Source organism: Hymenobacter sp. YIM 151500-1, from assembly GCF_025979885.1.
Taxonomy (GTDB): domain Bacteria; phylum Bacteroidota; class Bacteroidia; order Cytophagales; family Hymenobacteraceae; genus Hymenobacter.
Window position 1 is genome coordinate 3,328,874 of the sequence record NZ_CP110139.1, and the last position, 57,671, is coordinate 3,386,544.

48 protein-coding genes (2 of these 48 running past the window's edge) are annotated in these 57,671 nt (G+C 61.1%); 18 read left to right on the forward strand and 30 right to left on the reverse strand.

Translation table 11 applies throughout. From position 1 onward, the window contains the following. A protein-coding gene (locus OIS53_RS13935; protein WP_264679186.1) for a PIG-L family deacetylase crosses the window boundary here: on the reverse strand, positions 1-685 show its 5' portion. Its footprint begins 527 nt before the window's first position; only the first 685 of its 1,212 coding nucleotides appear in the window; it begins with the start codon at positions 683-685; the stop codon falls past the left edge of the window. A gap of 292 nt (positions 686-977) precedes the next feature. Next, positions 978-2,432, reverse strand: a complete 1,455-nt coding sequence (locus tag OIS53_RS13940; RefSeq protein WP_264679187.1) for an energy transducer TonB — start codon at positions 2,430-2,432, stop codon at positions 978-980. Positions 2,433-2,663: 231 nt separating this feature from the next. On the opposite strand from OIS53_RS13940, the gene OIS53_RS13945 reads away from it, so the two are divergent. After that, positions 2,664-3,584, forward strand: a complete 921-nt coding sequence (locus tag OIS53_RS13945; protein ID WP_264679188.1) for a pirin family protein — start codon at positions 2,664-2,666, stop codon at positions 3,582-3,584. Positions 3,585-3,699: 115 nt separating this feature from the next. On the opposite strand, the gene OIS53_RS13950 is transcribed toward OIS53_RS13945, so the two are convergent. Further along, positions 3,700-6,660, reverse strand: coding sequence for a S8 family peptidase (locus OIS53_RS13950; protein WP_264679189.1), 2,961 nt, complete (start codon positions 6,658-6,660; stop codon positions 3,700-3,702). A 351-nt stretch (positions 6,661-7,011) separates the two neighbouring features. Beyond that, entirely contained in the window at positions 7,012-8,037 is a 1,026-nt protein-coding gene (locus OIS53_RS13955) for a hypothetical protein (protein WP_264679190.1), read from the reverse strand. 483 nt (positions 8,038-8,520) lie between these two features. On the opposite strand from OIS53_RS13955, the gene OIS53_RS13960 reads away from it, so the two are divergent. The 4 genes from OIS53_RS13960 to OIS53_RS13975 are packed head-to-tail and all read left to right on the forward strand — an operon-like array spanning position 8,521 to position 11,089. After that, the gene (locus OIS53_RS13960) at positions 8,521-8,955 is read left to right on the forward strand and encodes a hypothetical protein (RefSeq protein WP_264679191.1); all 435 of its coding nucleotides are present in this window, start codon (positions 8,521-8,523) and stop codon (positions 8,953-8,955) included. Between the two features lie 30 nt (positions 8,956-8,985). Beyond that, positions 8,986-9,627 (forward strand): hypothetical protein, encoded by a 642-nt coding sequence (locus OIS53_RS13965; protein WP_264679193.1) that lies wholly within the window; start codon positions 8,986-8,988, stop codon positions 9,625-9,627. Next, on the forward strand, positions 9,603-10,418 hold the full coding sequence (locus OIS53_RS13970) for a sensor histidine kinase (protein ID WP_264679194.1): 816 nt from the start codon (positions 9,603-9,605) through the stop codon (positions 10,416-10,418). The genes OIS53_RS13965 and OIS53_RS13970 overlap by 25 nt, the downstream gene beginning before the upstream one ends. A 23-nt stretch (positions 10,419-10,441) precedes the next feature. Then, positions 10,442-11,089: a response regulator transcription factor gene (locus tag OIS53_RS13975; protein WP_264679195.1), complete on the forward strand. Its 648-nt coding sequence runs from the start codon at positions 10,442-10,444 to the stop codon at positions 11,087-11,089. A gap of 45 nt (positions 11,090-11,134) precedes the next feature. On the opposite strand, the gene OIS53_RS13980 is transcribed toward OIS53_RS13975, so the two are convergent. Then, a complete protein-coding gene (locus OIS53_RS13980) occupies positions 11,135-13,363 on the reverse strand; it encodes a S9 family peptidase (protein WP_264679196.1) in 2,229 nt (742 codons plus the stop codon). 551 nt (positions 13,364-13,914) lie between these two features. On the opposite strand from OIS53_RS13980, the gene OIS53_RS13985 reads away from it, so the two are divergent. Further along, the gene (locus tag OIS53_RS13985) at positions 13,915-14,859 is read left to right on the forward strand and encodes a hypothetical protein (protein WP_264679197.1); all 945 of its coding nucleotides are present in this window, start codon (positions 13,915-13,917) and stop codon (positions 14,857-14,859) included. A 78-nt stretch (positions 14,860-14,937) separates the two neighbouring features. Here OIS53_RS13985 and OIS53_RS13990 read toward each other — a convergent pair whose 3' ends face one another. Together OIS53_RS13990 and OIS53_RS13995 are read right to left on the reverse strand one after the other, a co-directional pair. Continuing rightward, the gene (locus OIS53_RS13990; RefSeq protein WP_264679198.1) at positions 14,938-16,446 is read right to left on the reverse strand and encodes an OmpP1/FadL family transporter; all 1,509 of its coding nucleotides are present in this window, start codon (positions 16,444-16,446) and stop codon (positions 14,938-14,940) included. A gap of 80 nt (positions 16,447-16,526) precedes the next feature. Further along, the gene (locus OIS53_RS13995) at positions 16,527-17,915 is read right to left on the reverse strand and encodes a hypothetical protein (protein ID WP_264679199.1); all 1,389 of its coding nucleotides are present in this window, start codon (positions 17,913-17,915) and stop codon (positions 16,527-16,529) included. Positions 17,916-18,105: 190 nt separating this feature from the next. On the opposite strand from OIS53_RS13995, the gene proS reads away from it, so the two are divergent. Continuing rightward, on the forward strand, positions 18,106-19,581 hold the full coding sequence (gene proS, locus OIS53_RS14000; protein ID WP_264679200.1) for a proline--tRNA ligase: 1,476 nt from the start codon (positions 18,106-18,108) through the stop codon (positions 19,579-19,581). Between the two features lie 175 nt (positions 19,582-19,756). Here the strand turns inward: proS and OIS53_RS14005 are convergent, their stop codons facing one another. After that, positions 19,757-20,269: a GreA/GreB family elongation factor gene (locus OIS53_RS14005; RefSeq protein WP_264679201.1), complete on the reverse strand. Its 513-nt coding sequence runs from the start codon at positions 20,267-20,269 to the stop codon at positions 19,757-19,759. A gap of 134 nt (positions 20,270-20,403) precedes the next feature. On the opposite strand from OIS53_RS14005, the gene OIS53_RS14010 reads away from it, so the two are divergent. Together OIS53_RS14010 and floA are read left to right on the forward strand one after the other, a co-directional pair. Next, positions 20,404-20,871 (forward strand): NfeD family protein, encoded by a 468-nt coding sequence (locus tag OIS53_RS14010; protein WP_264679202.1) that lies wholly within the window; start codon positions 20,404-20,406, stop codon positions 20,869-20,871. A 139-nt stretch (positions 20,872-21,010) separates the two neighbouring features. Beyond that, a complete protein-coding gene (gene floA, locus OIS53_RS14015) occupies positions 21,011-22,012 on the forward strand; it encodes a flotillin-like protein FloA (RefSeq protein ID WP_264679203.1) in 1,002 nt (333 codons plus the stop codon). A gap of 152 nt (positions 22,013-22,164) precedes the next feature. On the opposite strand, the gene OIS53_RS14020 is transcribed toward floA, so the two are convergent. Next, entirely contained in the window at positions 22,165-24,207 is a 2,043-nt protein-coding gene (locus OIS53_RS14020; RefSeq protein ID WP_264679204.1) for an OmpA family protein, read from the reverse strand. A gap of 401 nt (positions 24,208-24,608) precedes the next feature. On the opposite strand from OIS53_RS14020, the gene OIS53_RS14025 reads away from it, so the two are divergent. Continuing rightward, entirely contained in the window at positions 24,609-25,586 is a 978-nt protein-coding gene (locus OIS53_RS14025; RefSeq protein ID WP_264679205.1) for an isopenicillin N synthase family dioxygenase, read from the forward strand. 211 nt (positions 25,587-25,797) lie between these two features. Beyond that, the gene (gene chrA, locus OIS53_RS14030) at positions 25,798-27,030 is read left to right on the forward strand and encodes a chromate efflux transporter (protein WP_264682359.1); all 1,233 of its coding nucleotides are present in this window, start codon (positions 25,798-25,800) and stop codon (positions 27,028-27,030) included. Positions 27,031-27,385: 355 nt separating this feature from the next. Here the strand turns inward: chrA and rfbA are convergent, their stop codons facing one another. From rfbA to prmC, 8 genes are all read right to left on the reverse strand, one after another. Continuing rightward, positions 27,386-28,264 carry a glucose-1-phosphate thymidylyltransferase RfbA gene (gene rfbA, locus OIS53_RS14035; protein ID WP_264679206.1) on the reverse strand — a complete coding sequence of 293 codons (879 nt, stop codon included), beginning with the start codon at positions 28,262-28,264 and terminating at the stop codon, positions 27,386-27,388. 54 nt (positions 28,265-28,318) lie between these two features. Then, entirely contained in the window at positions 28,319-28,669 is a 351-nt protein-coding gene (locus OIS53_RS14040; protein WP_264679207.1) for a four helix bundle protein, read from the reverse strand. Between the two features lie 38 nt (positions 28,670-28,707). Then, positions 28,708-29,715, reverse strand: coding sequence for an SDR family oxidoreductase (locus OIS53_RS14045; protein ID WP_264679208.1), 1,008 nt, complete (start codon positions 29,713-29,715; stop codon positions 28,708-28,710). A gap of 109 nt (positions 29,716-29,824) precedes the next feature. Then, the gene (gene rfbB / locus OIS53_RS14050) at positions 29,825-30,877 is read right to left on the reverse strand and encodes a dTDP-glucose 4,6-dehydratase (RefSeq protein ID WP_264679209.1); all 1,053 of its coding nucleotides are present in this window, start codon (positions 30,875-30,877) and stop codon (positions 29,825-29,827) included. Positions 30,878-30,975: 98 nt separating this feature from the next. Continuing rightward, positions 30,976-32,004, reverse strand: a complete 1,029-nt coding sequence (gene galE, locus OIS53_RS14055; RefSeq protein WP_264679210.1) for a UDP-glucose 4-epimerase GalE — start codon at positions 32,002-32,004, stop codon at positions 30,976-30,978. Positions 32,005-32,106: 102 nt separating this feature from the next. Then, positions 32,107-33,402 (reverse strand): nucleotide sugar dehydrogenase, encoded by a 1,296-nt coding sequence (locus tag OIS53_RS14060; RefSeq protein ID WP_264679211.1) that lies wholly within the window; start codon positions 33,400-33,402, stop codon positions 32,107-32,109. Between the two features lie 60 nt (positions 33,403-33,462). Next, positions 33,463-34,053 carry an acyltransferase gene (locus OIS53_RS14065; protein ID WP_264679212.1) on the reverse strand — a complete coding sequence of 197 codons (591 nt, stop codon included), beginning with the start codon at positions 34,051-34,053 and terminating at the stop codon, positions 33,463-33,465. Positions 34,054-34,243: 190 nt separating this feature from the next. Further along, positions 34,244-35,101 (reverse strand): peptide chain release factor N(5)-glutamine methyltransferase, encoded by an 858-nt coding sequence (gene prmC / locus OIS53_RS14070; RefSeq protein WP_264679213.1) that lies wholly within the window; start codon positions 35,099-35,101, stop codon positions 34,244-34,246. 220 nt (positions 35,102-35,321) lie between these two features. Between prmC and OIS53_RS14075 the strand changes: the two genes are divergently transcribed. After that, positions 35,322-36,752, forward strand: coding sequence for a hypothetical protein (locus OIS53_RS14075; protein ID WP_264679214.1), 1,431 nt, complete (start codon positions 35,322-35,324; stop codon positions 36,750-36,752). 32 nt (positions 36,753-36,784) lie between these two features. Here OIS53_RS14075 and OIS53_RS14080 read toward each other — a convergent pair whose 3' ends face one another. The 5 genes from OIS53_RS14080 to OIS53_RS14100 all read right to left on the reverse strand — a co-directional run bounded on the left by OIS53_RS14080 (position 36,785) and on the right by OIS53_RS14100 (position 39,682). Next, positions 36,785-37,009, reverse strand: a complete 225-nt coding sequence (locus OIS53_RS14080) for a heavy-metal-associated domain-containing protein (RefSeq protein WP_264679215.1) — start codon at positions 37,007-37,009, stop codon at positions 36,785-36,787. Between the two features lie 198 nt (positions 37,010-37,207). Next, positions 37,208-37,636: a CHRD domain-containing protein gene (locus OIS53_RS14085; protein WP_264679216.1), complete on the reverse strand. Its 429-nt coding sequence runs from the start codon at positions 37,634-37,636 to the stop codon at positions 37,208-37,210. A gap of 90 nt (positions 37,637-37,726) precedes the next feature. Then, positions 37,727-38,665 carry a DUF5777 family beta-barrel protein gene (locus OIS53_RS14090; protein ID WP_264679217.1) on the reverse strand — a complete coding sequence of 313 codons (939 nt, stop codon included), beginning with the start codon at positions 38,663-38,665 and terminating at the stop codon, positions 37,727-37,729. A 54-nt stretch (positions 38,666-38,719) separates the two neighbouring features. Then, positions 38,720-39,283, reverse strand: coding sequence for a YceI family protein (locus OIS53_RS14095; protein WP_264679218.1), 564 nt, complete (start codon positions 39,281-39,283; stop codon positions 38,720-38,722). A gap of 39 nt (positions 39,284-39,322) precedes the next feature. Beyond that, the gene (locus tag OIS53_RS14100) at positions 39,323-39,682 is read right to left on the reverse strand and encodes a hypothetical protein (protein WP_264679219.1); all 360 of its coding nucleotides are present in this window, start codon (positions 39,680-39,682) and stop codon (positions 39,323-39,325) included. A 758-nt stretch (positions 39,683-40,440) separates the two neighbouring features. Between OIS53_RS14100 and ribD the strand changes: the two genes are divergently transcribed. Continuing rightward, positions 40,441-41,481, forward strand: coding sequence for a bifunctional diaminohydroxyphosphoribosylaminopyrimidine deaminase/5-amino-6-(5-phosphoribosylamino)uracil reductase RibD (ribD, locus tag OIS53_RS14105; RefSeq protein ID WP_264679220.1), 1,041 nt, complete (start codon positions 40,441-40,443; stop codon positions 41,479-41,481). A gap of 137 nt (positions 41,482-41,618) precedes the next feature. Then, positions 41,619-42,101 (forward strand): GAF domain-containing protein, encoded by a 483-nt coding sequence (locus OIS53_RS14110; protein ID WP_264679221.1) that lies wholly within the window; start codon positions 41,619-41,621, stop codon positions 42,099-42,101. A 102-nt stretch (positions 42,102-42,203) separates the two neighbouring features. Here OIS53_RS14110 and OIS53_RS14115 read toward each other — a convergent pair whose 3' ends face one another. The 5 genes from OIS53_RS14115 to OIS53_RS14135 all read right to left on the reverse strand — a co-directional run bounded on the left by OIS53_RS14115 (position 42,204) and on the right by OIS53_RS14135 (position 47,496). Beyond that, positions 42,204-42,617: a GxxExxY protein gene (locus tag OIS53_RS14115; RefSeq protein WP_264679222.1), complete on the reverse strand. Its 414-nt coding sequence runs from the start codon at positions 42,615-42,617 to the stop codon at positions 42,204-42,206. 137 nt (positions 42,618-42,754) lie between these two features. Further along, on the reverse strand, positions 42,755-43,435 hold the full coding sequence (locus OIS53_RS14120) for a phosphatidylserine decarboxylase family protein (RefSeq protein WP_264679223.1): 681 nt from the start codon (positions 43,433-43,435) through the stop codon (positions 42,755-42,757). 268 nt (positions 43,436-43,703) lie between these two features. Further along, a complete protein-coding gene (locus tag OIS53_RS14125) occupies positions 43,704-44,993 on the reverse strand; it encodes a Glu/Leu/Phe/Val family dehydrogenase (RefSeq protein WP_264679224.1) in 1,290 nt (429 codons plus the stop codon). 388 nt (positions 44,994-45,381) lie between these two features. Continuing rightward, the gene (locus OIS53_RS14130; RefSeq protein WP_319805458.1) at positions 45,382-46,431 is read right to left on the reverse strand and encodes a phosphatidate cytidylyltransferase; all 1,050 of its coding nucleotides are present in this window, start codon (positions 46,429-46,431) and stop codon (positions 45,382-45,384) included. Positions 46,432-46,467: 36 nt separating this feature from the next. Beyond that, positions 46,468-47,496 carry a CPBP family intramembrane glutamic endopeptidase gene (locus OIS53_RS14135; RefSeq protein ID WP_264679225.1) on the reverse strand — a complete coding sequence of 343 codons (1,029 nt, stop codon included), beginning with the start codon at positions 47,494-47,496 and terminating at the stop codon, positions 46,468-46,470. Between the two features lie 206 nt (positions 47,497-47,702). On the opposite strand from OIS53_RS14135, the gene dusB reads away from it, so the two are divergent. From dusB to OIS53_RS14150, 3 genes are all read left to right on the forward strand, one after another. After that, positions 47,703-48,692, forward strand: coding sequence for a tRNA dihydrouridine synthase DusB (dusB, locus tag OIS53_RS14140; protein ID WP_264679226.1), 990 nt, complete (start codon positions 47,703-47,705; stop codon positions 48,690-48,692). A gap of 195 nt (positions 48,693-48,887) precedes the next feature. Then, positions 48,888-49,844 (forward strand): DMT family transporter, encoded by a 957-nt coding sequence (locus OIS53_RS14145; protein WP_264679227.1) that lies wholly within the window; start codon positions 48,888-48,890, stop codon positions 49,842-49,844. Between the two features lie 26 nt (positions 49,845-49,870). Continuing rightward, complete coding sequence (locus tag OIS53_RS14150; protein WP_264679228.1) at positions 49,871-50,014, forward strand: GNAT family N-acetyltransferase; 144 nt, start codon at positions 49,871-49,873, stop codon at positions 50,012-50,014. A gap of 87 nt (positions 50,015-50,101) precedes the next feature. Here the strand turns inward: OIS53_RS14150 and OIS53_RS14155 are convergent, their stop codons facing one another. The 3 genes from OIS53_RS14155 to OIS53_RS14165 all read right to left on the reverse strand — a co-directional run bounded on the left by OIS53_RS14155 (position 50,102) and on the right by OIS53_RS14165 (position 57,326). Then, positions 50,102-50,698: a transposase gene (locus tag OIS53_RS14155; protein ID WP_264679229.1), complete on the reverse strand. Its 597-nt coding sequence runs from the start codon at positions 50,696-50,698 to the stop codon at positions 50,102-50,104. Between the two features lie 139 nt (positions 50,699-50,837). Continuing rightward, positions 50,838-54,797: a cadherin-like domain-containing protein gene (locus OIS53_RS14160; RefSeq protein ID WP_264679230.1), complete on the reverse strand. Its 3,960-nt coding sequence runs from the start codon at positions 54,795-54,797 to the stop codon at positions 50,838-50,840. A gap of 411 nt (positions 54,798-55,208) precedes the next feature. Continuing rightward, positions 55,209-57,326, reverse strand: coding sequence for an RICIN domain-containing protein (locus OIS53_RS14165; RefSeq protein ID WP_264679231.1), 2,118 nt, complete (start codon positions 57,324-57,326; stop codon positions 55,209-55,211). A gap of 320 nt (positions 57,327-57,646) precedes the next feature. On the opposite strand from OIS53_RS14165, the gene OIS53_RS14170 reads away from it, so the two are divergent. Next, positions 57,647-57,671, forward strand: the 5' end (the start) of a protein-coding gene (locus tag OIS53_RS14170; RefSeq protein WP_264682362.1) for a histidine kinase dimerization/phosphoacceptor domain -containing protein. The gene runs 2,042 nt beyond the window's last position; the window shows 25 of its 2,067 coding nt (coding positions 1-25); the start codon lies at positions 57,647-57,649; its stop codon lies beyond the right edge, outside the window.

The following is a 57,671-nucleotide window of genomic DNA, read 5'->3' on the forward strand; positions in this document are numbered from 1 at the left end:
TGTCGTAGCCCACGTACAGGCGGTAGCAGCACTCGGTGCGGGCCGTAGCAGCCAGGGCCACGAGACCCGCCATGCGGTGGTCGGAATGGTCGCCGGGGTTGAGCTTGCTGTCGGGCATCGGGGCGTGCAGGGCCAGCTGGCCTGGCACGGCTTCGCGGCGCAAGATGTGCCGCACAGTAGCCACCAGCTCGTTCCAGTTTTGGTAGGGCTTTCCGCCGTCCAGCGGCAGCATGGCCCGGCCCGCGTCGCGCAGCTGCTGCAGGCTTTGGTAGCCACCGCGCGCCTGGCCTCGGCCGTTGAGGTTGCCATCGGGCAGGCGCAGGAAGTACGCCACTGCATTGTGGGACCGGGCTACCACCACCGCATGCTGGTTGATGATGAGCGTGGTAGCAGCCGGCAGCGGACTTTGCTTATTGGGCAGCTGAACGGCTTGCTGCATAGCCGCCCGGCAGCTCACCTCGCGGGCTTGCCAGTACGCGTCTTCGGGCTGATCGGCCTGCCCGGCGGTAAGGCAGATGAATACCACCTTCCGGCGCGTGCGCTGCACATCGTCGCAGGCGCTGCCGCCCATAAACAGCTGCCAGTCGTCGGGGTGAGCGGTGACGTACACGGCCCACCCGGCCGGTTTGGGAGTGGGTGCGGGCGTTTGCGCTGCGGCACCCACAGGTCCCAGTAGTAGCACCATCCCCAGAAGAGTGATTCGGAGTAGAAGTTTCTGCATAGAGCCGGGGTAGAGAGAAGAGCGCGGAAGCTGAACTGCTGGCTTCCAAATATAGCGTCCTCTGCTACTGCCCCTTGCCTGCCCCACAGCCTCAGCCGTGGAGCGTCGGTCAGCCGGCCTTTACGGGGGCTCAACTGCTACTTCTACTCGGCAAACACCAGCTTCATTACCAGCCAGCTACCCCCAAAAAAGCCCCACCAGGCTGAGCCGCGGGGAGCTTCAGCCTGGTGGGGCAACTCTGGCGCATGAGCAGCGGCTAATCCAGGCGGGCCAGCACAGTTTCCAGGTCGGCCAGGGTAGTTTCGCGGAATTGCAGGGAATCGGGGGGCGCACTGCCGGCCTGGGCGTCGTGCCGGGCCAGGAAGGGCGTGCCGTTTTCGTAGCGCAGCCCCACCAGCACATACTGGGCCGCGGCGGGCGTGGCCCCAAACTCATACCCCCCCGACCGGGGCTGGCCGGCCAGCACCACGCGGCGGCCCGGCACCAGCAGGCGCAGGGCCGTGTTGGCGTCGGGAGCGGCAGGCACCAGCAGGGAAGCCGCCGTTTCGGTCCACGGCTCGCCGCCGGCCACCCAGCCCAGGCGCGAAATGCGCAAGGCAGCCGGGGCCTCGGGCAGCTCTTCGCTCGGGGGCGGGGCCGTTTCGGCATCAGCCGGAGGCGAAGCTTCCGTTGTGGTGGAGGCCAGGCCTTCTTCCTGGAGCGCAAAGCGGATGGGCAGCACCAGCTTCACCTTCACAAAGCGCCCCTCGTGCTGGCCGGGAGTCCAGCGGCCCGAGGTCTGGCGCAGTACCCGCAGCACTTCTTCGTCGCAGCCGTTGCCCAGGCCCCGCAAGATGCGCGGGCTGGTGACGCGGCCGGTTTCGTCCACCACAAACGAGGCAAACACGAGGCCCTCAGTGCGGCTCTCCTGCGCCTGGCGCGGGTAGCGAATCAGGCGGTTGATGTCGGCGGGGCCGCGGCCGTAGCGGGGCATCTGCTCGGCGGTGGTGTACACCTGCTCCGAAGCCGGAGCGGCCTCTTCGCCGGCCGTCCAGCGCACGGCGTCGGCGGGGCCGGCCTGGCCGTAAAACAGGTGCGGCTGCCGGGCCCCGGCCAGCTCCAGCTGCACGGTGCGACCCGCCGCCAGGGCCAGCTGCTGCCCGCCGGCGGTGGCCCGCACCAGCACGGCCCCGGCCAGCTCCAGCGGCACGCCGGCCGCGGTTTCGGTGAGCAGGTTGGAGAGCAGCAAGTCCGAGGCGGTGTAGCATTCCTTCAGCTCCACCCACACGGCGCCGGCGGCCGGCTGCTGGCGACTATTCACCAAGGCGCCGGCCGGAATGCGCACCACCGTGCCCTCCCGGCCCCGCACTTCGGCCGGCCGGGTGGGGTCAATCTGAAAATATTCGCTGGCTTTGAGGGTGAGGTCCTGCAAGCGGGCCTCGGCGGGCAGCGCAGCGGCCGACATACCTGCCGGGCGGCGCACACCGCGGCGGTACACCACCAGCGGAGCCCGCTTAGCCGTGGGCCGGGCCACATGGTGCCAGGTACGCTGCACGGGGGCAGCACTCACCGGCGTCGTCACCGAATCGAGGGCCAGCGTATCGGCCAGGGCGGGTGCCGTGGCTGGCTCGGGGCGCTGGGCAGCCCGGTCCGGCTGGCAGCCGGGCAAGGCCGTTAGCACTACACCGCCCAAACCCAAGTAAAGTAAACAAATCGGGGCTTTAAAAGACATAGGGTAGCTCTACGCTGAAAACACCGCTTAAGACCAGCTCAAGATTACACTTTTCCGCCACAAAGTTGAGCAACCGGTAGGTGCCCGTACGCGGCCTGGCGCCAGCCCTGGCTGGCGCCAGCGGGGCAAGGCGGCTCTCCGCCAATAGGATAATCAGTATCTTTCGGCCTCTCAGCCAGCCCCTTGCGCGGAGAGTTCAGAGCGTTTTTCCACCGACTTACCCTACAGTGTATGCTCGACCTGGTTATTGACGCGCGCCCGGCCGCGCTGAGCCCCGGCTTTGAAGTGAAGCGCATCCTGCCCTACCGCCTGCGGCGCATGCTGGGGCCGTTTATCTTCATGGACCACGCCGGGCCGGTGCAGCTGGCGCCCGAGCAGCTCCCGAGCCTCGACGTGCTGCCTCACCCCCACATTGGCCTAAGCACGGTCAGCTACCTGTTTGGGGGCCAGGTCACGCACCGCGACAGCCTGGGGGTGGAGCAGGTGATTCGGCCGGGCGAGGTGAACTGGATGACGGCCGGCTCCGGCATTGCCCACTCCGAGCGGTTCGAGGATCCGGCTTCGCTGGCCGGCGGCACCCTGGAGATGCTGCAAACCTGGGTGGCCCTGCCCGAAGCGGCCGAGGAAAGCGCCCCGGCCTTTACCAACTACCAACCCCAGGAGCTGCCCATCTTCACCGAGCCCGGCGTGTGGCTGCGGCTGATTGCTGGCGAGGCCTTTGGCCTGCACAACGAGGTACGCACCCATTCGCCCTTGTTCTACGTGCACGTGGTGCTGCAGCCCGGCGCCCGGTTTGGGCTGCCACGCGGCTACCCCGAGCGGGGCGCCTACGTGGCCAAAGGCAGCGTGGAAGTGGCTGGCCGCACCTACGGCGTAGGCCAGCTGCTCGTCTTCACGCCCGGCCACGACCCCGTGCTGGTAGCCCGCGAGGCCTGCACCCTCATGCTGCTGGGCGGCGAGCCGCTGGGGGAGCGGTTTATCTGGTGGAACTTCGTCTCCTCCCGCCGCGAAAGAATCGAGCAGGCCAAGGCCGACTGGCAAGCCGGCCGCATTGCCCTCCCGCCCAACGACAACGCCGAGTTTGTGCCCCTGCCCCAGGATAAGAGCCGACCCGCCGGGGGCGGCTCCCCAGCCCCGCAGGCGCTGTCGTAGCACAGGCAGGTATGAAAGCGGCAGCACCCCGACCAGGCCTGGTCGGGGTGCTGCGTTTCTAACTTTACCCTAGATTATTCGGACTTCGGATTGGTATAGCAACTAACGATAAAAGCTACTTCGCCACCATAAGCTTCGTTCTTGACACAACCTTACCATTCGATTTTATCGTCACAATATGCAAGCCATTGGGAGCACCGTGTAAGTTCAGGTCCAGGTCGTTGCGCCCGGCCCTGGCCTGCGTTTGCTGCTGCAGTAGCCGCTGCCCGGTCAGGGTAGTTACCTCAACAATTACAGGTTGGGCGCTCTTGACTTCATAGGATAAAGTTGTCTGCCCAGTAGTTGGGTTCGGGAACAGAATAGTGGCTTCTGGCAGTGGTGACTGGCCGGCTGGCTTGGCGGCCTGGGCTGTAACCGTCTTTGTAGGTTGTGCTGAAGCTGTTGCAGCTGTGCCACGGGCGTAGCAGTTCGCCCAATAGTACACATTCATGAAGCCGCTTTCGTCGGCGTAGAATACCTGCCCCCCGCTGCCGGCCAGCACCTGGGTGTTGGAGTTGGCTCTTTCGGCCCCATTATTCCAGTCTTGCACCAAGTACCCGCAATGCCACACGCCATTGTCCTGGTAGTAAACCCGTACATGGTTGCTGTTGTGGAAGTATACCTTCCCACCTTCATCCACGGACAGGGAGCCGGTATGCTGCTCCGACCCATCAAACGAAGTAGTAAGTCGCTCGTGGTTCCACCGGCCATTGGCCCAGTAATAGCGCTGAATCCAGCCATCGGCCCCGGTATAGTACACCGATGAGCCATCGGGGCTTACGTCAATCTGTCCGCTCACGTCTTCATTGCCATTCCAGTTCTGCACCATCCAGCCGTGCACCCATTGCCCGTTGCTGAGGTAGTAAACGTGCATTTTGCCATCCTGCCCGCGGTAATAAATATTCCCATCGGCGGGGCAAGCCACTACAGATCCGTCGGCCTGCTCATTGCCGTTAAACGTGGTGCTCAGGTAGCTATGGTCCCACTGGCTGGTGGCGCTGTTGTAAGTGTAGGCGTGCACCCACTTATCGGCTCCTATGTACACCACCTGATCATTCTTGCCGACAGAAATAGTGAATCGTCCGTTATCTACGTTTTCGCCGCTGCTGTTAGTGCGGGTCAGGCGACTGTGCACCCACCCATTACCGGATGTCCAGTAATAGGTGTGCACTTTTCCATCGGGGCCCCGGTAAAACTGCGTGTTGGAAGGCTGGGCTACGGCTATGGCGCCATCCACTCTCTCACTGGTGTCCCAGGTTTGCGTCGGCTGGCCATGCTGCCAGCGGTTGTTGTCCCAGTAATAAAACCGCATCCAGCCATCATCGCCAGAATAGGAAATCAGGTTTCCGGCTCCCACCGCCATGTAATAGCCGTTATTGGACCGCTCGGAGTTGCTGTACTGGCTCAGGAAACCGTACTGCCAGCAGCCGGCCGGTGACAAAGTATATTGCAAGGCCCGGTGCGCATTGACGCGGCCGTACCCCATTTCATTGTCGCGGCGGTTGGAGCTTAGGCCCTCCGCGTAGGCATAGCCGCCGGTTTTGTCGGCGCTGTAGATAATTCTATCCGTTACCTGCTGGCGGGTCAGGTCCGGGTTCAGCGACAACATCAGGGCGGCCACACCCGCTACCTGGGGGCAAGCAGCCGAGGTACCATTGAAGTTTGGAATGTACCCTCCCCGTAAGCCGGTGGTGAAGATTTTTACGCCCGGAGCCACCACATCCAGCTCCGACCCGAAACAGGAAGCCCAGTTATTTTCCCTATCACAGGAAGAGAAGCTCTTGCGCTGGTCGCACATGGAAGTAGCGCCCACGGCTAGCACCTCCGGTAATCTGGCCGGGTAACGAACGCTTGATCTTTGGCCAGAGTAGTAGTTGCCCGAAGAAAACAACACCACAGCCCCTTTTCCGTTGCGGCCTTGGGTAGTTGCCCCTGAGATGGCGCCGTTGATGAGCGAGGAGGAAGAGCCTCCACCCCAAGAGTTGCTGAGCACATCGGCCTGCGCGGTGCGCCACGCGTAGTCAATTCCGCGTGCTATTTTCTGGTCGTCGGTAATCCAGCGCCGATTTACCTGATAGGCAATTCGCACTGGCACAATCTTGCTGTTGTAGGCCACCCCGGCGCCGCCCAGGCCATTGTTGCCAACCGCCGCCACAATACCGGCGCAGGCAGTGCCGTGGGAGTCGTTGTTCCAGGGTGCCCCAGCACTACCATTGCCCGTGGCATCATACCCCGGCAACAGGTTGGCTTGCAGGTCGGGATGGGTTAATTCAACTCCTTCGTCCAGAATGGCCACTTTGATGGTGGCACTACCCGTGGTGATACCCCATGCTTCTGGCACGTCCATGTCGGCATCGGGAGTGCCGCTGTACTGTAGTGGTGAGCCGGTATTCTCCAGGGCCCACTGCTGCGCGTAGGCGGGGTCGTTGGTGTAGGCAGTGAGCAAGCGGGTATAGTTAGGTTCGGAAAAAGCAAATTTCCCCGTTTCAAAAAACTGATTCGCTAGCTCCAGGGCACTCTTAGGATTGGTTTTGTCAACCGTCAGGCGGTAGGCGTTATCCAAGGATGGCTCCGCAGTGATGGTCAGCCCTTCTTGCTTGGCTAGCTCCTCCAAGGCAGCATACTCTTTGGCTGAGTGCAGGCCCACGAAGAACTCATCCCGCAAGCCCTGCAGCGTACCATCTTCGTACTCCAGCACGGGCTCCGCAAATTCCACATTAGAATTGGCCCTGAGCTCCTGGCGCAGATTCTCCACCTCTTGCTGGGTGGCTCCCTCTTTCAGCTTCAGCACATCCAGCCGCCCCGATGGGCCAAAGGGCTGCTCTTCCAGGACAAATAGGTTGCTGAACTCGGAAGCCGCCAGCTGGGCTTTAATCTTCCCCGGATCTTTGTAGCCCACGGAGAGGTAGGTGAGGTTTTGGGTGAAGCTGACTTTTCCGTCAGGCGAATACGCGAAGTATTTTTCCTGCGCCTGCGTGGCACATGGAAGCAGGACCATCCCCAACAGGATGAGGCCCTTCTGTAGCGATGTGAGCATAAGCTAAGTTTGTAGGGTTGGAAGTGAAAGACAACGGCCATGCGCCAGCTGACAGCAGTAGGCTCGCTGCTGCTACAAGTGAGGTTGGGCATGGTACTGGCACGTGTTGCGGGCAGCCGACGGCACCAAGGCGCGGCCTTGGCAACCCACGTGCAAGGGCAGGAAACACGCCTTTACACCCGCGGCCTCATGGGTTGGCAGGCAAAGGCGAAAGCCAGGCAAATGCTTCTAAAAAAGCTCGTGCTACAGCTCGGCTCCCAGTGGGCTTGGCGCAGCAATTCGGTAGCCCGTATCACGGGCGAACAAGGCAGGTTTGCCCGGTTCGCCCGTGGGTACTGGTAGTGAGCTGGGCTAGTAGCTACCGCGGAAGTAGTTCACCTTGCCCGGAGAGTAGGGCGTGTTCTGGTTCTGGGGCCAGTGCGGGTCGTTGAAGCCGACAAACTGCTCTCCCATCCGCTCGTCATTGGCCCCAATCTGGGGGTTAAAGGTGATTTTAACCCCCTTAGGCAGCGTCACGGTAAGGTTGAGCTGGATTCTGGGACCAGGGTCCTGCTCCACCCAGATATCACGGAATGTATTGCCATACTGATACACGTCCCAATAGTAGAGCAGGTTGCCCCGGCTAATCCATTGCTGATTTTTTACTGAGTTACGGCTCGGGTTAGTTTGCCACGTACCCAGATAGAAAGGTGCCACGGCCGGAGTATAGGGAGGAGGACCACCATAACTTGGCATAGGAGCTACCCAATACTGCATACTTATTTCCGGGCCGCCCATTGGCCAGCCTTCAATTTCGCCAATATCGGGTATCTGGTACCGCTCCAGCCGCTCGGCGGCGCCATTCAGGCGCTCCGCCGTGTTGTCATCAAATCCAGGCAGCAGCTCTCCTTTTTCATCTACCCGCTCGCACGTTCCGATAACCACTACGGGCAACTTGGGCTCTTCTTTGGCGTTCAGGATTTCCTCTTTGCCATCCTGGTTGAAAGCGCGGAGCGTTTCCACTTTCATATCGTCGAAATCTTCCGGCAGTGCCACCACTGTGGGGGCATACGCCGGGTCCCACTCTTCGCAGTGCAACGGCACCGAGAACTGGCAGAGCGGAATACCGGCAATGGTACGCTGTACCCAAGCCTGAGCTTCCTCAGTTGAAGTATTGCGGCCTTGCTGGGCTGATTGTTTTACAAACTGGCGGGTGAAGATGTCTTCCAGAGTTTCGCCGCCAATGCGCTGCTCCGCTACGCGCTGATACAGCACATCATAATCCCCGTCGAACTGCTTGAGGGCCTGGTCGCGCAGAAATTCGCGCAATGCGCTGTTGGAGCCTAGCTCGGCCGCTAGCAATTGGGCTAGCTGGTGGCGGTCTTCGATGGAAGCCATCTGGCTCCGGGTTGCTGCGGAACCAGCCAGTTTGGGAACTACATCGGTTTGTTCGCAGGCGGTGGTCAGGCCCAGTGTGGCCAAGAAGGCCAACTGTGCTATGCGTTGCTTGATCATGGAAAGAAAGTGTTGGATGAATTATGGATTGCTTGCACTGCTTGTTAGGAAGGGCAATCCACTTTCTCACTCGTAGCCGGCCTAGAGAAGTAGCGGATTGACGATGGCAAAGTTGGCCTTGCCCGCCACGCCTCTCAAGGGCGCTACTACCCAAATTGCGGGGGCTTCACTACGCAATAGCGTATGCGTGCTAGCACGGTATTTTCGTGCGCGCTGGCACGCACAAGCAGTCTATATAATTCTGTAAATAAGCCACTTACTCAACTACCAAGCCTGGGCTGTGCTGAACCGTAGTTTTGCCCGTAGCGCCCGAACTAGTAGTTTCAGCAGAAATTTATTTATCCACTCTTTTCCACTTTCTTAAGTATGGAACAAACTGTTGGCGGGGACTCCCCACTCAATTTTGAAGGTAAGTTTACAGGCGATGAAGCCGGCCCCATTGACTTGGAAACCGCCGTTGACTGGACAAGAAGGTATCGTGAGCAAAACCCTAAGCAGGTGAAGGCTCATTTCTTCGGGCGGAATATTCTGGAGAAAATCCTGGCCCAGCCTGGCTGCATGGGCCTGCGCATCTATTACGCCATTGACCCGGAAGACAACAAGCACCTGCTGGTAGTAGGCGCCGACGCTACCCAGACCGACCAGCTGCCGGGTACTGGTATTCTGCCCGGTAGTGATATTCCCTTCTCTGACGTTTCGCGGCGCGCCGACGCAACAGGCGGCGTCGACCCTATTATCGCCGAAATGTCGATTCCGTGCCCAAACCAGTGCGGGCACGACGGCAAACTGCAAGGCAAGTAAGCCCATTCCCTCCTGGCCAAGCCAGCATTCATGCTTTCCGTCCTCAACTACCTTTCTGCCTTTTCTATCCTGCTGCCCATTGGGGCAGCAGGAAGTAGGTACCAGAACCTTAACCAGGTGCTGCGGCGGCTGGCGTGGTTCTTTTTTCTGTCGGGCTTATTCGACGTGGTGCTGGCTATTACCAACCACTTTGTGATTCGTAATCTGCCCTTATTTCACCTGTTTACCGCCGTTAACCTGTTGTTTCTGGCCGCTTTGTACTACCATACGCTGCACGGAAAGCTGGTACGGCGCCTGGTGCTGGTAGCGGCAGCGGCGGGACTGGTGTTTGTGGGGTACAATGCCTTTTTCCTGGAAGGTATCTGGCAATTTCCTTCCCTGTCGATAACCGGGCAGAGCCTGTTGTTTATCGTGCTGGCGCTGGTGTACTTCTACCAGTTGCTGCAAGAGCCTGCCGAGGTGCCCATTGAAAAGCAGCCGTTGTTTTGGATTAACGCGGGGGTGCTGCTTTACTTCTCTGGTAACTTGTTTTTGTTCATGTTGCAGAACTGGCTTAACCGCATGCCGCAGCCCAACTACAACTCCTACTGGGCCATTCATTCGGTAGTGAATATTCTTGCCAACCTTCTTTACGCCGTCGGCTTACTTTGCAAACCACAGCGCCTGACGTAATTCCGGTCCTGCTAATCGGGACGGTCATTGTCGTCATCTTGCTCGTCTTTATTTTTCTGGTGGTCGTGCTGCACCAGCGCCGCATGATCAACCACCAGGTAGAGCTGCGCACCTTGCACACGGCCCGGCAGCAGGAGCTGTTCAAAGCCGTGTTCGAGGCCCAGGAAAGTGAGCGGCAGCGCCTGGCCGCCGACCTGCACGACAGCGTAGGGCAGGTGCTGTCGGTGATTAAGCTCAATCTGCACCGGCTCCAGAAAATGGAGGCCCAGGCCGCCGACCCATCGGCGCCGGCGCAAGCCCTGCTCACCGAAACCAGCGGCCTGGCCGAGGACTGCCTAATTGAAATCCGCCATATTATCCGCAATATTCTGCCGCCCCTGCTCACCAATTTTGGGCTGGTGGAGGCCTTGCAGCACCTGGCCGGCAAGGTCGAAAAAGCCACCGGTATTCAGGTTGTCTTTCACGCTTCTGCACACGTAGGCCGCTACAGCCAGGAAATCGAGGTTACGCTGTACCGGGTGGCGCAGGAGCTGTTCAACAACGCCATCAAACACGCCCAGGCTACCACTATCCGGTTTTCGGTGGAGCAGGAGCCGGCCTGGCTGCTGCTTACTTTCGCCGACGATGGCGTGGGGTTTCGGCCCGACCACGTAACGCCGGGCCTGGGCCTGAAAAACCTGGAAAGCCGCGTGGCCTTGCTGCGCGGTGAACTGCAAACCGGGCCGGGGCCCACGGGCGGTACGCTCACCCAGATTCGGGTGCCGCTGGCCGGGCCCACCCACTCGTCCTAGCCGCCGCACTTTCACTCACCCCTATGGCACACATTCGCCTGGCTATTGCCGACGACCACAAGATTTTTCGGGAGGGCCTGAAGGCGCTGTTGGAAGACTATCCGCAGGTACAGGTGCTAGTAGAAGCCGCCTCGGGCAGCCACCTGCTGGAACTGCTAGCCCAGCACCCCGTGGATGTGGTGCTGATGGACATCAACATGCCCGAGCTGGATGGGTTGCAAGCCACGGCCCTGGTGCTTGAGCGGTACCCGCACACCAAGGTGCTGGCCCTATCCATGTACGACGAGGACAAGTACATTGTGGACATGATGAAGGCCGGGGCCCGTGGCTACCTGCTGAAAAGCGCCGAACCCGACGAAATCATGGCCGCCATTGCGGCCGTGCACGACAAAGGCTTCCACTTCAACGAGTCGTTGTCGGCTACGCTGGTGAAGCAGCTGCTGGGCCAGAGCCCCGTGGAGCTGAAAAGTGAGGCCACGCTCAACCAGCGCGAAACCGAAGTGCTCCAGCTGCTCTGCCAGGAATATTCCAACGTCGAAATTGCCGACAAGCTCTTTCTGAGTGTGCGCACCGTGGAAGGCTACCGCACCCGTTTGTTTGAGAAAATCGGGGCCAAAAACATTGTCGGCCTGGTTATCTACGCCGTCAAGAAGGGCGTTATTCAAGTGTAAACTGAACGTGTCATTCCTCGCGCCGCTCGGAATGACACGTTCACTCTACAGGTTCTTCAGCACGAAGTCCGTCATCTGGCGGTAGAGGTGCAGGCGGGTGTTGCCGCCGTAGATGCCGTGGTTGCGGTTGGGGTAGTAGAGGGTCTGAAAGTCTTTGTTGGCTTTCACCAGCGCCTCCACAAAGGCCACGGAGTTCTGGAAGTGCACGTTGTCGTCGCCGGTGCCGTGCACCAGCAGGAGCTTGCCGCGCAGCTTGTCGGCGTGCTGCACGGGGGAATTGTCGTCGTAGCCGGCGGAGTTTTCTTGGGGCGTTTTCAGGAACCGTTCGGTGTACACCGTGTCGTAGTAGCGCCAGTTGGTAACGGGCGCCACCGAAATACCCATCTTAAACAGGTCGGCGTTTTTGGTCAGGGCCAGGGCCGTCATGTACCCGCCGAAGCTCCAGCCCCAGATGCCGATGCGGCTTTTGTCCACGTAAGGCAGCGTGGCCAGGTACTTGGCGCCTTCGCCCTGGTCCACGGTTTCGAGGCCGCCCAGGTTGGCGTAGGTGCTCTTCTTGAACCGGGAGCCGCGCGCCCCGGTGCCGCGCCCATCCACCGACACCACGATGTAGCCGTTTTGGGCCAGCAGCTGGTGCCAGAGGTAGTTGGTGAAGGCCGTGCCCCCGCCGGCATCGTCCTTCACGGTCTGGGAGCCAGGGCCGCCGTACACGTGCATGAGCACGGGGTACTTTTTATTGGCGTCGAAATTGGCGGGCTTGATCATCCAGCCGTTCAGCTGCACGCCCGCGGCGGTGCGGAAGCTGATAAACTCCAGCTTACCCAAATCAACCTGCGTAAGCTTCTGGCGCAGGGCGGCGTTGTCTTCCAGCACTTTCACCAGCTTGCCATCTTGGCCGCTGCGCAGGCTTACCACCTGGGGCAAGCCGGCCTCGGAGTGGTAGTTGAGGAAGTAGCGGGTGTCGGGGCTGAGGTTGACCACGTCGGTGCCGCGGCCGGCTTCGCTGAGGCGAATTTTGCCCTTGCCCTTCAGGCTGACGCGGTAGAGGTGGCGCTCCAGGGGCGAGGCCTCGGCGCTGGTGAAGTATACCAGGCCCTTTTTCTCGTCGAACCCATCAATGCTGGTAATTTCCCAGCTGCCCTTGGTAAGCTGGCGCACCAGCTTGCCATCCATGCTGTGCAGGTACAGGTGGCGGTAGCCGTCCTTCTCGCTCGTGTACAGAAACTCCTTGCCGCCGGCCAGGTAGCGCAAATCGTCGTTGACTTCCACGTAGGCCGGGTCGGTGTCGGTCAGTACTACCTGGCTCTGGCCGGTTTGGGCGTTGGCGTGCAGGATTTCCAGCTTGTTCTGGAGGCGGTTCATGCGCCGGATGCTGAGCACGTTGGGCGTCTGCGTCCAGAGAATGCGCGGAATGTACTGGTCTTTTTCCGGGCCCACGTCCATGGGCACCGTTTTGCGGGCGGCCACGTCGTAAGTGGAAATGCGCACAATAGAGTTTTTCTCGCCGGCCTTGGGGTACTTGTAGCGGTAGTCTTTGGGGTAGAGCGGGCCCCACTCCTGCATGTTGTACTCGGGTACCTCCGTCTCGTCGAAGGTATAGAAGGCCAGTTGCCGTGAGTCGGGCGACCATTGAAAGCCTTGCGCAAACTCAAACTCCTCCTCGTACACCCAGTCGGTGCCGCCGTTGATGATGCGGTTCTGGGCGCCGTCCGTCGTCACGGCCGTTTCCTGCATGGTAGCCAGGTCGGTTACGAACAGGTTGTTGTCGCGCACGAAGGCCACGCGCTTGCCGTCGGGCGAGAACGTGGCGTAGAGCTGCTTGCCGGGCGCCTGGCTCAGGGGCGTCAGCTTTTTGGTGGCCCGGTCGTAGACGAAGAAGGTGGCCTTGCTGGAGCGGCGGTAAATGGGCTCGGTAGCGGTGCTGAACAGGATGTTGGTTTCGTCGGCGTTGAAGCTGTAGCCATCCACTGGCAGGGGCTGGGCCTGGCCGGGCAGCTTCAGGTCCTGGGCCGCCACCAGCGTTTGCACGGGCTGGCCGGTGGTTACGTCGTTCTGGAGCAGGTCGCCGTCCTTGCTCAGGGAAGAGTAGTAGCGGCCGTCGCGCATCCAGTTGAAGCCGGGCACCGACTTAGCGGCAAACGTGCCTTTCTGCCAGATGTCTTCGAGGGTAATGGGTTGTTTTTGCTGGGCGAAGGCGGCCGGTGCCGCGCCGGGCAGCAGGGCCGGGCTGGCCGTCGTCAGCAGCCAGGCCAGGCCGAGAAAGCGAAAATTCATGCGCATGGAATGAAATGAGGGCGGAATGTAGCCGTTAAGGTAGGTCGTAGGGAGTTTATTCTCTCCAGAAGGTTGCACATCCGGCCTTCGCTGCCGCGAAGCTTTCTTCTGTGAATCACTCCTGCCCTTGCCCATCCCGCGCCGCCGGCTCTTCCTGGCACGTTGCGGAGAGAAACTTCACCTTACTTGCAACTCCTGTTTGCAGAAGTGCTCTTGTTGAAGTAGTAAGACCGTCCTGCTCTATCTGGCGTCCGCTTGTCGAAGCGTCTCGCGTGCTGACATTGCAATAGTATTGTCATGCTGAGCTTGTCGAAGCATCTCTGCCGCTTCGGTGGGCCCTCCGTAGCCCAGGGTTTAACCCCCGGGCTATGCAGCGGAAGCCGTGTGCACAATTGGAATTAGCCCGCGGGAGAGATGCTTGCCTACGGCGACCTTCGGTTCGACTGCGGCTGCGCCTTCGCTCAGCATGACGCAGGTCTATCATCATGTTTCTCACCTTGCCAATCCGCGTTAAAGCAATCCTCCTTTTCGCTTCCGACCTTTGCCAGCCTATGCGTTACGGCCGTCTTTCTTTGCTGCTTCTGCTGCCAGCCGCTGCCCTCTCGGCCTGTGAGCCTGACCTTAAGCCGGGCCCCATCGTGGACCTGGTGGGCAGTGCCCGCCTGACCACCAACAACCGGCGTCTCACTGGCCCCGCCGACACCGTAGCCGTGCGCGCCTACGCCCGCACGCAAGGTGACGAGGAGCCCAACCTGGAGCGCCTGCGCATCCGGGTAGAGTACCGCCCTACGGCCGAGCCGCTTACCTACGCGCTGCCTTACGACCCCGACAACCCGCCCCTGGGGTACCTTACCTACGTCGACTCGGCTATTTCCGGCCGCGACTTCGCCTTCCAGAGCGTGCAGCCCGGCCGCACCACGGCAGGCCTCGAAACCTGGCGCTACGAGTTCAGCGACGCCGAAGGGCGCACCGGCCAGCGCAGCCTGCGCCTGCGCCTGGTCCGCACCGACTCGGCGCTGGTGTATCACAGCTACACGGTGAGCCTGCAAGCGCCCGGCCCCGTAACCCGGCGCAGCTTTCTGGCCCTGCGGCAGGGCCTGGCGCTGCCTCGCTTCACGGTGCTGGCCGGCAGCCCCACCCCCGAAGCTCAGCAGCTCATCGACCTGGTGTACGTACCCGGTACCGGCGCCCCCGGCCTGGCCACTCCCGCCGATGCTGCCCTGAACCTAAAAGCAAGCCGCTGGCCGCAGAAGCGCCTCACCGAGCTGCGCAGCACCACGCTCACTACCTTGGACAATGCCGCTACTACGGAGGCTTTGGATAATGCTTTCAACGCGGGGCAGTCCTTCGCCACGGCCACCCGCACGGGTCCGCTCCGGCAAAATCAGGTGCTGGCCTTCCGCACGCCCGAGGGTAAAACGGGTCTGATTCGCGTAGAAAGCATTTCAACTACTGGCATCCCGACGCTGGTATTGCAGGTGCGCGTCACGAAGTAGCTGCTTTGCCTGTGTTCAAAAACAAACCCGGCTTCTCGTTGCGAAGAAGCCGGGTTTGTGTTGGTGCTAATGAGGCGCTTAGAATACAAGGCCTGCGGTAACCGTAACGTTGATGCGGGTATCGTTTACGTCCACCACGGGCGTCTGGGGCGGTTCCGCAGGGATGACGTACGGCGTGTAAAACTGTCGGACTCTCGTGTACATCCCGGCTACGTCGAGGAAGAAGCTGTTTTGGCGCAAGCCCGCTCCAGCCGTATAGAAATTTTGGCTCCGGTCGAAGCGGCTGTTGTTTTCGTACGGGTCGCCGTAGTGGGCAAAGCCGGCCCGCAGCCGGAAAATGTCGTACCGAAACTCCCCGCCCACCCGCAAGTTCACCGCCGAGCCGTACAGCCGGCGCACCGCGTCGTTGGCAGGCCCGAAGTCGATGGGCGCGTTGTTGGCGTTATTCGTATCGTCGTTGCCCAGGCGGGCTTGGCCGTAGTTCACGTATTCCGCATCGGCGCTCAGGAATCCGTTTTTGCCTAGTACTACCGCCGCGCCCCCGGTAGCCCGGAACGGCGAAGTCAGCGTGTAGGCCCGCTCCTGCGGGTCAACACTGGCCTGGCCGGAGGTGTAGGTGCGGCCATCAACGGTAATCGGCGAGTCGTAGGTCACGTCCAGCGACGAGCTGAAGGTTTCGGTCAGCTGTGAATACGTGGGCGTTTGCACCGAAATGCCCACGCGCACGACGTCCAGCGGCCGGTAAATTACCCCGATACGCGCGTTGATACCCGTGCCGCGGACGTCCAGCTCTTCCCGCAGGTTCAGGCTGCCAAATGCCGTACCACGCTGGTTGCTGGGAGGCGCGGGGTCGACGGCCGTAAGGGTGGAAACCGAATTATAGCGGGTGCTTACAATACCAATGGCCCCGCCCAGATACAGTTTATCCCGGTAGCTGGCACCATAACCAAAATCGAACTGGGTCTGGCCGCCACGATTCTGAATCGTTTCGCCTTGGGTAAGTTGATTTGTTCTACCAAAATCCCGTGGCGGAATGTATGTGCCTATGTTGTCGCGCTCCGTCAACAACGCTTCATAGGCCAATGCATCAAGGGTAGTGTTCTGGTCGTACTTCAACCGTTGAAAAATATTCCCTTGGGTTGTATCCACCTGAGCAGAATAGCGCAGGTTCTGGTTGAAGTCGTTGATGCGGGTCAGGCTAACAGAGAAAGTGCCGCCCCGCCATGGGCTAAAGTTGTCATCATCGGCGCGACGTTTGGAAAAGGCCACACCCACGTTATTCAATAATAAGCTCCCCCGCGAGTCGGTGCCAGTGGAGCCAAAGGCGGTGGCATCGGTGCTGCTGTTGCGCAAGCCGGGCGAAATGCTGAACTCCGAACGTTGAAACAGCCCCAGTCCGGCCGGGTTGGTGAGTACCCCACCGAGGTCGGCGCCCAGGGCCGAGGTGGCGCCCCCAATCCCCAACGTGCGGGCCGGCCCGCCAAACTGCGTCCGCGAAAAGCGGAGGGCGTCGTCTTGATTTTGGGCAAAGCCGTAGCTAGCAGGGCCCAACAGAGCCGCCGCCAGGTAATATTTCAGGTTTTTCATGAGGGAGAGAATAAGCACCGGCTCCCTGTGGAGCCGGCGTTACACATAAAATACAGGGTAGGGCCTTGATAGCCGTGCCGTTACTCGCCGCGGCCCCGGCCGCCACCACCGCCACTGCTGCGGGTGCCGCTGCTGCCGCCACCATTGTAGCTACCACCCGATGGGGACGAGGATGGGGGCGAGTACGAACGGCTCGGCTCGGAGTAAGAACGCGAAGGCTCGGAGTAGGAGCGGGAACGGGAAGGCTCCGAATACGACTGGCTCGGCTCAGAATACGAGCGAGCAGGCTGCTGGTAGGTCCGCTCCCGGCGGGGCTCAGCAGCGTCGCCGCTAGCTTCCGCAGCCTGCCGGCGCGTGCCGCTGGCATTGTCCCAGCCCGAACGGCGGCTGCGGGAAGGCTCGTAGCCGGGAGCCGGCGCCGAAGTGCCCGGGGTGGTGCTGCCGTTGTCGGCGTTGTCCAGGGTCCGCCAGCGGCGGGTGCGGACCGGCTGGTCGGCCGGCACCGTTTCAGCCACGCGGCCGGCGCCCGAAGGCGCTGTGCCGGGCGTGGCGCCGTCAGGATAGGCAGTGCTTACGCGGCCCCGGCCACTGCTGGGCGCGGGAGTAGCGGAAGAGGCTCCGGTGCCACCAGGAGCCAGAATGCCGCCCGTATCCACCGTGCCGGTGCTCCGGCTGCGGCTGCCCGTTACGCCGGATGTATTGCCGCCGCCACTGAAGCCTTCAGTAGCATTGGCGCTGCGGCTGCTGCGCGTACCCGTTACGGCGGGCCGGGCCGGCGGCACGTTCGCGCTGCCGGTGTTCAGGCCCCGGTAGTAGCCGTTGTAGAAGCCGGTATTGTAGCCATTGTTCCACCCGTTGCCCCAGCCATTTCCCCAGCCCCAGGGCCGGCCGCCCCAGCCGTACCCAAGGCCGCCGTAGCCATATCCGTAGTCGTACGGGCTGTAGCCCCAGGGCCGGCGCCACCCGCCGCCCCAGGGACGGCCAAACCCGATGTTGATGTTAACAACACTTGGCCCCCAGAACGGGTCGTAGAAGAAGGGGTCGTAGAAGGCCGAGCTGCCCCAGCCCCAAGGCGAGTACGCCGGGCCGCCGTACCAGAACGGGTCGGTGTACACGAAGTCGTAGTAGCCCAGGCTCATGCCCCGGTAGGGCTGGTGGAAGCGCCGCAGGCGGGAGGCATACGTGTAGTCGTCATCGTAGTATTCTGAGCTGCCGCCGCGCCCCACCGAGGCCGTGGCATTTTCAGAATAGTCGGGGTTGGCTTCGTCGCCAGCTGCGGCGGGCGCCTCTTCCGTGGCCTCAGCCGGCGCCGTGCGGGCTGCCGTGGCTACCGCCGTGGCCGTGGTGCGGTCCTTAGAGGAATAGTAAACACCGTCGCTCTCCGTCGTAGTGAGGGCCGACGTGCCAGCACAGCTTCCCAGCGTAAGCAGGGCCAGAGCAGGCAATACAGGATGGATGAAATTTTTCATGGCTGCTTACGCGAAAAGGGATGATACCGGAAGAAGGAGAGCGAAGGAAACCCAATGGTTGCAAGCTATAGGCAAAGCCGCATCCTCCGGATTTAATAACGTAATTTGGCCCCGAAACGGTGCCGCTTCTGGCAAGACAAATCTTGTACCAGAACGAGAACTTTTTCAACTACTCAAAGATACACCGAAGATGAGCAAAAGTTTGCCCAAGCGCAGCGAAGACTATTCGTTGTGGTACAACGAGTTGGTGAAACGGGCCGGGCTGGCCGAAAACTCGGCCGTACGGGGCTGCATGGTGATTAAGCCCTACGGCTACGCCATCTGGGAAAAAATGCAGCGCACCCTGGATGATATGTTCAAGCGCACGGGCCACCAGAACGCCTACTTCCCGCTGTTCGTGCCCAAAAGCCTGTTTGAAGCCGAAGAGAAAAACGCCGAGGGCTTTGCCAAGGAGTGCGCCGTGGTAACGCACTACCGCCTGCAAACCGACCCCGACCAGCCGGGCAAGCTGCGCGTCGACCCCAACGCTAAGCTGGAAGAAGAGCTGGTGGTGCGCCCCACCTCGGAGGCCATTATCTGGAGCACTTACAAAAACTGGATTCAGAGCTACCGTGACCTGCCCTTGCTTATCAACCAGTGGGCCAACGTAGTACGCTGGGAGATGCGCACCCGCCTGTTTCTGCGCACGGCCGAGTTTCTGTGGCAGGAAGGCCACACGGCCCACGCCACCGCCGAAGAAGCCCTGGCCGAAACCCGCCAGATGCTGGAGGTGTACGCCCAGTTTGCCGAGGAGTGGCTGGCCCTACCTGTGGTGAAAGGTGTGAAAACCGAAAACGAGCGGTTTGCCGGGGCTCTGGAAACCTACTGCATCGAGGGGCTGATGCAGGACGGCAAGGCCCTGCAAGCCGGCACCTCCCACTTCCTGGGGCAGAATTTTGCCAAAGCCTTCGACGTGCAGTTCACCAACAAACAGGGCCAATTGGAGCACGTGTGGGGCACGAGCTGGGGCGTGAGCACCCGCCTGATGGGCGCCCTGGTCATGGCCCACTCCGACGACGACGGCCTAGTGCTGCCGCCCAAACTGGCCCCGATTCAGGTGGTTATTGTGCCCATCTACAAAACCGGCCAGCTGGACGAGCTGCTGGAGCGCATCCGGCCTATGCAGCTGGGCCTGATCAACCGCGGCATTTCGGTGAAGATAGACGACCGGGACACCGAGCGGCCCGGCTTCAAGTTTGCCGAGTGGGAGCTGAAAGGCGTGCCCGTCCGCATTGCCGTGGGCCTGCGCGACCTGGAAAGCGGCACTGTAGAAGTGGCCCGCCGCGACACCAAAGAGAAGCTGACCCTGCCGCTGCAAGACATTGTGAACAGCGTAGACCAGCTGCTGGAAGATATTCAGCACACCATCTACCGCCGCGCCCTGCACTTCCGCGAGGAGCACACCACCCGCGTAGACAGCTACGAGGAGTTCAAGCAGGTGCTCGACGGCAAGGGCGGCTTCGTGCTGGCCCACTACGACGGCACCTCCGAAACCGAGGAGCGCATCAAGGAAGAAACCAAAGCCACCATCCGCTGCCTGGCCCTGGCCGAGCCCGACGAAGAAGGCGTCTGCATCGTAACCGGCCGCCCCTCCACCCGCCGCGCCCATTTCGCCAGAGCATACTGAGAAGCGCGGGTTGACGCGGATGGTAGGATTGCGCGGCTGTCGGTGACGGCCTCGTCTTTACGAATACAGACGCAAACACAACAGGACTTGCTACGGGCAAGTCCTGTTGTGTTTAGATACCTATCGAATTGTATCCAAAATCCGCGCAATCCTACCATCCGCGTCAACCTGCGATTCAGTTGTACTGGAGGCCTGCTACCTCCACTTCCTCTTCCTTGGGCCCGAGCCGCAGCTTAAGGCGCTGGCCGAGGCGGGCACCCTGCACGGCGCGGGCAATGGGCGCCACAAACGCCACTTTGCCTTCGGCCACGGAGGCTTCATCTACACCCACGATGGTAAAACGGCGCTCGGGTTGGCCGGCGGCAGTGGGGCGCAGCGTAACAGTGGCGCCAAAACGAACTTCCTGGGCTGGCTGGGTGCGGGGGTCTACTACTTTGGCGCTGGCCAGGCGGGCTTGCAGCTGGCTAAGCTGCCCGGCCAGCAGCGTGAGGCGGCGGGTCCGGTCGGCATCGTTGTCGCGGTTGGCTTCGGCCTGGGTGCGGGCCGCTTCCAGCTCCGCTAGCTCCTGGCGCAGCAGCTCCAGGCCGCGGGGCGTCACGTAGTTGGGCGTGCCGGGCGGCAGGGCAGCCCGCGGCGGAATCAGGGGAGCTTCAAGGGAATCGTCTTCTTTGGTGAATGCGCGGCTCATAGATGCCTGCTAACGGGGTGGTGAAGCGCAGAGTTTTGGCATGTGGCCTGCGCGTCGGCTTGTGCCGCGTTACCGGCCCGACGCGCAAGGCCGCCGTTCTGCGTATCTTTTGCCGGTTAAACTCCTGATTTGGTATGGACTGGCTTACCGTTGCTCTGCTGTTGCTGTTTGGCTTGGCCTTCCTGGTGGCCGAAGTCATTTTTATTCCGGGTACTACCGTAGTCGGGCTGGTGGGTTTTGGCCTGCTGGTGGCCGGCATTTGGTTTGGGTACCGCGACCTGGGCTCCACCACGGGCCACGTGCTGCTGTCGGGCTCGGCGGTGGCGGTGGGGCTGCTGGTATACCTGGGGCTGCGGCCCAAAAACATTAACCGCGTGGCCCTGACCCAAGTCAACCACGCCCGCGTGCACGACGTGCGCCACCCTGACGTGCCCCCCGGCACCACGGGCCGCGCCCTCTCGGCCCTGCGCCCCGCCGGCACCGTGCTCTTCGACGACGACCGGCGCGAAGTCACCACCCGCGGCGAGTTTGTGCCCGCCGGTGCCACGGTGCGGGTGCTGGGCATCGAGCAGAACCGCATTGTGGTGGAAAGTGTGGCATAAGCTTTAGCTTGTGCCGTCAGTCGCCAAAATTGTAAGTGGCTGACGGCACAAGCTAAAGCGTAGCTACGCTGGCCTTCAGTTATGCCACATCTACTTTCTTTAACCAGCACAAGCTAAAGCGTGTGCTACATTTCGGCCTATGGACTTCCCTCTACTTCCGCTCATTATCGGCGCCGTGGCGCTGCTGGTGTTTCTGTACTTCTTCCCCATCAGCCTCTGGATAACGGCCTTGTTTTCGGGGGTGCGGGTGAGCCTGTTTCAGCTGGCCTTTATGCGGGTGCGCAAGGTGCCGCCTTCCCTGATTGTCAACTCTCTTATTACCAGCACCAAGGCCGGCCTGGAGCTGACGGCCAACGACCTGGAAACGCACTACCTGGCCGGCGGCAACGTGCCCAGCGTCATTAAAGCCCTGATTTCGGCCGACAAAGCCAACATCCCGCTTTCCTTCAAGCAGGCCACGGCCATCGACCTGGCCGGGCGCGACGTGTTCGAGGCCGTGACGACCAGCGTCAACCCCAAGGTCATCAATACGCCCAACGTGGCGGCCGTGGCCCAGGACGGCATTCAGCTCATTGCCAAGGCCCGCGTGACCGTGCGCGCCAACATCACCCAGCTCGTGGGCGGGGCCGGCGAAGAAACCATCCTGGCCCGCGTAGGCGAGGGTATTGTGACGAGCATCGGCTCTTCGCTTTCGCACAAGGAAGTGCTCGAAAACCCCGACAAAATCTCGAAGCTGGTGCTCCAGAAAGGCCTCGACGCCGGCACGGCCTTTGAAATCCTGAGCATCGACATTGCCGACATCGACATCGGCGAAAACATCGGGGCCAAGCTCCAAACCGACCAGGCCACCGCCGACCTGAAAGTGGCCGAGGCCCGCGCCGAGGAGCGCCGCGCCATGGCGGTGGCCATGGAGCAGGAGAACCGCGCCAAAACCCAGGAAGCCAAATCCCGCGTGGTGGATGCCGAAGCCGAAATTCCCAAAGCCATTGCCGAGGCTTTCCGCTCCGGCAACCTGGGCGTGATGGACTACTACAAGATGCGCAACATCCAGTCGGACACCGACATGCGCGACTCTATTGCCAACCCCGGCGGCCAGAGCAGCAGCACCCGGCCCGGCCGCGACGAAACGCGACTTTCGTAATGTGGGAAATGTGAAAATGAAATAAAACAGAAGAGCCGGTTTCAGCTTGAAACCGGCTCTTCTGTTTTCAGTAGCCACAGGTATGACCAAGCGGCTTCATTTTCCACATCACCCACATTCTCACATTCCGCACATTCTCCACATTCCTCAACTTACTTCTTCGTAATCCGGAACTCCACGCGGCGGTTGAGCTTGCGGGTTTCTTCCTGGTCGTTGGAAGCAATGGGGCGGCTGCCGCCGAAGCCCTCGGTGCTGATGCGGTTGCCGCTGATGCCTTTGCTGACCAGGTACTTCTTTACCTCGTTTACGCGGTCCTGGCTCAGCTTCACGTTCAGCGCCGGGTCGCCCTGGTTGTCGGTGTGGCCTTCCAGCTTGATTTCCACCTGCGGATAGTCCTTGAGCGTACGCACTAAGCGTTGCAGCTCTGGGTAGGAGTTGGTGCGCAGGTTGTACTTGCTCTGGGCAAAGAAGATATTGTTGAGCTTGATAGTCTGGCCTACGGCGAAGGGCACCAGGTACAGGTCCCGGTTTACCTCCGAGTATTTCTGCCGGTCCGTCACGTCCAGGTTGTCCGACTCGGCCAGGTAATCTTTCGACTCGGCGCGGTAGCCGTAGTGCACGCCCGAGGGCAGCACGATGGTGTAAGAGCCGTCGATGGGGCTGGTTTCAGCCACCCCGATTTCCTCGCCGGTCAGCAGGTTTTCGTAGCGGATGGTGGAGGCAATGGGCTTTTTGGTGGCCGCATCCAGCACCCGGCCGCGCACCAGCGTCACCACTTCGGGCCGGAACGTGGGCGTCAGGCTGATGCGAAAGATGTCCTTGGAGCCCGCCGTGCCATTGCGCGCCGACACCAGGTAGGCATCCTCCCCGGCCGCCGACACCGTGTAGTAGGCGTCGAAGTCGGGGGAGTTGACGGTGGGGCCCAGGTTGCGCGGCTTGCTCCAGTTGGTCCAGGTGTCGTCGAGGCGCTTGCTGTAGAAGATGTCGCTCTTGCCGTAGCCGCCGTGGCCCTCCGAGGCAAAATAGAGCGTCTTGCCGTCGGCGGCCAGGAAGGGGGCAAACTCCGGCTTCTTGGTGTTGATGGCGGCGCCCAGGTTGCGGGGCCGGCCCCACGACTTGCCGTCGGCGTTCTGCGTGCTCACGTAGATGTCCTGCTCGCCCTGCCCGTCCTTGCGCTCCACGGCCATCAGCAGCACCTTGCCGGAAGTAGCCAGGAAGAAGTCGACGTTTTCCTGGTCGTCGTTGTAGTAGTCCTGGATAATCAGCTTCTCGGGCAGGGTCCAGCCCATGCGGGTGCGGTGCGAGATAGACGCGCCCTGCCGGTCGAAGCTGCCGTCGGGGTTGTAGGTGCTGATGAGCACGGCCGAGTTGCCATTGGCTGATACCGACGATACCCCGTTGCCGTCCGGGTTGTTGATGGGCGTGCCGATGTTCTTGGCCGGGTTCCAGGCTTTCTTTTCGGCGTTGGCCAGCGTGGCGTACCACACGTCCTGAATATCCTTGGCGCCACCGATGTTCTGCGGGCTTTCCTGGCGGGCAAAGAACAGCGTGCGGCCGTCGGGCGAGATAACCGGGTGGGTGTCGGTGAACTTGGAGTTGACGTTGGGCCCCAGGTTCACCATGGCCGAATCGAAGCTCACGGGGCTTTTTTCCCCTTTAAACTCTTTTTTCACCATGGTTTCGGCCACGTCGGCAATGCCGATGGCGTCAATCTGGTTGACGCCGTTCACGGCCTTGGTGTCCAGGGTTACCACCACGCCAATAGTGCGGTAGGAGGCCGGCGGAAACGTAATCTGCAACGAGCGGAACATTTCCGGAATGGGACCCGGACTGTCGTTTTCGTACACTTGGTGGCGCTGCCCGCGGGTGTCCACCAGCTCAATGCTGGTTACGGAGCCGGGGTTGAAGTTTTCTACCACCGTTACCTGCCGGGCCAGCAACGACTTGCCGAAGCGCACTTCAATAAACTCGTTGGTACCTTCCTTTTTTGGAATCCACGCCTCGTTACTGGCCTGGCCCAGGGGAGTAGCATTGGGCTCCCCCAGCACTTTCTCCGGCGAGAAAGGCTCCTTTCCTTCTGCTTTCTGCGACGACACACCCACTACTTTGGCAGCCCACACGGCGTGTTGGGCCTGTACCGTGGTGTGAGCCGCCACTGCCGCCCCTATCACTCCCACTATTGTTGCTATCCTCATAAGCTAAGGGCCAAAACAGAGGCTTCCCAAAAATCAACAGCCTATTTTTTGTACAGCTCAGAACGTAGAAGACACACCGAGCCAGTAAGAAGTTTCGGCGTTGAGCGAAAGCCGTTCCAAATGTATCTATTGCAATGTTCCTACAGTCGAAATTCCGGTTAAAATGCAAAATTACCCGGGAAGCTTGCTTACATAGTCGACCAATCTTTTCACCAGGTCTACGAAAGTTAACGCTGGCAACCCGTGGTTTCCCAAAATGAACGTTGTCAGCACGGTTTGTCTTGGGCACTTTAGCACAAGTAAAGCCGATTTGGGCAGAACTGGGCCGTGAGCTGCGTGTATTTTTTGAGTATCTTGCGTCTTTCCAAGAGTCCCCCAAAAAAGTACACTTTCTCTTCGCCATGGAAGAAAAACTGCTGGAAGAAATTCCCTCTCTCGATTTGGCTGATTTTCGCTCGGGTGACCCGGAGCGAAAGGCCCATTTTGTGCAACAACTGGGCGAGGCCTACCAGAATATTGGCTTCGTAGCTCTCAAAAACCACGGCCTCACCGACGAACAGACGCAGCAGCTCTACGCCGACGTGAAGTCGTTTTTCTCGCTGCCCGACGACGTAAAGCAACGCTACGAAAACCCGGAGCTGGCCGGGCAGCGCGGCTACACTGGCAAGGGCAAGGAGCACGCCAAGGGCCGCAACACCGGCGACCTGAAGGAGTTCTACCACGTGGGCCAGGAGGTAGACGACGCCAACGACCCCATCCGGACGGAGTACCCCGACAACATCTGGCCGGCCGAAGTTCCTGGTTTCCAGAGCAGCACGTTCACGACGTATAAGACGCTGGAAGCGGCCGGCAAGGACGTGCTGCGCGCCATTGCCCTGTACCTGAACCTGCCCGAGAACTACTTCGACAACAAGGTGCGCAACGGCAACTCCATCCTGCGTCCCATCCACTACTACCCCATCGAAAACCCCGACGCGGTGCCGGCCGATGCCGTGCGCGCCGCCGAGCACGGCGACATTAACCTGATTACGCTGCTCATGGGCGCCTCCGCCGATGGCCTGCAAGTGCTGCGCCGCGACGGCAAGTGGATTCCGATTACGGCCCTGCCCGACCAGATTGTGGTGAACGTGGGCGACATGCTCCAGCGCCTCACCAACGGCGTGCTCAAGAGCACCATTCACCGCGTGGTGAATCCGCCCCGCGAAAAGATGAACTCTTCGCGCTACAGCATCCCGTTCTTCATGCACCCGCGCTCCGAAATGAGCCTGGCCGCCCTGGAAAGCTGCGTATCGGCCGATAACCCCAAGCAGCAGCCCGACATCACGGCCGGCGAGTTTCTGAATGAGCGCCTCGTGGAGTTGGGCCTGAAGAAAAAGTAAGCCAGCCTGAGTGCTCCGGCACTTTGCCTGCTCAAGCCTCTGGTGGTCAAGCTGTTTGGCCGCCGGAGGCTTGTTTTCGTAGGCAGGGCCAGGCTTCGCAGATGCGGCACATCAGGGTCTGGGCCAGCGGGTTTGGATAGCTCAACCGGTGGTTTTTCCGGTGGGTTTCTGCTTCTTTACTTTTGTCTGACTTCTGGCCTGCCCTGCTTTGATTCCTGAGGAAAACATCCAGCTTGCGCCGCCCCCACGCGCCCCGCGTACCGAGCGGGTGAAGCGGGTGCGCCACCTGATTTTTCTGAAGGACGTAGCGGCGCTGGGGCTTACCGCTTTCGGTGGCCCGCAGGCTCATTTGGCCATGATGCTGCGTCTGCTGGTGGATAAGCGCCGTTACCTGACCGCCGCCGAGCTGCTGGAACTCACGGCCCTGTGCCAGATTCTACCGGGACCTACTTCCACCCAAACCATTACGGCCATCGGCTTCCGCCTGGGCGGGCCAAACCTGGCTTACCTGACCCTGCTGGTGTGGATGCTGCCGGCCGTGTGCCTGATGACTGGTGCTGGCCTCACCATCAGCTACCTCGACAAAAGCCAGGTGGCGCGGCTGGTGCAGTACGTGCAGCCCGTGGCCGTGGGGTTTGTGGCCTACTCAGCTTACAAGATTGCCGAGAAGGTGATTCACACCAAAACTTCAGTCGCGCTGATGGTGGTGTCCGCCCTGCTTACCTACCGGTTTCAGGTGCCCTGGCTGATGCCTCTGCTGCTGGTAGCGGGCGGATTGGTTACTACGTTCCGCTACCGGCGGCTGCCGCAGGAGCAAAAGGTGCCGCTGCGCATCGAATGGTCGAATTTTGCCTTGTGGCTGGGCGTGTTTGTGGGCGCGGCCTTGCTGGGCCACTACACGCGCCTGCTGCCGGTGCGCCTGTTCGAGAACTTTTACCGCAACGGCAGCCTCGTGTTCGGGGGCGGGCAGGTACTGGCGCCGCTGTTTTACACGGAGTTCGTGGAGTTTAAAAACTACCTCTCCACCGAAGAGTTTCTGTCGGGCCTGGGGCTGGTGCAGGCCATGCCGGGCCCCAACTTTTCCTTCGCCTCCTACATCGGCGCCCTGGCCATGCGGCAGTCCGGCAGCGGACTGGATGGGCAGCTGCTGGGGGCGTTGGTGGGCGCGGCCGGTATCTTCATGCCCGGTACCCTGCTCATCTTCTTCCTGATTCGGTTCTGGGACCAGCTGAAACGGTACCGGGTGGTGAAAGCCTCGCTGGAAGGCATCAACGCCGTGTCGGCCGGGTTGGTGTGCGCCGCCACCTTCCTGCTCTACCACCCGCTGCCCGATACGCCAATAAACCTGGGGCTTATCGGCGTTACCTTTCTGCTTCTGCTTTGGAACCGGGTGCCGTCGTACGTGCTGGTTGTGGTAGCTCTTGGGGCGGGGCTGTTGTTTTAGGGCCTCACCCCCCGGCCCCCTCTCCCGCGGAGAGGGGGAGCCTGACGATTGATGTTCTGCGCCGCCCTGTCGGCTACCGCCTCCAGCACGGCTACCACCGAAGACGGCAACGAATAGCACAGCCGCGTAGCGGCTAAAGGATTGTAGCCAGATTAATACAGATAAGTTCAGCGCCGCGTAGCGGGGCGTTTTACTACATGCTGTTTCTACAACCCTTTAGCCGCTACGCGGCCACTGTGCTGCTACAGCTTGGTAGCAGTTCTGGAGGCGGTAGCCGAAAGGGCTGCGCAGAACGTCTTGACGTCAGGCTCCCCCTCTCCACGGGAGAGGGGGCCGGGGGGTGAGGCAAATCGTCCTACACTTCCCGCAGCGGGTGCTCGGGCAGGTGCAGCAGGTAGTCGCCGTAGCCGCTCTTGCGCAGGGGCTCGGCAATGGCGCGTAGCTGGTCGGCGTTGATGAAGCCCTGGCGGAAAGCCACCTCCTCGATGGAGCCTACTTTCAGGCCCTGGCGCTGTTCCAGCACGCGCACAAACTCGCCGGCTTGCATCAGGCTCTCGAAGGTGCCCGTGTCGAGCCAGGCGGTGCCGCGGCCCAGGATACCTACTTTCAGCTTGCCCCGGCGCAGGTACTCCTGGTTGACGTCGGTGATTTCGTACTCGCCGCGGGCCGAGGGCTGGAGGTTGCGGGCAATTTCTACCACGTCGTTGTCGTAGAAGTACAGGCCCGGCACGGCGTAGTTGCTTTTCGGCTGCTTGGGCTTCTCCTCGATGCTGAGGGCGCGGTTGTTCTGGTCAAACTCCACTACCCCGTACCGCTCCGGGTCGTGCACGTGGTAGGCGTACACCACGCCGCCGTCGGGGTCGTTGTTCGACTTGAGTAGCTCCTCCATGCCTTCGCCGTGGAAGATGTTGTCACCCAGCACCAAGGCCACTTTGTCCTGGCCGATAAAATCGGCACCCAGCACAAAGGCCTGGGCCAAACCATTGGGCACTTCCTGCACCACGTACTCAAAGCGGCAGCCCAGGCTCTGCCCGTCGCCGAGCAGCTTTTTGAAGTGCGCTTGGTCGTGGGGCGTGGTGATGATGAGGATTTCCCGGATGCCGGCCATCATCAGAATGGACAGCGGGTAGTAAATCATCGGCTTGTCGTACACGGGCATGAGCTGCTTGCTCACGGCCAGGGTCAGGGGGTGCAAGCGGGTGCCGGAGCCGCCGGCCAGGATGATGCCTTTCATGGGTAGTAGTTGGTATTGGGTAGTAGGTAGTTGGACAGGTATTGTCAAAAGCCGCTACCGTAAGGTTTTAATGAAGGTGTGAATCATCTTCTGAATTGAAGTAGCTCGCTCTAGTACGGCTGCTCGCAGAGTGGCAGTTCCTAATTCAAGTCGTTCACAAATCACAGACTGCGTAATAATTTCCGAGCATGAACCACTGGCAAAACCAAGAAACTGCACGAACTCGCCGTTTGTCATTCTTCCAGCACCTTCGCCAATATTTGAGCCGACTGACACTGCTGCCCGGTTCATCTGGCTTACCAGGTTGAACTTCTCTTCAGCTGGCAAAGTACGGGTGAACTGGTATACTTCGACCGCCAGTTCAATAGCATCTTGCCATACTCGTAGCTTCCGATAATCGTGCATTCGTTTTACAACAAGACTTTTATCCTACTACCAACTACCTAATTCCTAATATCAATAAACTCCTGGTTGGCCTTAAACCACGCCAGCGTCTTCTGCAATCCTTCCCGGATGCGGATTTGCGGGTTGTAGCCGAGCAGGGTTTGGGCCTTGCTGATGTCGGCCAGGGAGTCGCGGATGTCGCCGGGGCGGTCGGGGCCGTATTCGGGGGTGATGTCGGCGCCGGCTTCTTCCTTCAGGATATTGAACAGGTCGTTGAGCGAGGTGCGGTCGGCTACAGCAATGTTGTACACCTGATTCACGGCCGCGGGGTTTTGCACCAGCGCCGCCCGGATGTTGGCCTGCACGCAGTTCTCCACGAAGGTGAAGTCGCGGGTCTGGCCGCCGTCGCCGTTCATGCGCGGGGGCCGGCCACTCAGCACAGCGTCAATAAACAGCGGAATTACCGCCGCATAGGCCCCGTTCGGGTCCTGGCGCGGCCCGAAGATGTTGAAGTAGCGCAGCCCGATGATTTCCATGCCGTAGGTCTTGCCAAACACATCAGCATACAACTCGTTGGCGTACTTCGTGACGGCGTACGGCGACAGAGGCTTGCCGATGCGGTCCTCCACTTTGGGCAGGGCCTTATGGTCGCCGTATGTGGACGACGAAGCCGCGTACACGAACCGCTTCGCCCCGGCTTCCTTAGCGCCCACCAGCATGTTCACGAAGCCGCCCACATTCACGTCGTTGCTCGTGATGGGGTCGTTGATGGAGCGGGGCACGGAGCCCAGCGCCGCCTGGTGCAGCACAATGTCGATGCCCCGGCAAGCATCCACGCAGGTCTGCCGGTCCCGGATGTCGCCCTCGATTACGCGCAGGGCCGGGTGGCCTTCAAACAAGGCCACGTTCTTGCGGAAGCCGTTGGAGTAATTATCCAGCACGCGCACTTCCTTGGCGCCGTACTTGAGCAGGTATTCCACCAGGTTCGACCCGATAAAGCCGGCCCCACCCGTCACCAGGAAGGCCAGATTATCGAGCGGCTGGTCGTGAAAAGGTTGTTCGTACATGAACTAGATGTAACGCGAAGTTTTACTTCGCGAAGCGTTGAACGATGTCGTTGCCGAAGCATGAAAATTGCCCCTAGCGCGGACGCGAGTCGCGAAGTAAAACTTCGCGTTACCGATTGTACTGCTGCTGGTAATACTGCTGGTAGGCGCCGCTGGTCACGTGGTCGAGCCACTCTTGGTTTTCCAGGTACCAGTCCACGGTCTGGCTCAGGCCTTGCTCGAAGGTGACGGACGGCTTCCAGCCCAGCTCGTTCATGATTTTGCTGGAGTCGATGGCGTAGCGCAGGTCGTGGCCGGCGCGGTCCGTCACGAAGGTGATGAGCTGGCGCGAGGTGCCCTGGGGCTTACCGGTTTTCTCGTCCAGCACGTCGCAGAGCAGGTGGATGAGGTCGATGTTCTTCCACTCGTTCACCCCGCCGATGTTGTAGGTCTCGCCCACTTTGCCCTTGTGGAACACGGCATCAATAGCCGTGGCGTGGTCTTTCACGAACAGCCAGTCGCGCACGTTTTCGCCTTTGCCGTACACGGGCACCGGCTGCCCGGTGCGGATGCGGTGAATGGCCAGCGGAATCAGCTTCTCGGGGAAATGGTTGGGGCCGTAGTTGTTGGAGCAGTTGCTCAGCTTGACGGGCATGTGGTAGGTGTGGTGCCAAGCCCGCACAAAGTGGTCGGAAGCCGCCTTGGAGGCCGAGTAGGGCGAGCGGGGGTCGTACGATGTGTCTTCGGTGAACATTTCCGGACCCATTTCCAAGGAGCCGTACACCTCGTCGGTGCTCACGTGGTAGAACACTTTGCCCTCGTAGCCCAGGGGCTTCCACAGGTTTTTGGCAGCGTTCAGCAGGTGCACCGTGCCCAGCACGTTGGTTTTCACGAAGGCCAGCGGGTCGGTAATGGAGCGGTCCACGTGGCTTTCGGCGGCCAGGTGAATCACGGCGTCGGGCTCCTCGCGGGCAAACAGCTCGTCCACGAAGGCTTGATCGGTGATGTCGCCCTTCACCAGGCGGTAGTTGGGACGGTCCTCAATGTCGCGCAGGTTTTCGAGGTTGCCGGCGTAGGTCAGCGCGTCCAGGTTCAGAATCTGATACTCCGGATACTTGGTCACGAACAGGCGCACCACGTGCGACCCAATGAAGCCGGCTCCGCCGGTGATGATGATTTTCATTTTTTAGAATGAATGAATGAGTGGATGAGCGAATGAGTGAGTGAGTAGATGAGGGCAGCCAGTCATGCATGAAGCCATTCACTCATCCACTCATTTACTCATTCACTCACTAAACTTTGCTGCCACTTCCAGGCACTAGCCAGAGCTTCTTCCAGTGAAGTGGTGGTGCGAAAGCCCAATACTTCGGTGGCTTTGGTTACGTCGGCGTAGATGGCGGGCACGTCGCCGGTGCGAGGCGGGCCGATGACGTAGTTGAGCTTCTGGCCCGTGGCCTGCTCAAAGGCGTGCACCACTTCCAGCACCGAGTTGCCGCGGCCGGTGCCTACATTGAACACCTCCACGGCTTCGCCGCGGACGTCGAGCAGGCGCTGTACGGCCACCACGTGGGCCTTGGCCAGGTCCACCACGTGCACGTAGTCGCGGATGTTGGTGCCGTCCGGGGTGTCGTAGGTGTCGCCGTTGATGGTCAGCTTCTCCCGAATGCCAGCGGCCGTCTGCGTCACGTACGGAATCAGATTTTGGGGCACGCCCAGCGGCAGCTCCCCGATTTTGGCGGAGGCATGAGCCCCAATCGGGTTGAAGTAGCGGAGCAGAATAGCCCGCACGGTGCTTTCCGGGGCCTTCACCACGTCGGTGATAATGTCTTCGCAGATTTTCTTGGTGTTGCCGTAGGGCGACGTAGCCGGCTTGGTGGGCGTCTGCTCCGTCACGGGCAGCTGGTCCGGAATGCCGTACACGGTGCACGACGACGAAAACACCAGGTGGGGCACGCCAAACTCCTGCATCACCGTGAGCAGGGCCAGCAAAGAGCCCAGGTTGTTGCGGTAGTACTTCAGCGGCTGCTGCACCGACTCGCCCACGGCCTTGGACGCCGCAAAGTGAATGACGCCGCGCAGGCTGCCTTCTTCGGCAAACACGGCCCGCAGCGCCTCCACGTCGCCGCAGTCGATGCGGTGGCAGGGCACGCGCACCCCCAGAATTTCCTCAATGCCGCGGACGGCCTGCTCCTGGGAGTTGCTAAAGTCGTCGACGATAACCGGCTGAAAACCAGCCTCATACAGCTCCACCACTGCGTGCGAACCAATATAGCCCGCCCCACCCGTCACTAGTATTTTCGTGCGCTCCATATGCTAAATGAGTGAATGAGTGGATGAATAAATGAGTGAGTGGCAGCTATACCGTTGAACGGCATTCGCTCATTCACTCATTTACTCATTCGCTCATTTAAGTTACAGGCTCCAGTAAGCCAGGTCTTTAATCTTGTTGCGGAACAGGCCTTTGATGTCGACCAGTACGGCGGGTTGCTTGGTGATGGACTTGAAGTAGTCCTCGGTCAGCTCGGCGTAGGGCTGGTGGCTTACTGCTACCACCACGGCGTCGTAGTCGTTGCGTACTTCGCTTTCGGGGGTGAGGCGGAAGCCGTACTCGTGGTGCAGCTCGTCGGAGTCGGCGTGGGGGTCGATGATGTCCACGTTCACCGAGAAGTTTTTCAGCTCGTTGATGACGTCGGCTACTTTGGAATTGCGGATGTCTTCCACGTTTTCCTTGAAGGTGGCGCCCATCACCAGCACCCGACTTTTGGCCACGTCCTTGCCCTGCTTGATCATGGTCTGCACCGTTTTGCGGGCGATGTAGGCGCCCATGTTGTCGTTGGTGGTGCGGCCGCTCAGAATCACCTTGGCGTCGTAGCCCAGCTCCTTGGCTTTGTAGGTGAGGTAGTAGGGGTCAACGCCGATGCAGTGCCCACCCACCAGGCCGGGCGAAAACTTGAGGAAGTTCCACTTGGTGCCGGCAGCTTCCAGTACCTCGTAGGTGTTGATGTGCATGCGGTCAAAAATCATCGACAGCTCGTTCATCAGGGCAATGTTGACGTCGCGCTGGGTGTTTTCGATGATTTTGGCGGCCTCAGCTACTTTGATGGAGCTGGCCCGGTGCACCCCGGCTTTCACCACCAGCTCGTAGGTGCGGGCAATAACGTCCAGCGACTCGTCGTCGCAGCCGGCTACCACCTTCACGATGGAGCTGAGCGTGTGCTCTTTGTCGCCGGGGTTGATGCGCTCGGGCGAGTAGCCCACTTTGAAATCCTGGGGAAACTTCAGGCCCGACTCACGCTCCAGAATCGGAATGCAGTCTTCCTCGGTGCAGCCGGGGTACACGGTGCTCTCAAACACCACGTAGTCGCCCCGCTTCAGCACCTTGCCTACCGAGGTGGAAGCGCCGATGAGGGGCTTCAGGTCGGGCATGGCGTGCTCGTCGATGGGCGTGGGCACGGCCACGATGTAGAACCGGGCTTCGCGCAGCACGTCCAGCGAGTGGGTAAACTCAATGTCGCAGCCCTCAAAGTCCTGGGCATCTAGTTCGCCGCTGGGGTCGATGTGGTTGCGCATCATCTCCACCCGCTTGGCGTTGATGTCGAAGCCAATAACGCGTAGCTTGCGCGCAAACTCGAGGGCAATGGGCAGGCCCACGTAGCCGAGGCCGATGACGGCCAGCTTGGCCTGTTTCTGGAGAAGTTGCTCGTACACGATTGGGGACTTAGGGTCTTAGGGACTTGGGGTCTTGGATTCTGGAAGCCAGATAGCCGCTTAGCCGGGGCTGATACGGGAAACCCGGCCATCGGTTAACTGATAGATGTGGTGGCTTTCGGGGCAGGTGGCGCGGCCCTGGCCGTCGAAGTGGAGGCGGTGGCCGTGGACGCTCATCCAGCCGCGCTGCCGGGCGGGGTTTCCGTGCACGAGGCCGTAGGCGGGCACGCTCCGGGTGAGCACCGCGCCGGCACCCACAAAGGCAAACTCGCCGAGCCGTACCCCGCACACGATGGTAGCATTGGCTCCGATGCTGACGCCGCGCTCCAGCACCGTAGGGCGGTACTCGTGGCGGCGCGACACGGCGGCCCGCGGATTCAGCACGTTGGTAAACACTACTGAGGGCCCGATGAACACGTCGTCGTGGCACTCCACGCCGGCGTACAGGCTCACGTTGTTCTGCACCTTCACGTTGCGGCCCAGCCGTACGCCGTCGGCCACAAACACGTTCTGGCCCAGCGTGCAGTTTTCGCCCAGCTCGGCCCCGGCCGACACGTGCGTGAAGTGCCAGATGCGGCAGCCAGCCCCAACACGGCACCCCTCGTCGAGGACGGCGGTGGGATGCGCATAGTAAGCCAGCGGTTCAGACATGCCGAAGGGGGAGATGGGCAGAATTTCAGCCCGCAAAGGTAACAGATTTGCCTGTCTGGCTGGGCAGAAATGTTGAAAGAATGCAAGTTACCTTTCGGTGAAGCGGTTGCCCGCCGCGGGCTGCTTTCCCCGTTTCTGCCACCGGCCTCCTCTCCTACCCAAACCGGTACCCAACGGAAAGCCAGTGGGTTTAGCCTGGCCAGGTAGCGCGCACAAAGCGGAGCTTGCCAAACAGGTCGGCTACTAGGCCGGCTTCGGTGTAGCCTAGCTCCTGCACCAGGGCCTGCGTGGCAGGGCCATACTGCTCGTTGATTTCAAAGTACAGGCCGCCGCCGGGGCGCAGCACCTGCCGCCCCAGCTCGGCTATACGCCGGTAAAATAGCAGCGGGTCGTGGTTGGGCACGAACAGGGCCGTGGCCGGCTCGTAGGCCAGCACGTTGGGGCGCATCTGGGCGCGCTCGGCTTCCAGCACGTAGGGCGGGTTGCTCACCAGCACGTCCAGGGGCGCGGGCAGATTGGGCATTGCCGCCAAAACATCGAGCTGCTGAAAGTGCACCGCCGCGCCGTGGCGGGCGGCGTTGCGGCGGGCCACGGCCAGCGCTTCGCCCGACACGTCCACGGCCGTTACCTGGCTGCCGGGCAAGGCCAGCGCCAGGGCTACGGCTATGCAGCCCGAGCCGGTGCCCACATCCAGTACGTGCAGGCCGGAGCGGCCCTGCTGCTCCTGCACCAGAAGCTGCACCAGCTCTTCGGTTTCGGGGCGCGGAATAAGGGTGGCGGGTGTTACTTCCAGCTCCAGGCCGGCAAAGTGGGCTGTGCCCAGCACGTATTGTAAAGGCTCGTGGCGCAGCAGCCGCTCCCGCAGGGGCGCCAGCTGCGCTAGTATTTCCTCGGGCACGGGCTCCTGGGCCTGCATACGCCGTTGCAGGGGCGTGAGGTGCAGCAGGTGCTCCAGCAGCTGCCCCGCCATGGCCTCGGCTTCCGGCCGGGGGTAGAGCGGGGTGAGGGCAGCGGCAACGGAGGCCGTGAGCTGGCGCAGAGTGGGCATGTGTCTGAGGTTGAGAGTGGCAGCCAGCCGCCGCGGGCCGCACGGCAAAAGTCGGAGTTTTCGGTTAGGCGCCGGGCTTCCGTCCTGCGGCAGCTTAGTGCCACGCAGCCATTGAAGGTGGCTTGGTTGCCGCAAGCAGTGGCCGGTTTTTGACGGCAGAAGTAGAGCTGAGACCTCTGCACCACTTATTTTTAGCCACTGCTACTTACTTGCTTGTTCTATGCTTTCTGTTTCGATTAGCCGCCGGCCTCTCTCGGGGCTGTTGCTGATCTGCGGGCTTTTGGCGCTGCTTTCCTCTCCTCCGGCCCAGGCCCAGGGAGTGCATCTTCTTTCAACCAGCAAATTTGCGCCGCCGCCCGCCGCTCGGGCCTTTCACGTGGGCCAGGTGCTCGACCTGCGCCCCGACCGCAGCCGCCTTGGCGTGGTGCACCTGGGCCTCGACAACCGACCAGTGCCCGCCAACTTTGAGCACCCGCTTGACGAAACGCTGAGCGGTTGGCTGCGCCGCGCTACGCCGGCCGACGGCAGCCGCCCGGTGGTGCTGCGCATTCATGCGCTGCGGCTCGAAGAACTGTGGGGCAACGCTGAAATAGCCGCTGCCGAGCTGGTGGCCGACTTCCTGATTGAGCGGGAGCCCGGCAACTATTATTTCCTGCTGCCAGTGGGCGAACTGGTGGAACAGCGCGGGCTGGAAGTCACCCGGAAGCATGAGCCCAACCTTGAGCGGGTGCTGCAACAGGCCCTGACGCAACTGGCGGCACTGCCTGCCACGGCAGAAGGCACCGGGCCGGCCCTCAGCTGGGCCGACGTCCAGGCGGGGCGGGGCGGCATTACCACGATGCGCTACCCCATTCAGAAGCCTCCCCTCCAGCGTGGGGTCTACCGCTCGTTTGCCGAGTTTCGGGCCAATGCGCCGTCGGGCCAGGGGGAGCCGTTTACCATCATCCGCCGCCCGCGTACCGCCAAACAATGGGCCGGCACCGATGCCATTGACGCTGAGTATCTGTACCTGAGCCCCGACAAGCCCCGCCGGCCCGTGCGCAGCAACGTATGGGGGCTTTCCGACGGAACCATGGCGTACTTCTTTCACCGCGGCGCTTTCTATGAGCTGCGGCCCGACTCGGCCCGCGCCGCGTACACCTTCACCATTCCGGCGCCGGCTACTCCCGATGATGTGGCACTGGGCGCCGTGCTGGGCGGTCTGATTGGGGCTGGCATAGCCGGCGCCATATCGGGTGGCGACCCACTGCCGTGTGTTCTGCACCTAGCTTCCGGCCGGATTGAGCCCCAGCCTACACCGCTACTCGCCCCCGGCAGCCCCGCAGATTCGGCCACGGTTTACCTGTACCGCCGGCCGGATGCGGCGCCGGACCACTCCATAACCGTGCTGCTCAATGGGCAGGAAGTAGGCACCCTGGCCAGTGGCAGCTACCTCAGGCTGCGCTGGGGCAGCCGGCGCCAGGACATGAACGTGTGCTTGCGCCTGCCGGCCGGAGCCGAACACTGCCACCGCTTTGTACCCAGCTTCAGCAGCCCCTCCTACCTGCAATGCAGTGTACCCACGGCCGTCGATGCCCGCCCAACGCTGACCATGGCGCCGGAAAAGGAAGGCGTATTCTACGTCAAGAAGTACCGGCTCCGCCAGCGTTAGGCTCTTCTTCCTCAGCTGAAAACCCAGGCGTCCTAGTCAGCAGCTGGTAGCCCTGGCACTTCTTCCACCCGAAACAGCCCGCCCACCGATAGCACCCGAAGTAGCTCCTGCTTTGGCAATACTGCCTCGTCGTAGCTGACGGTGGCCAGGCTGGTGCGCGGGTTGATGGTGCAGGCGGCCACGCCCGGCACGGCGGCCACTTGCTCCTGCAAGCGCCGGGCCTGCACCAGAGCGCCCACCCCTTCTACCCGGAGCACCACTGTACTCAGGCTATTCCCAGGCCGGGGCCGGACCACCCACCAAGCGGCCAGCACTCCCAGCAGCAATAGGAGAAGCGTCCCGCGTCTTCTGTTGAGAGTAAAAAACATGCGTGGTAACGAATACTACAACGCCAGTCAGTTGCAGCTACGGGTAGCTGCAACTGACTGGCGTTGAGGCACAAAAGAAAAGGGCTGCTACTTAACCGTTACGTTGCCGCGGATTTCTCCTTTCGGGTATGCCTGCGTGTGCAGGTTCACGTACAGGCCGCCGTTCAGCAGGCTGGCCCCGTCTGCTGGGTCGAGCGTGGCCGTGCTTGAAATGGGTGAAGTCGTTACGTTCGGGAACGTGACAATAGGATTGCCATTCACCCCCGGAGCGCCCTGGTGGAAGTGGCCCATGGTGGGAGTAATGCCCTGGTAGGTGACGGTGTACGTCAGCACCCGCGTGGTTTTGTCGTAGGTGCCGGTCATGGTACCGGTGGCCGTGGAGGGATTGGCAGGCACCTGCTGCTTGCCGTCAAGGCTGGCCGTTACCTGCACGGTGTTGGTTGGAGCAGCCGGGGTATTGTCGTCGTCATCGTTGTTGCAGGAGGAGGTACCCGCCCACAGAGCAACCATAACCATACACCAAGTGGTAGCTTTTACTTGCATACGCATGAAAAAAAGAGAAGAAAAAAGAAAGGGAAAAGAGAAAGTGTGAAGCAGCTGCTGATGCTACTTGCCCTTGCGGAACTCGGCCTTGGGGCGTAGCGTGAAGTTGCGGTTCACGTTGAAGCCGAAGTACAGGTCGCCCTTGAAGAAGTTGCCGCGGGTTTCGCTCACGAAGAACTTCTCAACCATCCCCTGCGAGTTGGTGACGTGCAGCTGGAAAATGTGGCCCCCGGTTTCAATATCAAACCCCACGGCCAGGGAGTTGCGCAGGCCCGAGGGCCGGGTGTTGGGCAGCAGGTAGTAGTACTCCACGTTGAGGGAGGTGCGCTTGGTCAGCTTGTGGCGCCCACCCGCCCCAATGGCGTACACATCATTCGGCCCCCCGCCCATTTCCGTCAGGTTGCGGTGCACCAGCGTCGGCATGAGCTGCAACGACAGGTTGGAATTGAACTTGCGCGCAATCAGGGCCTGGTACGAGTGCGTCAGGCGGCGCGTCAGCGTCCGGTCGAGGGTGGTGCCGGGAGGGTCGCGCTGGGTAACCAGGGCTGTGCTGGCAAACAGCGTGACGCTGGCGGGGAATCCTCCGGAGCCGGCGCGTTGGCGCAGGGCCCGGTATTTCACAAAGCCGTCGAAGGTTTTTTGGTGGGAGCTGCGGCCGACACCCACTTCCAGGTCGTCGGTGAGGGCATACTCCAAGCCGAGCCGGATGGTGGCATTGTCGAGGCCAAAAAGCTCGTAGGCCCCGCTGTTGAGCGTGCCGAAGCGGTGCGAAATCAAAAACACCATCGTGCCCTGGCCGGGCGTTTCTACGGTGTGGCCGTTGATGAGGCGGGTGCTTTTAAAGGTGGCGTTCACGGCCTCGGGCGTGGTGGGCTTGGGCGTCTGGCTTTCCAGCTGGTTGAGCAGGTCGTCGTCCTGGGCCTGCGCTGGCCGGGCCCAGCCGGCGGCCAGCAGACACGCCAGCGCCAGGCAGCCTCCGTAGCGGGTAAAAAGTTGCTTCATAGAACAAGAAAACGTGGGCCGCCCGGCTCTTCACTTGTGCCGGGCCGGCGCAGATTACGGTTTGACAATCGTCAGTTGGGAGGCCAGTTCGCAGGTCATTATCACCTTGATACCCACTACCTTGGCAATGTTTTCGCGCACGAGCAGCGGCACCTCGATGTTGTAATCGGCTGGCGCCACGCTGAAGTAGGCATTCACCAATAGCGAGCCTTTGTTCAGCTCCAACGCACCCGGCACGGTTACGCGCCGGGTTACGCCATGAATGGTCAGGTCGCCTTCCACGGTCACGCGCTGGGGGCCGCCCTTCAGGAAGGCATCCGGGTCGAATTCCAGCAGCTTCCCTTTAAAGGTTGCTTTCGGGTACTTCTCCGACTCCATGTAGTTCTCGTTGAAGTGCTCCTGCATGAGGGTGCGCTTAAATTGGAACGACTTGATGGGAATGGACAGCGCCAGCTGGCGGGTTTGCAGGTCGATGATGGCCCCGGCCTGCTCCGTGTGCGCTTCAATATCTTCGATGATGCTGGTGGAGAAAAAGCTGACGGCGCCCTTCTGAGTCAGGTACCGGCCTTGGGCGTGCCCCAGCCCGCTGGCCCAGCAGCTTAGCGCCCAGACCAGCACCCACCGGCGCAGGGTTCGAGTAATCCGTAGCCGCCCCATCTAGTTCTTCGGCGCCCCGGCGTCAACCCATTTCTGCAATAAGGCAATGTCACAGTCCGAGAGCTTGGCTGCACCCTTTGGCATGGGTTTATAGCCCGGCAGGTGCTTGATATTGCCCAGAAAAATGCCGTTGTCGACGTAGCGCTTCAGCACCGTGAAGTCGTCTAGGTTTACGCCGGCCGTTTGCTGCACCGCATCGTGGCAGCTCCGGCAGTTACGGTCGAGCAACGGCGACACCGACTGCGCATAGGATACCACGGCGGGCGTGCCGCAGTCCTTGGGGGCGGGGGTAATGTCTTCGGCTTTATCGTAGGCACAGCTGCTGAGTACTACCAGCAAAAAGAGGAAAAGTCGAACCATACGGAAAAAATGAAAAGCAACAAGCGTAGTGCAAACCAACCTGCCTGGGCCGCGGGACTACTCCGTGACCAGACATTACCAATACTAGCTCACCCGCAGAGCCTGGGGGTTGAAATCCGACCGGCATTTGCTTGTGCTCGAAGTGAAGCCGCCCCAGGCAGCTGTAAAAGAAAAAAGGAAACCGAGCTTATTAGGTATGAAAAACTGCGCCCCGTGGTACCGTACGCAGACAAAAACGAGCAGGTGAAACTTTGGCCGGCTGGCTTCAGGCTGGTGCTTCTGCTCAGCGACACTACGCAGCACCCCAGAAAAAGCCTACGAGGAGAAAGGAAGGGAAAGAGAAAAAGGGAAACGCGCTATTCACGGACTTAAAGAGCGGCAACCACCCAGGATAGACAACATCTTCGCGACTGGCGTAAACCCAATCCGGGGGTGGAGCGCTACAGCTACGACAGCATAACCTGCACGGTTTGGAAAAAGTAAATTTTTCTCAGCCGAACCAGCAAAATCGCTCGACTGAGGCCAAAAACCATCCGATTAAAGGTACATTCACCGATTGTATTTCTGCAAGGTATTAGTAGAATTTTTTTACCAGCCTAGCTATAGCCCTGACCGGCTTTGCGCCGCTATCTTCAAATCTGACCATTTGTCGTTGGTCAGGGCTAGTATAGAGTAAGGCTGGTATAGATGAGTATGCAGCTACACATGGTCCGGCAGCTTAGTATCTTGACCTCCGGTTACCTTCTCCCGCCCCACCCATGCCTTCCTCTGATTTCGACCAGTTGATGATGCGCCGCGCCCTGGACCTGGCCCGCCTAGGCACTGGCTACGTGCGGCCCAACCCTTTGGTGGGCTGCGTCATCACCCACGAGGGCCGGGTAATTGGGGAAGGCTGGCACCGGCAGTACGGCGGCCCCCACGCCGAAGTCAACGCCGTAGCGGCCGTGACCGAGCAGCACTTGCTGCCCCGAAGCCGCGTGTACGTGACGCTGGAGCCCTGCGCCCACTTCGGCAAAACGCCCCCTTGTGCCGACCTGCTCGTGGAAAAAGGCGTGGCCGAAGTGGTAGTCTGCAACCTCGACCCCAACCCGCTGGTGGCGGGCCGCGGCCTGCACAAGCTGCGCGACGCCGGCATTCAAGTGGAAACCGGGGTGCTGGAACCGGAAGGGCGCTGGCTAAACCGGCGCTTCTTCACGGTGCAGGAGAAGAAGCGGCCCTACGTGGTGCTGAAGTGGGCCGAAACCGCCGACGGCTACCTGGCCGGGCCCTACCACCAGCCAGTGGCCATCAGTGGGGAACTGGCCCGCGTGGCCGTGCACCAGTGGCGCGCCGACGAGCACGCCATCCTGGTGGGTACGCGCACGGCCCTGCACGACAACCCCCGCCTGAACGTGCGCGCCTGGCCCGGCCCCGACCCCATCCGCGTCGTCATCGACAAAAACCTGAGCCTGCCGCCCACCCACCATCTCTTTGACCAGAGCCAGCCCACGCTGGTGTACACGTACCGGCAGCGGGCCACCACCGGCAACCTGGGCTACATTACCCTGCGGGAAGCCGAGGACCTGCTGCCGCAGATGCTGCAAAACCTCCAGCAGCGGCAGGTGCAGTCGGTGCTGGTGGAAGGCGGCCCCACGGTGCTCAACTCCCTGCTGAAAGACGGCCTCTGGGACGAGGCGCGCGTTATCCGCAGCCCGCGCCGCCTGGGCGGCGGAGTGGCCGCGCCCCGCCTGGGCCTGGCCGGCCTGCACGAGCAGTTCCGCCTGGGCGAGGACGAGGTGTTTGTGTTTCGGAATGAATGAGAATGTGGGAAATGGAGTGGAATGTGGAGAATGTGGAAATGAGGGTTGTCCTCAACTGTAGCTACCGCCTCTAGCAGTTACCTTTGGCGCTTATTTCCCCTTCTCGCCTCTTACCTCCGACTCCTCACCTCTATAAAATGGCTGAAGAACTCCATCTCGATACCACCGTTTCCAAAGCCGAGCAATACCGCCAGCTTCTGCCCCAGATTGAAGCCCTGACTACCGGTGAACCGGACCTCGTAGCCAACTTGGCCAACACCGTGGCGGCCCTGCGGCAGGCGTTTGGTTTTTTTTGGGTGGGCTTCTATCTCGTGAAAGACGACGAGTTGGTGCTGGGGCCGTTTCAAGGCCCTATTGCCTGCACCCGCATCCGGCGCGGCCGGGGCGTGTGCGGCACCAGTTGGGCGCAGGCCGCCACCATCCTGGTGCCCGACGTGGAGCAGTTTCCCGGCCATATTGCCTGTAGCTCCGAGAGCAAGTCGGAAATTGTGGTGCCAGTGCTCAAAAACGGCCAGGTGGTAGCCGTGCTTGATGTGGACAGCGACCAGCTCAACGACTTCGACCACGACGACCAGCAAGCCCTGGAGCAGCTTATGCCGCTGGTGGCCCGGTGGTTCTGAATCGCGGATTACGCGGATTTTAGGATTGCGCGGATTTTGGTGACGAGTGGCGGCCCCGGATGGAGCCGCTCTGCCGAACTGCTACTTAGGATCAACTTCTGGTTATTGCTGTGGCGAGTGGTTCGTTTTGCGGCTTTGCTGGCTTTTAACAAACCGTTTTATGCGTAGGCTTGGCTCACCAAAATTGAGCAGCAAGCCTACCTCTAATTCATAAGCATTGAGATAATTGATGACCTGTGCGTAATGGCTGTCGTTGATTTCAGTAAGAGCTTTCAGTTCAACCAGTACGCTTTCTTCCACCAGAAAATCAACTCGTCTGGCTCCTACTTCGTGGCCATCATAGAACAGAGGCATCTCTACTTCACGTGCAAAAAGCAATTGTGCCTTTTCCATTTCTATGGCCAAACAGCGCTGATAGATTACTTCTTGGAAGCCACTTCCCATCTTACCATGCACCCGTAAGGCACAACCAATTATCTTTTCAGTAATCGGAGTGAATCGACTATCTAAGGGCATACTTTGCGCTATCTGGATTAGATGTATGACCACGACAAGTTCAAGCCAATTCGTATAGAAAACAAAAAGCGGCCCCATCCGGGGCCGCCACTCGTCACCAAAATCCGCGCAATCCTAAAATCCGCGTAATCCGCGATTCAGAACAAGCCAGGGCTTTCGGTTTTGAGCTGGGCGATGATGGTTTGGCCGCCCTTTACTTTTTCGCCAATCTGCACTTTTACTTCGGTATCGACGGGCACGAAGATGTCGACGCGGGAGCCGAACTTGATGAAGCCGAACTCCTCGCCCTGGCTTACTTCGTCGCCCTCGTTCACGTACCACACGATGCGGCGGGCCATGGCCCCGGCAATCTGCCGGAACAGCACAAACGGCCCGGCTTCCGACTCCACGACTACCGTGGTCCGCTCGTTTTTGGTGCTGCTCTTGGGGTGCCAGGCCACCAAGTAGTTGCCGGGGTGGTACTTGAAGTAACGCACGATACCCGAAATCGGGTTGCGGGTGATGTGCACGTTAATCGGCGACATGAAGATGCTGATTTGCTTGCGCACGTCGTCGAAGTACTCCGGCTCGTGCACGTCCTCTATCACCACCACTTTGCCGTCGGCCGGGGCAATAACCAGGTCTTCGTGCGTGAATAGCCGCCGGGCCGGGCTGCGGAAAAACTGCAGCAGCGCCAAAAACACGACGACCGAAATTCCGGCGAAGACCTTGTTAAATCCCTCGTTGGCGGCGTTGTAGCGAAATAGCAGCAGATTGACGGCCAGCAGGGCCAGCAGGGTAAAGAACAGGATGCGTCGTCCTTCCTTATGAATCTTCATGAATCGCAGATTTTGCAGATTACACGGATTTCGCTGATTCAGGCGTCCGGTTAATCAACCTAACGGGCAAAAGAACTGCCCGGATGAAATGGAGGTACTCTAACTCACAAAGATAGCCCGAGCCACCGGCCCGGGCTATCCGAAAGCAAATATACGGAGTGGAGGCTTACGCTCCAGCACCAACAGCGCGCCAGCAACGGAACAACTACTGCCTATTCAGGGGTGCCTGAATCAGCGAAATCAATTCAATCTGCGCTACTCTGCAATTTTAGAAGCCGCCACGGTACCGGTAGGTCTGGGCTACTTTGTCGATGGCTACCACGTAGGCGGCAATGCGCATCGGGATGTTATGTTTTTGCGAGGTGGCGTACACTTTCTCGAAAGCGTCGCTCATGATACGCTCGGCGCGCTCATTCACCATGTCCTCGCTCCACTTGTAGCCCAGGCGGTTCTGCACCCACTCGAAGTACGACACCGTTACGCCGCCGGAGTTGGCCAGGATGTCGGGCACCACCATGATGCCCTTCTCATTGATGATGGGGTCGGCGGAGGCGGAGGTGGGGCCGTTGGCGCCTTCCACAATCAGCTTGGCCTTGATGTCGTGGGCGTTGTGCTCGGTGATGACGTCCTCCACGGCGGCGGGCACCAGCACGTCCACGTCGGCCAGCAGCAGGTCGTCGGCGTTGTCCAGGAGCGTAGCGCCGGTGTAGCCTTCCAGGCGGCCCTGGTGGGCGTTCTTATAGGCAACGGCCTCGTCGATGTTGATGCCGTTGTCGTTCCAATAGGCGCCCGAAATGTCGCTTACCCCTTTGATTTTCACGCCTTTGTCGGCCAGCAGCTTGGCGGCCCAGGAGCCCACGTTGCCGAAGCCCTGCACCACGGCCGACACCTGCGTAGGCTCCAGGTTCAGCTTCTTCAAAGCCGCCAGCGCCGACACCATTACGCCGCGGCCCGTGGCCTCGGTGCGGCCCAGGGAGCCGCCCATTACCAAGGGCTTGCCCGTTACCACGGCCGGGGAAGTGGCGCCGGTGGTCTTAGAAAATTCGTCCATGAGCCAGGCCATTTCGCGGGGACCGGTGCCCATGTCGGGAGCCGGAATGTCGCGGTCGGGCCCGAACACGTCCTTCATGGCCAGGGTGTAGCCGCGGGTGAGGCGCTCAATTTCGCCGGCGCTCATGGTGGTCGGGTCGCAGATGATGCCGCCCTTGGCCCCACCGTACGGAATATCTACTACGGCGCACTTCCAGGTCATCCAGGCGGCCAGGGCCTTCACCTCGTCGAGGTGCACGTTTTTGTCGTAGCGGATGCCGCCCTTGGAGGGGCCCAGAATGGTATTGTGCACCACCCGGTAGCCTTCAAACACGCGAATCTTGCCGTTGTCCATCGTCACCGGAATGCTGACGATAACCTGCTTGTCGGGCGCCTTGAGCACGTTATACGTTTCGTCGTCCAGACCGAGGATTTCGGCCGCGACGTTGAAGCGCGACATCATGGATTCCAAGGGATTTTCGCGGTCCACAATGGGAGCCGGCTCTTTGTACACCGTGGTGGCAGCCATACGGGTAAAGGGGTTTGGGGTGGGTGGAAACTAAACCGTGGGCTTCAGCGGTGGGAAACCGAAGCCGCGCGAAAAATAAGTCGTCAAAGGTAGTAGGATTCCGGCTTACGCAAAGGTGAGTGTCGAGGTGATGAAATGGTGAATGAGTAGATGAGTGGATGCGTGAATGCGTGTAGAACAACCAGCCCCAGCGAGGCAACATAGCGGTAGAGAGCAGCAGGTTTAAGTAGGGTAAAAGCCCCAGCGAGGCGACACCTGGCCGTGCTGACGGTAGGTGCCGCCCCGCTGGGGCTTTATACTTCTAGACGTTGGCTGTTCTACCGACACGCCGCCCCGCCGGGGCTGTCATTCCGTAGGCACTCACTACTCGCCACCCATCATTTCACCGCTATCCTACCAGCAGCTGCAACAGCGCCAGCACCGGCAGGATGAACAGGAAGGCGTCGAACCGGTCGAGGAGGCCGCCGTGGCCGGGCATGATACGGCCGGAATCCTTGACATCGACGCTGCGCTTGAGCATGGATTCGGCCAGGTCGCCGAGGGGGCCGAACACGGCTACCACGCCGGCTACTACGAGGCGGTAGGTCAGGGAGAGTTCGGGCAGCAGGTAGCCCAGGGCCCAGCCCATGCCCAGCGTGAGCAGAAACCCACCGATGGTGCCCTCCCAGGTTTTGCCGGGCGAAATGCTGGGGGCCAGCTTGTGCTTGCCGAAGGTTTTGCCGGCGGCGTACGCACCAATGTCAGAGGACCACACCAGCAGCAGCAGGGCCAGCACGCGGCGGGGATCATACGACGTTTCTCCGGCTATCAAACTAAGTAAGCTCATAGGCAAACTCACATAGAGCAAGCCTAGCAAGGTAGCGCCTACATTACCGAATGGTGTAGTCGTCTGTGGCCACCTACGCATTTCGCCTATCAGCAGCCACACTGGTAGCACTAAGAATAACCCAAGTATCCAGACGAAGGAAGAGCTAGGCAGAATTAACGTGTGCCAGCCCGGTGCTCTCCCTATACTTGTTGCGAAATTGATGCTGTCGAGGTTTATCAACAAAACAAACTTCAAAACAGCTACAACTGCGAATAAGTAGACGCCAGCTCCCAGCCCAATCCACTTCGCCGGCCGGTACCCGGCTGCCCGCATCATGCGGTAAAACTCCAGTAGCATCTTAGCCTGGATAGCTGCAAACAGCACCGCAAACGTCCAGGCGCTGTACCACACGCACCCCAGCAGCAGCGCGGCCCCGATAACGGCGAAAATAATCCGCTGGGCCAGGTTGGACATGGGCGGCTTACCAGCGGAGGGCTCGGCGGATGGGGGCGCGGGAGAAGTAGAAGTTGGCAAACGGCGTAGGGGCGCGTCGCACGCGCCCGTGGTTAAGGTGAGGACTAGATAACGACGCCGGAAATTACAATTTTGCGCCGTGGCAACGGCTCCCATCCCACCCCAAACCCGCCGGGCGCGTGCGACGCGCCCCTACGACCGGGTACTGTCTACGCCGTCGTGGCTGAGGGTGCGGGCCCTTGGTGCCGCGTTGCCGGACGCGGGGCGGCGCAGGGCTACGCCGTGGCTGCCCAGCGTGTGCATTTCGGTGGGCAGCTGCGCGGGCGTGGGGCCGGCCAGCAGGCGGCGCAGCTGCCACAGCAGGGCCGCGCACACCACCACCGACAGCACCGCCCAGTACCAGGGCAGGGCCTCGGTGGAATCGGGGTCGAAGTCGGCGGCCGTCCACTCCCGCTGCTGGGCGTAGAGGAGTGCCAGCTGAAAGGCATTCTGGGCGAAGTGGGCGGCCATGGGCACCAGAATGTTGCCGCTCCACTCGTAAAGGTAGCCCAGCACCAGGCCCAGCACAAAGCGCGGCACGAAGCCCATAAACTGGAAGTGAGCGGCGCTGAAAATGGCAGCCGCCAGCCAGATACCCGCGTGCCGCCCCGCCCACTGCACCAGGTTGCGCTGGAATACTCCCCGAAAAAACAGCTCCTCGCCCACGGCCGGCACCACGGCCATTACCAGTAGCGCCACCACAAAGCGCAGGGGAGAAGAGAAGTTGGTCAACACCTTAAGCAGGTTTTTGGCTTGCTCTTCGCGCTCCAGGGCCCACGCCGGCAGGTCAAGGCTGGCGTTCCAGGCAATAAGCACCGACATAGCCGGCACGCTCAGCACAATCAGGGCTCCGGCCAGCAGCAGCCAGGAAGCCGGCACCGGCCGGCGCGGCGTCAGGTAGTCGCGCAACTGGTTGCCGGTGAGAGTAATAAAGGCCACGGCAGCCCCGCCAAAGCCACCCAGCAGCAGCAACCCCTGGCTAATCATGGATATGGTCCAGCCATGCGGATGGTCGGCCGGGCGCTGCGTAACGTTGCCGATTTCCCGCAGGCCCACTCCAAACAGCAGGTTGGTGCACGCCACAATCAGGAACATAGACAAGCAAAACGCAACGAGCAGCAGCACCAGCAGCAGGGCCAGGTTGGCGGCAGGGTGCAGCCGGCTGGAAACGAAACCTTTCATGGTTGTTAGGGGCTTAGGGTCTTGGGGACTTAGAGTCTAAGGGGACGTGCTGCCCCGGTGTAGGCTGTAGCGCGAACTTTATCCTTCAGCTACCTGCTGCGCAGCGAGCTACAAGAGTACTCCAGAACAAATCTAAGACCCTAAGCCCCCAAGACCCTACGTCCCTAACTCGTAATTTTGCCTAAACTCCAGTAATAGCCTGTCCTGTGGTACACATCCGCGACCTTGCCCTGCCTGATTTTCCGCTCCTGCTTGCGCCCATGGAAGACGTGTCGGACCCGCCGTTTCGGGCCGTGTGCAAGGCCAACGGCGCCGACCTGATGTATACCGAGTTCATTTCCTCGGAAGGGCTGATTCGGGACGCCGCCAAAAGCAAAAAGAAGCTCGACGTGTTCGACTACGAGCGGCCCATCGGCATTCAGCTGTTCGGCTCCGACGTGGACACCATGGGCGAGTGTGCGCGCATCAGCACCGCCGCCGGCCCCGACCTCATCGACATCAACTACGGCTGCCCCGTGAAGCAGGTGGCCTGCCGCGGCGCCGGGGCGGCCCTGCTGCGCGACATTCCGAAGATGGTGCAGATGACGGCCGCCGTGGTACGCAACACGCCCCTGCCCGTGACGGTGAAAACCCGCCTCGGCTGGGACGACGGCACTAAGAACGTGGAGGAAGTGGCTGAGCGCCTGCAAGACATCGGCATCGAGGCCCTCACGGTACACGGCCGCACCCGCGTGCAGATGTACAAGGGCGAGGCCGACTGGCGCCTGATTGCCAAAATCAAGGAAAACCCGCGCATCCGCATTCCCATCTTCGGCAACGGCGACATTGACTCGCCCCAGAAAGCCCTGGAGTACAAGAACCGCTACGGCGTGGACGGGGTGATGATCGGCCGGGCCAGCATCGGCTACCCCTGGATTTTCCGGGAGGTGAAGCACTACGTGGCCACCGGCGAGCTGCTGGCCCCGCCCACTGTGGAGGAGCGCGTGAACATGTGTCGGATGCACTTCGACAAGAGCATCGAGTGGAAAGGCCAGCGCGTGGGCATCTTCGAGATGCGCCGGCACTACGCCCAGTACTTCCGCGGCCTGGAAGGCGCCAAAGCCTGGCGTATGCGCCTCGTCGAAACCGACTCGGTGGAGGAAGTGCACAGCATCCTTGACGAAATCATTGCCGCCGAGCCGGTGCTGGTGGGGTGAGTTCATCTTGTTATCTAATCGTCATGCTCCATCTGGCGTCCGCGCAGGCGCAGCCGTAGTCGAACCGAAGGTCGCCGTAGGCAAGCATCTCTCCCGCTGACTAGCTGATTAGCATTGCAACGAGGCAGTAGAGATGCTTCGACAGGCTCAGCATGACGTTCCTGTGCCGCTTCTTTTCCCCCTTCTCCCCCACTTATGCCCTCCCCCGCCCCGGCCGTCACGGCCGCTCCTGAAAACCCGCCCGTGGCTTCGCCTCCGCCCCACCGCACCCCGGCTTCGGCGTGGGTGCTGCTGGTGGTGCTGGCTAGCATCTGGGGCACGTCATTTATTCTGATGAAGAAGGGGCTGGTGGTGTTTTCGGCGCTGGAACTGGGGGCGGCGCGGGTGAGCGTGGCCGCCCTGCTGCTGCTGCCGTTTGCCCTGCGCCACCTGCGCAGCGTGGACCGGGGCCGGTTTCGGTGGCTGCTGCTGAGCGGGGTGGTGGGCACGCTGGTGCCGGCCTTTCTGTTTGCCTACGCCGAAACCCGCCTGGCCTCGGGCCTGGCCGGCGTGCTCAACGCCCTCACGGCCGTGTTTACGCTGGTGGTGGGGGCGGCCCTGTTCCGGCAGCAACTCACGGCCCTGCGGGTGCTGGGTATTGCGCTGGGCTTGGTGGGCACGGTGGTGCTCATGCTGCTGGGCGGCAGCGGCGGCGACGCCACACCCACCGGGGAAAGCAATGCCTGGTACGGCCTCTACATCGTGCTGGCTACGCTGGGCTACGGCGTCAGCATCAACGTAATTAAGCACCACCTGCACGGCATTCCGGCCCTGGCCGTGACGGGCCTGCTGCTGCTGTTCATCGGCGGGCCGGCGCTGGCGTTTCTGTTGGTGGGCACCGATTTTCTGCACAAGCTGGCCACCGTGCCCGGCGCCTGGGCGGCCTTCGGCTACATTGCGCTGCTGGCCACCATGAGCACGGCCGTGGCCATGGTCTTGTTCAATAAGCTCATTCAGCAGGCTACGGCCCTGTTTGCCGCCTCCAACACCTACCTGGTGCCCGTGGTGGCCCTGGGATGGGGGCTGCTCGATGGGGAGCAGTTCAACCTGTGGCACCTGCTGGGCATGGTTATCATCCTCGTCAGCGTCGCCATCATTCACCGGGCCAAGTAGAGACCTGAGACAGTGAGAGGTGAGAAGTGAGACGTTGTTCTGCTACCAACGACAACGCCCGACACCTGTACGTTTCCGAAGGATTTACGCCTGTGGGCCGGGAGCCTCGCGCCATCAAGTGGGAAGGCCAATACTTCGACGAGGATAAGATGGTGCTGTTTCTGAAGTAGGGGCGCCCTACCCACGCCCGCACCGGCAGAAGCTTGCCGTGAAACCAACCAGACTAGCCCAGCCTACCGGGCGCGGGCGACGCTCCCCTACCCCTGATACACATACGGCCAGTCGTGGAACCGCTCGGGCAGGTTCAGGCGCTGGGGGTGGGCGGCCAGGTAGCTGTGGATGCGGCGTAGCTCGGCGGCATCCTGCACGGGCAGCTCATGGAAGCCTACCTGCCAGAAGTCGGCTTCCGGGGGCAGCTGGCCGCGCAGGTGGCGGCGGGCCTGGGTGGCGGTGCGCTGGTGCAGCAGCTCCACGGCTTTGTAGAGCGACAGGCCGGAGCCAGCCGGCAGGTGCAGCACGGCGTGCAGGTGGTTGGGCAGCAGCACGAAGCCCGGCACTCGCAGCCCCTGCTCCTCCAGCATCAGCAGCTCGCCGGCTACCACTTCGGCCAGCTTCTCCTTTTCCAGGTAGGCCGGGCCTACCGTGCGGGCATCCAGCAGGGCATCGAAGGCGGCAAAGAACTGCTTCTCGGCGCGGCGGTGGGCCTCGGGAGTGTCAGTGGCGGCCTGGGCTGCTGCGCGCTGCTGGTGCAGCTCCCGCCCCGCCCGCCGCGGCACGGAGCCGGCCAGGCGGAGAGTCAGCAAGATGGTGTCGCCGGGCGGCAGGCCAGCGGAAAAAGCCGGGAGACTGGACATAGGAAAATCAAGGTAGGAAACCACAGGAAACCACAGGAAACCAGCTGAGGCGTGCGGCCAGGAGTGGGGGTGCCTTACACAAAAAAGGTCCTTCCTGGTAGCAGGAAGGACCTTTTGCGCGTGAGTTATTAGCTTGATATTACTGCTTAACCAGGCGCTTCACGAACTGCAAGCCATTGGCACCCCGCACCTGGAGCACATAGGTGCCATTTATTAAGGAGTGCACATCCAGCGGGTGCGTGTCGCCGCCGGCATAGCGGGTTTCCAGCACCAGGCGGCCCACGGCGTCGTGCAGGCTCACCTGGTAGGTGCCGGCCGGTAGCTGCTGCAAGTCGAGGCTGACGGTGGCCGTGGCCGGGTTGGGGTACACCACCACCGTGGGTGTCTTCGGCGTCGTGTCCTCGAAGCGCACCACCTGCACCGAGGAGTAGGTGGCGGTGCCGTCGTGGTCTACCTGCCGCAGGCGGTAGTAAACCGTGGAAGCTTGCTGCGCGACGTTCACGTCCAGGTGCTGATAGTCGGTGAAACCCGCGTGGGTGCCGCGGCCGGCTACGTGGGCAATGGTGGTGAAGTCCTGGCCGTTGGTGCTGCGCTCCACCTCAAACCGGTCGTTGTGCAGCTCCTGGGCCGTGCGCCAGGTGAGGCGGGCGTTGCGGCCGGCGGCTTTGGCCTCAAACGCCACCAGCGTTACGGGCAGGGGCCGGTTATCGACGGGAATGGTGTAGGTGGCGGTGTTGTTGCTGCCGGCGCCGCTTTCGTCGGTGGCGGAGTAGGTGAAGACGGCGTTACCCACGAAGCCCGCCACGGGGTCAAAGAACAGGTTGCCGGCCTGGTTTACCGGAATTACCTGGCCCGGCACTACGGGCGTGGTGCCCAGGTACAGCACTCCGGCTGTCGAGCTAGGCAGGGTTTGCACCGTAAACGAGCCCACGGCCGGCCCGGCCGTGACGGTGGCACTCAGCGAAGGCACGGAGGAAGAAGGCGCTACGTTGCTCATGCCCGGCGCCGTCACGTTATTGGCCGTGAGGCCGATGGTGCAGGTGCCGATGTACAGGTCGTCGAGGCCGAAGTCGTTGCCGCCCCGCACCTTGTTCACGTCCCGAATCTCGATAACGGCGCTGGTGTTGCTGCCCGAAAACCACAAGTCCGCAATGCGGGTGTAGTTGGTGGTGCCATCCAGCGTGGTTACAGAGGAGGTAGACTTGCCATTAATAACAAAACCCAACTGCGCCGGACTACCAGGGTTTACGCTGTTGGCAAAAGCCGCGAAGTTGTAATAGGTATTGGGCCGCACAGTTATCGTTTGCTGATACACCACGGATAAATCCTGGGAGCCGTTCACAATCATGAAATTGTCGCCGGCCCCATTGCGGCCGGTGCCGGCAAAGTCAGGATGGTAGCTGGCGGCGTTGGCGGCTACGGTGTAGGTGGCTTCCGGCACCAAGCCGTTGCCGGTTTGCGTCACGTAGGTGTAGGTAGAGGTGAAACCCGTGTTGCCGGCCGTGAAGCTGGGATTTTGCAGCAGGTTGGTACCCGTACCAATGGTGCACACCAGGGCGGCATCGTACACGTTCAGCGCCACGGTGGAGACGTTGGAAAACTCGGGCGAGCTGCCCGGCACCCGCACGCGGTACGTAAAGGCATCGGGGCCGAGGTAGCCATTGGTGGGAGTGTAGGTGTAGCTGCCGTTGGCGTTTAGCACCAGTGTGCCGTTGGTAGGATTGGTTACCACCTGCACCTCAAAGCCACTATTGGCCAGGTTGGCGGGGTTGTTATCGTTGAGAATGACGTTGCCCGACTTGGCACTGTTGCCCGGCACCTCGTTGCTGTCGTCGCTGGTCACGAAGAAGTTGCCGGCGGTTACCGTCACGCTCAGCGTGGCTTGGTCGGGAGCTGCATTGGTGCCCTGGCTCGTGCCGGCTCCTACGGTGCTGATCAGAGAGTTGGCCCCCTGCGTGGTGGGGGAGGTGAAGCTGAACGTGAACGTGTTGGTAGTGCCGCTGGCCAGCACCGGCACCGTGCCAAAGTTGATGGTATTGGTGGCGCTGCTGTACGAGGCTGAGGCGGGCAGGGCGGCCTGCTGGGCGGCACTCATGGTGGCCCCGGTGGGCAGGCGCACGGTTTGCGTCACCTGCGCCGCCGACTGGGGTCCGTTGTTGCTGAACGTCACCGTAAACGTACCCGACGACAAGCCCGCGCCCAGCGTGGCCGGCCCCGCTAGCGTGGTGGTCACGTCGGCCACCGGCCCTACCACCGGGATGGTGTAGGTGGCCGGTTCGTTGGAGGCAATGCCCGCGTTGTTGATGGCGAAGAACGTAAACGTGGCGTTGCCGGTGAAGATGGGGTCCGGGTCGAAGCTCAGGTCGGCGGCCTCGGCGGCGGTCAGGGTCTGGCCCACGGTTACGGGCACGGCGCCCAGGCCCAGGTACAGCACGCCGCTGGCGGCCGAAGGCAGGCTTGCAATCCGGTAGCTGGTCACGGAGCCGCCGGGGTTGGGGTCGGTGCCGGCCAGGGGCTGAATGGCCGTAGCCCCGTTGGAGCTGGGCATGGCCGGCGAGTTGGTCACGTTGGTAGCCACGGGCGGCAGGGCGCTGGGGCCGGCGCACAGCACCGAGTTGGGCACCACGCGGGTACTGAAACCCGCCCCGGCCGTGCTGCTGTACTCCAGAACCAGCGTGTTGCCGCCGCCATTTTCGCCGTAGTACACCAGGATGTTGTGCAGGCCCGCCGAAAGCGTAACCGTGGCGCTTACCGGCCGGGTGCCGTGGGCGCCGCCGTTGTTGATGGTAGCGTTGGCAATGGTGGGGGCCAGGGCCGCGCCGTCCAGCCAGAGGTAGGAGGCGTCGTCGGAGCTGAGCGTGAAGGTGTAGGCGCCGGCCGTGGCAATGTAGATGCTGCCGCGGTGCCGGCTCGAAAACAGCTCCGGGTCGGCCGGATTGCCGCCGTTGGGCGTGGCCGGCGGAATGATGTTGCCCCAGCCGTCGGCGGCCGTAGTGGTGCTGCTCACGAAGTTCAGCTGCGGGTCAATCCGGCTCAGGCCCGACGCCGTGGTCGAGAAAAACGACAGGTTATCGGCAAAGTAGCCGGGGTAGTAGTCGGCCGATAAGCCGCTGGCGGACGGCCCGCCGCCGTACGCCGGTCCGCAACCGGGCGGCGGCCCCGCCGCCACCACCGGAATGGTGTAGGTGGCCGTGTTGGCGCTCAGGCTGCCGTTGCTGTCGGTGGCCGAGTAGGTGAAGGTTACGTTCTGGGTGGTGCTGCCAGCCGGGGTGTAATACAGCTGGCCCGCCTGGGCGGCGCTGATTACCTGGCCCGCCGCTACCAGCGGCCCGCTGCTGCTGCCCACGCGCAAGGAACCCACCGTGGGCAGGGTCACAACGGTAAACGACGCCACCGTGGCGCCGCTGGGCCCCGCAATGCTGGCACTCAGCGGACTGATTTGGGCGCCGCTGATGGCCGCCGCCGTGCTGACCGAGGCCGTCGTTACATTGTTGGCAGTTAGCTGGGAGTTGACCCCGGCAGCCACCAGGGCCATATCGTCGAGGCCGAAGTCGTTGCCGTTGCCATCGAGGTTGAGGTTGCGCAGGCGAATGGTAAGCTGGGTGCCGGCGCCCGTGCTGATGCTCACCGTGTTCTGCTGCCAGTTGCCGCCGTCGTTGGGGTTGGAGAAGACCGGCCCCACATCCACCCCGTTGGCCGACACCTGAAGCCGGGCCTTGCTGACCGGAAACGTGTTCAGCAGCCAGAAGGAAAACTGGTAGGTGCTGTTGGCCTGCAAGCCGGTAACGGTCTGCTCCCACACCGTGAGGGCCGTGGTGGCGGCATTCACAATCAGGTAGTTACCGGTTCCATTGCCAAAGGTATGGTCGGGGTAGCTGGCCTGGAAGTTGGCGTTAAAGGCCCTGTTGTCCTTGCCTACTGTGTAGTGGCCCGCGCCGGGGTCGGTGCCGGGCGGGGCTACGTACTGGTAGGCCGAGGTGAAGTCGGTGTTGCCGGCCTCAAATCCAGGGTTGGCTATCAGGTTCTGCCCCCAAGCCGAGCCGGCTCCGAGCAACAGAAGTAGAAACAGTCCGATGTGCGAGAGTATGGTTCTTGTCATAGATGCCTGCCAAAATGGGGTATGCGAGACAATGGGTTTACCTGATTAATCAATATACTACTATGTACCGATGCGGCAAAGTTATCAAAACATTTTTATATGCTATGCAGCTTGAGTACCATTCCGAAATCCTATGGCAGCAAGGCTGGCGACTATGGCGCATTGTTTCTCTCCTTCCTGTACCGGCAAAAGAGCCCTACACCACACGGCTATGCAGCACCCTCTGCGCCTCTTGCGGCCAACCACCAGCTACCAAGCCGGCCAGCCGCTGGCGCGTATCGGGGGAGAGGCAGCCGAGCAGATGCCCAGCGGCCAGGTAGGCCCATAAACGACCAGAAGCCAAGCTAGTGGAACCTACCCACCAGCTTGGCTTCTATTAAGTCAGAGCGCTTCTAGGCGGCGCTTAGTGCTCTACTCAACCTTAAGAGTAAAGGACTGCTTCCGGCCATCGACAGTGGCCTGTATATAGTACATGCCGGGCGCAAACGTGCTGGGTAGGTGAAAGTCCGTTTTGCCGTCTTTCAGCGGTACGGTGAGCAAGCTCACGAGTGTGCCCTGCTGGTTATGCACATACACCGTGGTACGCTGCGTTTTATGCGCCTCAAACAATAAGGTAGCGTCGCCGTGGTTGGGATTGGGGTAGGCCAGCAGGCTGGCATCGGTTTGCGGGTCGTTGCTGCTGGCAAAAGCCGCGCTGGTTCGGGCCGCCGTCGTGCTCACCGCTTCCAGCTTCCATTGCTGGTTGGCCGCATTGTAGTTGGTCCACTGCTGTACCTTCACACCGTTAGCCGAGGCACCGGTGCCGCCGGCTACATCCAGCACTTTGCCGCTAGCCACGTTCGTGAGCCTGTAGTAGCCATCGGAAGAGGCTTCAATCTTCCAGCGCTGGGCATTGCTGCCGGTATCATTCCACTGCTGCACCTTAGCACCATCGGCCTTGCTGCCGCCGTTCACGTCCAGCACCTTGCCCGAGTGGCGGGCCATCAGCTTGTAGGTGCCATTGCCTTGAGCCGAGATAATCCACTGCTGGTTGGCGCCTCCAACGTACTCCCACTGGTGCACCTGCGCCCCGGCGGCCGTCGAAACTTCGCTCACGTCTAGCACTTTACCCGAGTGGCGGGCCGTCAGCTTGTAGGTGCCGCTGAAGGTGGTCGTCGTGGGTGGTGGGGTCACCGGGCCCGACGTCAGCTTCACAATCATGATTCTGTCGGACACGGCCAACGACAGCGCGCTGTTGCTGATGGCTACGGCGGCGTTGCTCAGGTCGGCGTTGTTGTTGAGTTCGTACTTGGTAGCGGCCGTAATGGAGCTGGGTACGGTCAGCGTCACGGCTTGGGCAGCGGGGTAGAGGTTCACGTTGGCGTTTACGTCCCAGCTAGGTACCTCCAGCCAGAGCATGAGGTAAAAGTCACCATTGCGCTTCTGAAACAGCATTTGCCGCACGTTGCTGGTGCTGCCGCTGAGCGTGTAGTTGAGCGAGGCAGGCGTGAAAGCCGCGCCTTTGTCGGATAGCACTGCAATCAGGTTTTTTACAGCCCGGAACGCAGGCTTCGGCGTCAAGTCCTTGCGCAGTAGCCCAAATGCTTTTTCCTTGTCGCCATCCGTGCCTTGGTTAAGAAGTTCATACTTGTAAGAGCGTGCAATGCCCCTGCGGAAGAACTCAGCGTACATCCGAGCGGTGTATTTGCCTTCTGCTTCTTCCGACAGGCCTTCTTCGCCTACGTCGTTGTGGTAGCCGCACTCCGTAGCCTGCACGCGCTTAGCACCGGGCATTTGCTTGCCCACCAGATACGTGAGGTTCCAATCGAGGCTGCCATAGCCTTTGTCGCCCCAGCCGCCCGTGCCCGGCCAGCGGTCCGACTGATACGGATGGATATTGGCGTAATCAATCCAGGTTTCCAGGTTGCCCACGCTGTTGAAAGCTCCTTCGCTGGTTAGCGAAGGACCAATCAGCGGCAGGTCTCTCAGCACCGCATCAGCTTTGGCTGTAGTGTAGGTATCCTTCGTGTAGTTCTGAATTTTTGTTACCCAGTTGCTTTCGCCGCTGCCGTGCGAAATGTCGTACTCATTAGGTGCTTCAAGCGAGGCAATGGCCGCCGTCGTTATGCCGCCCTTCACGTCACTTAGCTCGGTGCCAATCTGGCCCAGGTCCAGAGGCTGGGGCCAGTTACCGGCGTAGCGTCGGCCTAGCAGCACGTTCGTGCGAATACCGTAGGTGGCATATAGCTCGTTGTACTTGCCGTAGTTGCTGGTGCCCGAGCCGTCGCGGATGTAGCGGATGCCTGACTCCACGAGCAGGGTCTTCAGGGCTGTATAGTTGCTGTATGTGCCATACTGCCAGTGGGTATTTATGCCGATGGACTCCACAAAGGAATCGGCGGACTTAGCCGCTATTTGAGCCTGAGCTTGGCCGCCAATAGCCAGGGCCAGCAGCATAGCTGCTTGCAGCCGCGGGCGTAACCAGCGGCGCGAAGCGGCCCACTTGGAAATGCAGCCGGTGGATGCAGGGTAAGGAAGGAGTTTGGTCATGCGCTAAGAGCTGTTAAAGTGGAAAGGAAGGAGTTTGGTGGAAGAAGTGTCAGATTGCCTGTTCCTAAAGGAAAGTCAAACCTTACCGGTATTTTTCTATTTCTATTCCACCTGCAAAGAATCGAGGACGAACGGTACCAAAACCTGGACCACGGGTAGGATTCCCGCTCCAGAATCCTTGTATCTATGGGTGGCTGGAAGAACCTGGGAATACGCTTTTCCGAGCAGGCTCCTCGGCTGTACCTACCTGCTGCTGCTGCCACACCCTTATGCGCATCTTTTTACTTGCACTTCTGAGCGGGCTTGGGCTCGGCTTGCCGATGGCGGCGCAGGTTACTTCCCCTG

Coding starts and splice junctions, on each gene's coding strand:
- OIS53_RS13995 (WP_264679199.1), bottom strand. CDS start 17,915: ATGAAAAATTTCATCCATCCTGTATTGCCTGCTCTGGCCCTGCTTACG.
- OIS53_RS13945 (WP_264679188.1), top strand. CDS start 2,664: ATGCTCGACCTGGTTATTGACGCGCGCCCGGCCGCGCTGAGCCCCGGC.
- OIS53_RS13975 (WP_264679195.1), top strand. CDS start 10,442: ATGGCACACATTCGCCTGGCTATTGCCGACGACCACAAGATTTTTCGG.
- OIS53_RS13955 (WP_264679190.1), bottom strand. CDS start 8,037: ATGGCTTCCATCGAAGACCGCCACCAGCTAGCCCAATTGCTAGCGGCC.
- OIS53_RS14130 (WP_319805458.1), bottom strand. CDS start 46,431: ATGGGAGCCGTTGCCACGGCGCAAAATTGTAATTTCCGGCGTCGTTAT.
- OIS53_RS14115 (WP_264679222.1), bottom strand. CDS start 42,617: ATGCCCTTAGATAGTCGATTCACTCCGATTACTGAAAAGATAATTGGT.
- OIS53_RS14010 (WP_264679202.1), top strand. CDS start 20,404: ATGGACTGGCTTACCGTTGCTCTGCTGTTGCTGTTTGGCTTGGCCTTC.
- OIS53_RS14025 (WP_264679205.1), top strand. CDS start 24,609: ATGGAAGAAAAACTGCTGGAAGAAATTCCCTCTCTCGATTTGGCTGAT.
- OIS53_RS14090 (WP_264679217.1), bottom strand. CDS start 38,665: ATGAAGCAACTTTTTACCCGCTACGGAGGCTGCCTGGCGCTGGCGTGT.
- ribD (WP_264679220.1), top strand. CDS start 40,441: ATGCCTTCCTCTGATTTCGACCAGTTGATGATGCGCCGCGCCCTGGAC.
- OIS53_RS13985 (WP_264679197.1), top strand. CDS start 13,915: ATGCGTTACGGCCGTCTTTCTTTGCTGCTTCTGCTGCCAGCCGCTGCC.
- OIS53_RS14125 (WP_264679224.1), bottom strand. CDS start 44,993: ATGGCTGCCACCACGGTGTACAAAGAGCCGGCTCCCATTGTGGACCGC.
- OIS53_RS14085 (WP_264679216.1), bottom strand. CDS start 37,636: ATGGTTATGGTTGCTCTGTGGGCGGGTACCTCCTCCTGCAACAACGAT.
- OIS53_RS13980 (WP_264679196.1), bottom strand. CDS start 13,363: ATGAATTTTCGCTTTCTCGGCCTGGCCTGGCTGCTGACGACGGCCAGC.
- OIS53_RS13990 (WP_264679198.1), bottom strand. CDS start 16,446: ATGAAAAACCTGAAATATTACCTGGCGGCGGCTCTGTTGGGCCCTGCT.
- proS (WP_264679200.1), top strand. CDS start 18,106: ATGAGCAAAAGTTTGCCCAAGCGCAGCGAAGACTATTCGTTGTGGTAC.
- floA (WP_264679203.1), top strand. CDS start 21,011: ATGGACTTCCCTCTACTTCCGCTCATTATCGGCGCCGTGGCGCTGCTG.
- OIS53_RS14155 (WP_264679229.1), bottom strand. CDS start 50,698: ATGTCCAGTCTCCCGGCTTTTTCCGCTGGCCTGCCGCCCGGCGACACC.
- galE (WP_264679210.1), bottom strand. CDS start 32,004: ATGGAGCGCACGAAAATACTAGTGACGGGTGGGGCGGGCTATATTGGT.
- OIS53_RS14110 (WP_264679221.1), top strand. CDS start 41,619: ATGGCTGAAGAACTCCATCTCGATACCACCGTTTCCAAAGCCGAGCAA.
- OIS53_RS14045 (WP_264679208.1), bottom strand. CDS start 29,715: ATGTACGAACAACCTTTTCACGACCAGCCGCTCGATAATCTGGCCTTC.
- rfbA (WP_264679206.1), bottom strand. CDS start 28,264: ATGAAAGGCATCATCCTGGCCGGCGGCTCCGGCACCCGCTTGCACCCC.
- OIS53_RS14135 (WP_264679225.1), bottom strand. CDS start 47,496: ATGAAAGGTTTCGTTTCCAGCCGGCTGCACCCTGCCGCCAACCTGGCC.
- OIS53_RS14160 (WP_264679230.1), bottom strand. CDS start 54,797: ATGACAAGAACCATACTCTCGCACATCGGACTGTTTCTACTTCTGTTG.
- OIS53_RS14145 (WP_264679227.1), top strand. CDS start 48,888: ATGCCCTCCCCCGCCCCGGCCGTCACGGCCGCTCCTGAAAACCCGCCC.
- OIS53_RS14120 (WP_264679223.1), bottom strand. CDS start 43,435: ATGAAGATTCATAAGGAAGGACGACGCATCCTGTTCTTTACCCTGCTG.
- OIS53_RS14040 (WP_264679207.1), bottom strand. CDS start 28,669: ATGCACGATTATCGGAAGCTACGAGTATGGCAAGATGCTATTGAACTG.
- OIS53_RS13950 (WP_264679189.1), bottom strand. CDS start 6,660: ATGCTCACATCGCTACAGAAGGGCCTCATCCTGTTGGGGATGGTCCTG.
- OIS53_RS14100 (WP_264679219.1), bottom strand. CDS start 39,682: ATGGTTCGACTTTTCCTCTTTTTGCTGGTAGTACTCAGCAGCTGTGCC.
- OIS53_RS14075 (WP_264679214.1), top strand. CDS start 35,322: ATGCTTTCTGTTTCGATTAGCCGCCGGCCTCTCTCGGGGCTGTTGCTG.
- OIS53_RS13960 (WP_264679191.1), top strand. CDS start 8,521: ATGGAACAAACTGTTGGCGGGGACTCCCCACTCAATTTTGAAGGTAAG.
- prmC (WP_264679213.1), bottom strand. CDS start 35,101: ATGCCCACTCTGCGCCAGCTCACGGCCTCCGTTGCCGCTGCCCTCACC.
- OIS53_RS14165 (WP_264679231.1), bottom strand. CDS start 57,326: ATGACCAAACTCCTTCCTTACCCTGCATCCACCGGCTGCATTTCCAAG.
- OIS53_RS14005 (WP_264679201.1), bottom strand. CDS start 20,269: ATGAGCCGCGCATTCACCAAAGAAGACGATTCCCTTGAAGCTCCCCTG.
- OIS53_RS13940 (WP_264679187.1), bottom strand. CDS start 2,432: ATGTCTTTTAAAGCCCCGATTTGTTTACTTTACTTGGGTTTGGGCGGT.
- OIS53_RS14020 (WP_264679204.1), bottom strand. CDS start 24,207: ATGAGGATAGCAACAATAGTGGGAGTGATAGGGGCGGCAGTGGCGGCT.
- rfbB (WP_264679209.1), bottom strand. CDS start 30,877: ATGAAAATCATCATCACCGGCGGAGCCGGCTTCATTGGGTCGCACGTG.
- OIS53_RS13965 (WP_264679193.1), top strand. CDS start 8,986: ATGCTTTCCGTCCTCAACTACCTTTCTGCCTTTTCTATCCTGCTGCCC.
- OIS53_RS14065 (WP_264679212.1), bottom strand. CDS start 34,053: ATGTCTGAACCGCTGGCTTACTATGCGCATCCCACCGCCGTCCTCGAC.